The sequence below is a fragment of the Candidatus Enterococcus ikei genome (assembly GCF_017316105.1).
GTDB classification, from domain to species: domain Bacteria; phylum Bacillota; class Bacilli; order Lactobacillales; family Enterococcaceae; genus Enterococcus_L; species Enterococcus_L ikei.
The window spans coordinates 55,229-112,899 of sequence record NZ_JAFLWD010000003.1 but is presented as its reverse complement, the minus strand read 5'-3'; the positions used below and the strand labels follow the sequence as shown (position 1 = coordinate 112,899).

Annotated in this window: 61 protein-coding genes and 1 pseudogene (2 of these 62 running past the window's edge); 9 read left to right on the top strand and 53 right to left on the bottom strand. The window is 32.8% G+C overall.

Annotated elements, in window-relative coordinates:
* On the bottom strand, positions 1 to 121 hold the beginning of the coding sequence (locus tag JZO69_RS01545; protein WP_207111153.1) for a tyrosine-type recombinase/integrase. It extends 974 nt beyond the left edge of the window; the window shows 121 of its 1,095 coding nt (coding positions 1-121); its start codon is at positions 119 to 121; its stop codon lies off the left edge, out of view.
* A gap of 1,130 nt (positions 122 to 1,251) precedes the next feature.
* Positions 1,252 to 1,989: a tRNA pseudouridine(38-40) synthase TruA gene (gene truA / locus JZO69_RS01540; RefSeq protein WP_207111152.1), complete on the bottom strand. Its 738-nt coding sequence runs from the start codon at positions 1,987 to 1,989 to the stop codon at positions 1,252 to 1,254.
* A 246-nt stretch (positions 1,990 to 2,235) separates the two neighbouring features.
* Between truA and JZO69_RS01535 the strand changes: the two genes are divergently transcribed.
* From JZO69_RS01535 to JZO69_RS01525, 3 genes are read left to right on the top strand one after another with little or no spacing between them, the layout of a single operon-like run.
* A complete protein-coding gene (locus JZO69_RS01535) occupies positions 2,236 to 2,568 on the top strand; it encodes an ArsR/SmtB family transcription factor (protein ID WP_207111151.1) in 333 nt (110 codons plus the stop codon).
* A 32-nt stretch (positions 2,569 to 2,600) separates the two neighbouring features.
* Complete coding sequence (locus tag JZO69_RS01530) at positions 2,601 to 3,536, top strand: ABC transporter ATP-binding protein (protein WP_207111150.1); 936 nt, start codon at positions 2,601 to 2,603, stop codon at positions 3,534 to 3,536.
* On the top strand, positions 3,529 to 4,299 hold the full coding sequence (locus JZO69_RS01525) for an ABC transporter permease (RefSeq protein ID WP_207111149.1): 771 nt from the start codon (positions 3,529 to 3,531) through the stop codon (positions 4,297 to 4,299). Before JZO69_RS01530 ends, JZO69_RS01525 begins: the two co-directional genes overlap by 8 nt.
* Positions 4,300 to 4,380: 81 nt before the next feature.
* On the opposite strand, the gene JZO69_RS16795 is transcribed toward JZO69_RS01525, so the two are convergent.
* The 8 genes from JZO69_RS16795 to JZO69_RS01480 form a co-directional block, all read right to left on the bottom strand.
* On the bottom strand, positions 4,381 to 5,244 hold the full coding sequence (locus tag JZO69_RS16795; protein WP_207111148.1) for a GIY-YIG nuclease family protein: 864 nt from the start codon (positions 5,242 to 5,244) through the stop codon (positions 4,381 to 4,383).
* A gap of 149 nt (positions 5,245 to 5,393) precedes the next feature.
* Positions 5,394 to 5,903, bottom strand: a complete 510-nt coding sequence (locus JZO69_RS01515; RefSeq protein WP_207111147.1) for a DinB family protein — start codon at positions 5,901 to 5,903, stop codon at positions 5,394 to 5,396.
* Between the two features lie 173 nt (positions 5,904 to 6,076).
* Positions 6,077 to 7,846, bottom strand: a complete 1,770-nt coding sequence (locus JZO69_RS01510) for a DNA-binding protein (protein WP_207111146.1) — start codon at positions 7,844 to 7,846, stop codon at positions 6,077 to 6,079.
* Positions 7,847 to 8,124: 278 nt separating this feature from the next.
* Positions 8,125 to 8,889, bottom strand: a complete 765-nt coding sequence (udp, locus tag JZO69_RS01505) for a uridine phosphorylase (protein WP_207111145.1) — start codon at positions 8,887 to 8,889, stop codon at positions 8,125 to 8,127.
* 31 nt (positions 8,890 to 8,920) lie between these two features.
* Positions 8,921 to 10,270, bottom strand: a complete 1,350-nt coding sequence (locus JZO69_RS01500) for an MFS transporter (RefSeq protein WP_207111144.1) — start codon at positions 10,268 to 10,270, stop codon at positions 8,921 to 8,923.
* A 218-nt stretch (positions 10,271 to 10,488) separates the two neighbouring features.
* Complete coding sequence (locus JZO69_RS01495) at positions 10,489 to 11,217, bottom strand: GntR family transcriptional regulator (protein WP_207111143.1); 729 nt, start codon at positions 11,215 to 11,217, stop codon at positions 10,489 to 10,491.
* A gap of 183 nt (positions 11,218 to 11,400) precedes the next feature.
* Positions 11,401 to 12,675 carry a LysM peptidoglycan-binding domain-containing protein gene (locus tag JZO69_RS16555; RefSeq protein ID WP_347401560.1) on the bottom strand — a complete coding sequence of 425 codons (1,275 nt, stop codon included), beginning with the start codon at positions 12,673 to 12,675 and terminating at the stop codon, positions 11,401 to 11,403.
* A gap of 268 nt (positions 12,676 to 12,943) precedes the next feature.
* Positions 12,944 to 13,093, bottom strand: coding sequence for a hypothetical protein (locus JZO69_RS01480; protein WP_207111142.1), 150 nt, complete (start codon positions 13,091 to 13,093; stop codon positions 12,944 to 12,946).
* Between the two features lie 334 nt (positions 13,094 to 13,427).
* On the opposite strand from JZO69_RS01480, the gene JZO69_RS01475 reads away from it, so the two are divergent.
* Positions 13,428 to 14,522 (top strand): hypothetical protein, encoded by a 1,095-nt coding sequence (locus JZO69_RS01475; RefSeq protein ID WP_207111141.1) that lies wholly within the window; start codon positions 13,428 to 13,430, stop codon positions 14,520 to 14,522.
* A 539-nt stretch (positions 14,523 to 15,061) separates the two neighbouring features.
* Here the strand turns inward: JZO69_RS01475 and JZO69_RS01470 are convergent.
* The 7 genes from JZO69_RS01470 to metK form a co-directional block, all read right to left on the bottom strand.
* The gene (locus JZO69_RS01470; protein WP_207111140.1) at positions 15,062 to 16,150 is read right to left on the bottom strand and encodes a glycoside hydrolase family protein; all 1,089 of its coding nucleotides are present in this window, start codon (positions 16,148 to 16,150) and stop codon (positions 15,062 to 15,064) included.
* Positions 16,151 to 16,213: 63 nt separating this feature from the next.
* Positions 16,214 to 16,627, bottom strand: coding sequence for a GW dipeptide domain-containing protein (locus JZO69_RS01465; protein WP_207111139.1), 414 nt, complete (start codon positions 16,625 to 16,627; stop codon positions 16,214 to 16,216).
* A 52-nt stretch (positions 16,628 to 16,679) separates the two neighbouring features.
* Positions 16,680 to 17,804, bottom strand: a complete 1,125-nt coding sequence (locus JZO69_RS01460) for a CHAP domain-containing protein (RefSeq protein ID WP_207111138.1) — start codon at positions 17,802 to 17,804, stop codon at positions 16,680 to 16,682.
* A 176-nt stretch (positions 17,805 to 17,980) separates the two neighbouring features.
* Entirely contained in the window at positions 17,981 to 18,202 is a 222-nt protein-coding gene (locus JZO69_RS01455; protein ID WP_207111137.1) for an MPN domain-containing protein, read from the bottom strand.
* Positions 18,203 to 18,250: 48 nt separating this feature from the next.
* Positions 18,251 to 18,571, bottom strand: a complete 321-nt coding sequence (locus JZO69_RS01450) for a DUF960 family protein (protein ID WP_207111136.1) — start codon at positions 18,569 to 18,571, stop codon at positions 18,251 to 18,253.
* A 115-nt stretch (positions 18,572 to 18,686) separates the two neighbouring features.
* The gene (locus JZO69_RS01445; RefSeq protein ID WP_207111135.1) at positions 18,687 to 19,130 is read right to left on the bottom strand and encodes a flavodoxin domain-containing protein; all 444 of its coding nucleotides are present in this window, start codon (positions 19,128 to 19,130) and stop codon (positions 18,687 to 18,689) included.
* A gap of 8 nt (positions 19,131 to 19,138) precedes the next feature.
* Complete coding sequence (gene metK, locus JZO69_RS01440) at positions 19,139 to 20,338, bottom strand: methionine adenosyltransferase (protein ID WP_430733248.1); 1,200 nt, start codon at positions 20,336 to 20,338, stop codon at positions 19,139 to 19,141.
* A gap of 82 nt (positions 20,339 to 20,420) precedes the next feature.
* Between metK and JZO69_RS01435 the strand changes: the two genes are divergently transcribed.
* The gene (locus tag JZO69_RS01435) at positions 20,421 to 20,840 is read left to right on the top strand and encodes a GyrI-like domain-containing protein (RefSeq protein ID WP_207111133.1); all 420 of its coding nucleotides are present in this window, start codon (positions 20,421 to 20,423) and stop codon (positions 20,838 to 20,840) included.
* A gap of 10 nt (positions 20,841 to 20,850) precedes the next feature.
* Here JZO69_RS01435 and JZO69_RS01430 read toward each other — a convergent pair whose 3' ends face one another.
* The 15 genes from JZO69_RS01430 to JZO69_RS01360 all read right to left on the bottom strand — a co-directional run bounded on the left by JZO69_RS01430 (position 20,851) and on the right by JZO69_RS01360 (position 35,378).
* Positions 20,851 to 21,849, bottom strand: a complete 999-nt coding sequence (locus JZO69_RS01430) for a sulfite exporter TauE/SafE family protein (RefSeq protein WP_207111132.1) — start codon at positions 21,847 to 21,849, stop codon at positions 20,851 to 20,853.
* A complete protein-coding gene (locus JZO69_RS01425) occupies positions 21,850 to 22,668 on the bottom strand; it encodes a class I SAM-dependent methyltransferase (RefSeq protein WP_207111131.1) in 819 nt (272 codons plus the stop codon).
* Positions 22,668 to 24,671, bottom strand: a complete 2,004-nt coding sequence (locus tag JZO69_RS01420) for an AAA family ATPase (protein WP_207111130.1) — start codon at positions 24,669 to 24,671, stop codon at positions 22,668 to 22,670. Before JZO69_RS01420 ends, JZO69_RS01425 begins: the two co-directional genes overlap by 1 nt.
* A 10-nt stretch (positions 24,672 to 24,681) precedes the next feature.
* Positions 24,682 to 26,037, bottom strand: a complete 1,356-nt coding sequence (locus JZO69_RS01415) for an MATE family efflux transporter (protein WP_207111129.1) — start codon at positions 26,035 to 26,037, stop codon at positions 24,682 to 24,684.
* Complete coding sequence (locus tag JZO69_RS01410; protein WP_207111128.1) at positions 26,030 to 26,920, bottom strand: hypothetical protein; 891 nt, start codon at positions 26,918 to 26,920, stop codon at positions 26,030 to 26,032. Before JZO69_RS01410 ends, JZO69_RS01415 begins: the two co-directional genes overlap by 8 nt.
* Before the next feature lie 16 nt (positions 26,921 to 26,936).
* The gene (locus JZO69_RS01405) at positions 26,937 to 27,719 is read right to left on the bottom strand and encodes a hypothetical protein (RefSeq protein WP_207111127.1); all 783 of its coding nucleotides are present in this window, start codon (positions 27,717 to 27,719) and stop codon (positions 26,937 to 26,939) included.
* Positions 27,710 to 28,162: a hypothetical protein gene (locus JZO69_RS01400; RefSeq protein ID WP_207111126.1), complete on the bottom strand. Its 453-nt coding sequence runs from the start codon at positions 28,160 to 28,162 to the stop codon at positions 27,710 to 27,712. Before JZO69_RS01400 ends, JZO69_RS01405 begins: the two co-directional genes overlap by 10 nt.
* A complete protein-coding gene (locus JZO69_RS01395) occupies positions 28,128 to 28,985 on the bottom strand; it encodes a hypothetical protein (protein ID WP_207111125.1) in 858 nt (285 codons plus the stop codon). Before JZO69_RS01395 ends, JZO69_RS01400 begins: the two co-directional genes overlap by 35 nt.
* A 113-nt stretch (positions 28,986 to 29,098) precedes the next feature.
* Entirely contained in the window at positions 29,099 to 30,463 is a 1,365-nt protein-coding gene (locus JZO69_RS01390) for a coproporphyrinogen-III oxidase family protein (protein ID WP_207111124.1), read from the bottom strand.
* Entirely contained in the window at positions 30,463 to 31,737 is a 1,275-nt protein-coding gene (locus JZO69_RS01385) for a phenylacetate--CoA ligase family protein (RefSeq protein ID WP_207111123.1), read from the bottom strand. Before JZO69_RS01385 ends, JZO69_RS01390 begins: the two co-directional genes overlap by 1 nt.
* Positions 31,724 to 32,479: a creatininase family protein gene (locus JZO69_RS01380; protein WP_207111122.1), complete on the bottom strand. Its 756-nt coding sequence runs from the start codon at positions 32,477 to 32,479 to the stop codon at positions 31,724 to 31,726. Before JZO69_RS01380 ends, JZO69_RS01385 begins: the two co-directional genes overlap by 14 nt.
* 3 nt (positions 32,480 to 32,482) lie before the next feature.
* Positions 32,483 to 33,295 carry a beta/alpha barrel domain-containing protein gene (locus tag JZO69_RS01375; RefSeq protein ID WP_207111121.1) on the bottom strand — a complete coding sequence of 271 codons (813 nt, stop codon included), beginning with the start codon at positions 33,293 to 33,295 and terminating at the stop codon, positions 32,483 to 32,485.
* A complete protein-coding gene (locus tag JZO69_RS01370; protein WP_207111120.1) occupies positions 33,285 to 33,764 on the bottom strand; it encodes a hypothetical protein in 480 nt (159 codons plus the stop codon). Before JZO69_RS01370 ends, JZO69_RS01375 begins: the two co-directional genes overlap by 11 nt.
* Before the next feature lie 4 nt (positions 33,765 to 33,768).
* Complete coding sequence (locus JZO69_RS01365; RefSeq protein WP_207111119.1) at positions 33,769 to 34,785, bottom strand: radical SAM protein; 1,017 nt, start codon at positions 34,783 to 34,785, stop codon at positions 33,769 to 33,771.
* A 23-nt stretch (positions 34,786 to 34,808) separates the two neighbouring features.
* A complete protein-coding gene (locus tag JZO69_RS01360; RefSeq protein WP_207111118.1) occupies positions 34,809 to 35,378 on the bottom strand; it encodes a hypothetical protein in 570 nt (189 codons plus the stop codon).
* A 299-nt stretch (positions 35,379 to 35,677) separates the two neighbouring features.
* Here JZO69_RS01360 and JZO69_RS01355 point away from each other — a divergent pair, with 299 nt between their 5' ends.
* Positions 35,678 to 36,406 carry a DNA alkylation repair protein gene (locus tag JZO69_RS01355; RefSeq protein WP_207111117.1) on the top strand — a complete coding sequence of 243 codons (729 nt, stop codon included), beginning with the start codon at positions 35,678 to 35,680 and terminating at the stop codon, positions 36,404 to 36,406.
* 250 nt (positions 36,407 to 36,656) lie between these two features.
* Here the strand turns inward: JZO69_RS01355 and JZO69_RS01350 are convergent, their stop codons facing one another.
* Both JZO69_RS01350 and JZO69_RS01345 read right to left on the bottom strand, forming a co-directional pair.
* Positions 36,657 to 36,848, bottom strand: coding sequence for a hypothetical protein (locus JZO69_RS01350; protein ID WP_207111116.1), 192 nt, complete (start codon positions 36,846 to 36,848; stop codon positions 36,657 to 36,659).
* Entirely contained in the window at positions 36,841 to 37,836 is a 996-nt protein-coding gene (locus JZO69_RS01345; protein WP_207111115.1) for a hypothetical protein, read from the bottom strand. The genes JZO69_RS01350 and JZO69_RS01345 overlap by 8 nt, the downstream gene beginning before the upstream one ends.
* 392 nt (positions 37,837 to 38,228) lie before the next feature.
* On the opposite strand from JZO69_RS01345, the gene JZO69_RS01340 reads away from it, so the two are divergent.
* From JZO69_RS01340 to JZO69_RS01330, 3 genes are all read left to right on the top strand, one after another.
* Positions 38,229 to 38,525, top strand: a complete 297-nt coding sequence (locus JZO69_RS01340; RefSeq protein WP_207111114.1) for a hypothetical protein — start codon at positions 38,229 to 38,231, stop codon at positions 38,523 to 38,525.
* Positions 38,526 to 38,964: 439 nt separating this feature from the next.
* The gene (locus JZO69_RS01335; RefSeq protein WP_207111113.1) at positions 38,965 to 40,665 is read left to right on the top strand and encodes a hypothetical protein; all 1,701 of its coding nucleotides are present in this window, start codon (positions 38,965 to 38,967) and stop codon (positions 40,663 to 40,665) included.
* Positions 40,652 to 41,302, top strand: a complete 651-nt coding sequence (locus JZO69_RS01330) for a hypothetical protein (protein WP_207111112.1) — start codon at positions 40,652 to 40,654, stop codon at positions 41,300 to 41,302. Before JZO69_RS01335 ends, JZO69_RS01330 begins: the two co-directional genes overlap by 14 nt.
* A gap of 48 nt (positions 41,303 to 41,350) precedes the next feature.
* Here the strand turns inward: JZO69_RS01330 and JZO69_RS01325 are convergent, their stop codons facing one another.
* The 19 genes and pseudogenes from JZO69_RS01325 to JZO69_RS01240 form a co-directional block, all read right to left on the bottom strand.
* The gene (locus tag JZO69_RS01325; protein ID WP_207111111.1) at positions 41,351 to 42,169 is read right to left on the bottom strand and encodes a DNA-methyltransferase; all 819 of its coding nucleotides are present in this window, start codon (positions 42,167 to 42,169) and stop codon (positions 41,351 to 41,353) included.
* On the bottom strand, positions 42,169 to 43,224 hold the full coding sequence (locus tag JZO69_RS01320) for a DNA methyltransferase (RefSeq protein WP_207111110.1): 1,056 nt from the start codon (positions 43,222 to 43,224) through the stop codon (positions 42,169 to 42,171). The genes JZO69_RS01325 and JZO69_RS01320 overlap by 1 nt, the downstream gene beginning before the upstream one ends.
* Positions 43,225 to 43,422: 198 nt before the next feature.
* The gene (locus JZO69_RS01315) at positions 43,423 to 45,063 is read right to left on the bottom strand and encodes a recombinase family protein (RefSeq protein ID WP_207111109.1); all 1,641 of its coding nucleotides are present in this window, start codon (positions 45,061 to 45,063) and stop codon (positions 43,423 to 43,425) included.
* A complete protein-coding gene (locus JZO69_RS01310) occupies positions 45,047 to 45,643 on the bottom strand; it encodes a recombinase zinc ribbon domain-containing protein (protein ID WP_347401561.1) in 597 nt (198 codons plus the stop codon). The genes JZO69_RS01315 and JZO69_RS01310 overlap by 17 nt, the downstream gene beginning before the upstream one ends.
* 36 nt (positions 45,644 to 45,679) lie before the next feature.
* Positions 45,680 to 45,874 (bottom strand): annotated as a pseudogene (locus JZO69_RS16720) (recombinase family protein); the annotation flags it as partial.
* An 18-nt stretch (positions 45,875 to 45,892) separates the two neighbouring features.
* Entirely contained in the window at positions 45,893 to 46,453 is a 561-nt protein-coding gene (locus JZO69_RS01305; protein WP_207111107.1) for a recombinase family protein, read from the bottom strand.
* 217 nt (positions 46,454 to 46,670) lie between these two features.
* The gene (locus tag JZO69_RS01300) at positions 46,671 to 47,210 is read right to left on the bottom strand and encodes a hypothetical protein (protein ID WP_207111106.1); all 540 of its coding nucleotides are present in this window, start codon (positions 47,208 to 47,210) and stop codon (positions 46,671 to 46,673) included.
* Positions 47,211 to 47,544: 334 nt separating this feature from the next.
* The gene (locus tag JZO69_RS01295) at positions 47,545 to 50,418 is read right to left on the bottom strand and encodes a DUF927 domain-containing protein (RefSeq protein WP_207111105.1); all 2,874 of its coding nucleotides are present in this window, start codon (positions 50,416 to 50,418) and stop codon (positions 47,545 to 47,547) included.
* Between the two features lie 251 nt (positions 50,419 to 50,669).
* On the bottom strand, positions 50,670 to 51,815 hold the full coding sequence (locus JZO69_RS01290; RefSeq protein ID WP_207111104.1) for a hypothetical protein: 1,146 nt from the start codon (positions 51,813 to 51,815) through the stop codon (positions 50,670 to 50,672).
* A gap of 302 nt (positions 51,816 to 52,117) precedes the next feature.
* A complete protein-coding gene (locus JZO69_RS01285; RefSeq protein ID WP_207111103.1) occupies positions 52,118 to 53,128 on the bottom strand; it encodes a DUF4767 domain-containing protein in 1,011 nt (336 codons plus the stop codon).
* A gap of 111 nt (positions 53,129 to 53,239) precedes the next feature.
* Positions 53,240 to 53,674 carry a hypothetical protein gene (locus JZO69_RS01280; protein WP_025871965.1) on the bottom strand — a complete coding sequence of 145 codons (435 nt, stop codon included), beginning with the start codon at positions 53,672 to 53,674 and terminating at the stop codon, positions 53,240 to 53,242.
* 13 nt (positions 53,675 to 53,687) lie between these two features.
* On the bottom strand, positions 53,688 to 53,996 hold the full coding sequence (locus JZO69_RS01275) for a hypothetical protein (protein ID WP_207111102.1): 309 nt from the start codon (positions 53,994 to 53,996) through the stop codon (positions 53,688 to 53,690).
* Positions 53,996 to 54,286, bottom strand: coding sequence for a Mor transcription activator family protein (locus JZO69_RS01270; protein ID WP_025871961.1), 291 nt, complete (start codon positions 54,284 to 54,286; stop codon positions 53,996 to 53,998). Before JZO69_RS01270 ends, JZO69_RS01275 begins: the two co-directional genes overlap by 1 nt.
* Positions 54,287 to 54,423: 137 nt before the next feature.
* Complete coding sequence (locus tag JZO69_RS01265; protein WP_207111101.1) at positions 54,424 to 54,969, bottom strand: DUF1643 domain-containing protein; 546 nt, start codon at positions 54,967 to 54,969, stop codon at positions 54,424 to 54,426.
* Positions 54,970 to 55,136: 167 nt separating this feature from the next.
* Positions 55,137 to 55,448 (bottom strand): 4'-phosphopantetheinyl transferase, encoded by a 312-nt coding sequence (locus JZO69_RS01260; protein WP_207111100.1) that lies wholly within the window; start codon positions 55,446 to 55,448, stop codon positions 55,137 to 55,139.
* A gap of 59 nt (positions 55,449 to 55,507) precedes the next feature.
* The gene (locus tag JZO69_RS01255; RefSeq protein WP_207111099.1) at positions 55,508 to 55,978 is read right to left on the bottom strand and encodes a JAB domain-containing protein; all 471 of its coding nucleotides are present in this window, start codon (positions 55,976 to 55,978) and stop codon (positions 55,508 to 55,510) included.
* Between the two features lie 48 nt (positions 55,979 to 56,026).
* Positions 56,027 to 56,347, bottom strand: a complete 321-nt coding sequence (locus JZO69_RS01250; protein ID WP_207111098.1) for a DUF960 family protein — start codon at positions 56,345 to 56,347, stop codon at positions 56,027 to 56,029.
* 237 nt (positions 56,348 to 56,584) lie between these two features.
* Entirely contained in the window at positions 56,585 to 57,055 is a 471-nt protein-coding gene (locus tag JZO69_RS01245) for an SMI1/KNR4 family protein (RefSeq protein WP_111248022.1), read from the bottom strand.
* Between the two features lie 13 nt (positions 57,056 to 57,068).
* Positions 57,069 to 57,671 carry the 3' end of an HNH/ENDO VII family nuclease gene (locus JZO69_RS01240; protein ID WP_207111097.1) on the bottom strand. 951 nt of this gene lie beyond the right edge of the window, so the window shows 603 of its 1,554 coding nt (coding positions 952-1,554); the start codon falls outside the window, past its right edge; the stop codon is at positions 57,069 to 57,071.

The window sequence follows — 57,671 nt, the reverse complement described above, 5'->3', positions numbered from 1 at the left end:
AATATTTTTTTCCATAAACATACCCATAGTGAATCGATCCATTTAATTTTCTTCCTTTAATATAGCGACCTTCCCAGCGACCATCTTTTCGTTTATAGATATTTTCTCCTCTTCTTGACATTCATTTTCCCTACTTTCAATTGACGGCGGATTTGACGGCGAATAGAATAGTCTTCTTTTTGCGCCTTTTACTCTTCTTAAAATTAGATTTCATCTTGGTTTTAGTCATTTTTTTATTTTAAATATAAACAATAGAAATACGTTATCTATTAAATAAAAACAGTTTGAAAAGGATGAAAAACGTGTTGACATCTCAATAAACAACAGTTATCATAATTAGAGAAAGCAATTTAAGTTTAATAATTTTAAAGCAGTCTACCTGTTCTTAGTTGAAACAGGTAATTTTTTTTACCCAAATCATGCCCGCGGACGATTTATTCAATTCTTCACAATTTAAGATTTTAAAAAAATTGAATAGTAATTCACATAATTCGATTCTTCTGTTTTCTCTATTAATAAATAATTACCTTAGTAATATGAAAACATTCTTGGTCATATTACAAAACTCATTGAAACAATTTTTTTGATGCCAATCGAGTTTATTTACGATAACATCTTTAGTTTCAAAACATATAATCCCTCAAAAAACACTTATATATACACCTACTCTTTTATTTTTATTATGATGGTATTTTATCCATTCATCGTTATTTTTATGATATGAGAAATAAATAAAATGGTAGTTCTAATAATAGTATATGTTTTTTATTTTTTTTATTAAAAAAAGTCTTTTTTTTGGACAAAAATATGGAATAAAGGCTCCCAGACCTTTACAAACAAAGGCATTAGGATTGTATCGAAAAAAACATTAAATAACCCCAAAAAAATAATTAGAAATAAAATTGATGAAACAAACATCCATTTTTATCAACAAAAATACAATTTAAGGCGATGAATTAAAAAAATGTTTTCTTAATATAATAGAATAATGATTAGTTAAATCATCTATTAACCCCAATAAAAATACTTGTGTTGTTTAGAACAAGTATTTTTATTTCTTCAATTCAAGTAGCCAGAATAATTGCATTTTTCTAGTACTATCGTATTCAATTTTAAATACAAAAAAGACCAATCACCTATCAGAATGATTAGTCTCTATTATTGCTTCCAATGATTCCTATAAAAAAATCATATATAAAATTTGGTAAACGGAATGAGATTTTTTAAGGTCATTCGCTTCAAAACAACCCCTCAATAATAAACCTCATCTAAAAATAACCCTTGTGCTGGGACAGTCATTCCAGCATCACTTCTAATCTTACGTTCAAATACTTCATCAATAGCTTCTAATTTCATTGTTCCAGAGCCAATTTCTAAGAGCGTGCCCATAAGAATCCTGATCATTTTATGCAAGAAACCATCTCCTACAAAGGTAAAATGAATAAGATGTCCCTCTTGTTGAATCGATATCTCATTGATTGTACGGGTTGTAGATTTTTTTGTCTTTTTAAGAGAAGAAAAACCAATAAAATCATGGGTTCCAGTTAGCTTACTACAAGCCTCATTCATCAACTCAAGATCAAGTTTTTCAGAGTAATGGAAACTATAGTTACGCTCAAAGGCTGAAGGGATGATATCATTCCAGATATAATAACTGTATTTTTTCCCCTTCGCATTATATCGAGCATGAAATCTTTCTGGTACTTCTTCCGCTTTTTTTACAACGATATCTTGTGGCAAATAGCGATTTAGAAACTCGATCATTTCTAATAAATCCATTTTAGTATCCGTTTTAAAATTTGCAATTTGTCGTTTGGCATGTGTTCCAGCATCCGTTCGACCAGAACCAATGATTTCAATTTTTGAACGTGTCATTTGTGTTAAGATATTTTCGATTTTTCCTTGAATTGTTTTATCCGAGTCACCAAGCCTTTGCCAGCCAAAATATCTCGAACCATCATACTCAATCGTTAATTTGATGTTTCTCATATTGTTTCATTTACTCCTCTTAAAACGCAATTTTTTTTCGTTGCTCATGCTAATGTTCGTTTCTATTATAACAGTATTCCTACGCATGATGAAGTGTAGGAGCTTTGAATTTCTGTTAAAATCACTTTAATAGATCATATAAATGCTACTTTTTTCTCCCTTTTTCGAGTAGAAGACCCTCTTGACATTATAATCATGTTAATTTATATTTAACATAGATAATCATCTATGTTAAGGAGAAAAGATATGGATTACGAAACAGTTTCACTGATATTAAAGGCTATGGCGGATCCTAAAAGGATGAAAATAATAGACTTACTTTCATATAGAAATATGTGCGCATGTGATGTGTTAAAACATTTTAATTTTACACAGCCTACTCTTTCTCACCATATGAAAGTATTAGAAAGTGCTGGAATTGTTTCTGTAAGCAAGCAAAGCCAATGGCACTATTACACATTACGTGAAGATTTTGTAAGAGAGTTTATGCATTCTATGACACTATTACTTTCTGATAGCGGGACGGATTGTCTTTGCCAAAATAACAAAGCGAAATCTGTCAAAACAGACGATGATTAAAAGAAGGATACGGATAAGGAGATAGTTAGCAAATGACTTATGCACTTGAAATAAAGGACTTAAAAAAAGTATATGCAACAGGCGTTGAGGCGCTTAAAGGAATCAATTTAACTGTAGAAGAAGGGGACTTTTATGCACTTTTAGGACCGAATGGCGCTGGAAAATCAACAACAATCGGAATTATCACGTCACTTGTCAACAAAACGTCTGGAACAGTGAATGTTTTTGGCTATGATCTTGATAAAGATTTGGTACTTGCAAAGCAGCAAATCGGTCTAGTTCCTCAAGAATTCAACTTCAACCCATTTGAAACCGTTGAACAAATCGTTGTCAATCAAGCTGGTTATTATGGTGTTTCGAGAAAAGAAGCTCTAAAACGCAGCGAAAAATACTTGAAACAATCAGATTTATGGGAAAAACGTAATGTACGGGCACGGATGCTTTCTGGTGGAATGAAACGTCGCTTAATGATTGCCCGTGCGTTGATGCATGAACCTCGTCTACTTATTTTAGATGAACCTACCGCAGGAGTAGATATTGAGCTGCGACGTGAGATGTGGGATTTTCTACGTGAACTAAATGAACATGGTACAACAATCATTCTGACAACTCATTATCTAGAAGAAGCAGAAATGCTCTGCCGTAATATCGGGATCATCCAGTCAGGGGAACTAATTGAAAACACTAGTATGAAAACTCTTCTAGCAAAGTTACAGTTTGAAACGTTTATCTTTGATTTAGAAGATTTTGATACCCAACCTGAAATTATTGGCTATAAGAACAGCTTTGAAGATGAACGCACACTTGTTGTAGAGGTCGAGCGCGATCAAGGAATCAACGAATTATTCGCTCAGCTCACAAAACAAGGAATTAAAGTTCTTTCCCTTCGTAACAAATCGAATCGATTGGAAGAACTATTTTTAAAAATTACAGAAGAAAAACGTCAAGTGGGGGAAAAACATGTTTAAGCTATATTTCACGGCTCTAAGAAGCCTTGCCGTAAAAGAAACCAACCGTTATCTACGAATTTGGGTGCAAACTTTAGTACCCCCAGTTATTACTACATCCTTGTATTTTGTTATTTTCGGAAACCTGATTGGCGGACGAATTGGACAGATGGAAGGATTCTCCTACATGGAATTTATTGTTCCTGGATTGATCATGATGTCGGTGATTACAAGTTCTTATGCCAACGTCTCTTCTTCTTTTTTCTCACAAAAATTCCAGAAAAATATTGAAGAATTATTAGTTGCACCAGTTCCCACACATATTATTATTTGGGGATTTGTCATCGGTGGACTTGGCCGAAGTGTTCTAGTCGGTACACTTGTGACGATGATTTCCTTGTTCTTTGTACCGCTTCATGTTTATTCATGGTCTATTGTTATTATTACACTTTTGATGACAGCAATTTTGTTCTCATTAGCTGGTTTGTTAAATGGTATTTTTGCTCAGTCTTTTGATGATGTATCGATTGTGCCAACCTTTGTTTTGCAACCTTTAACTTATCTTGGGGGTGTCTTTTACGCGATATCTATGTTACCGCCAATCTGGCAGGCTATTTCAAAAATCAATCCGATTGTTTATATGATTTCAGGATTTAGATATGGTTTTCTTGGGACGATCGATGTGCCAATTATATTTTCTATGATAATTCTTGTACTTTTTATCTCAGTACTTTATGCTGTTTGCTGGTATTTGATTGATAGAGGACGCGGATTAAGAAGTTAATATTGAAAAGCTGAATTTGGACAACTTTCTGTTCAAATTCAGCTTTTTTTATATAGCAAATCATTTTGAAATACACATGCATTAGTTATGATTCATACCATTCTTTTTAGTATCAAATACAATTTTCCAATAATTTTCTCTTTCAATAATCGTTTCAACTTTTGTTTTTGTATCAAAAATTTCTAAAACTGAATACTGAAAATTGTTGATAATATAATCTTTTCCTTTTTCATTTAGAATAGCATTAAATTCTCTATTACCACCAGTAAGATTCGTTAATGCGGCATATCCCGACCAACGTTGCCAAATTCCTTCTGTGTTACCAGAAGCTGACCCAATGTACAATTGTCCACTATTTAAGTCAGTAATTACATAGACACCTTTAACATTAGATAAGGCTTCCTTCCAACTTGGTTCATTACGCGAAAAAATTTGTTGCATATCAAAATGTTTAATACAAACATTTTGATAGCCCGGAAAATGCCCAAGTTTAGCATTAGGTGCGAGTTCATATATTTCAGGGTTAAGCTGTTTTTGAATAGTTTGATATCTTCTATTGTATAAATCTCTTCCAATTGGTTTTTTTATTTTTATTATTAAACGTTTAATATATTCTTGATATTCTTTCATTAAGATAAGTTTATATCCCACCGCATCAAAAACCTCAGGCTCAATTTTTACTACTTCATATAATCCGCCAAATACAAAATATTCAGGGCCATAGGGATAATATTGAGCTAAAGCAATTAGATACTCTGCTTGGTTTAGGTTATTGTTAGGTTGCTTGGTTTTCCATTGATTCATGGTTAACCACTCGGGATTATCTTCTAATAAAAGATCCCACGCTTTTTTATCTGCATTCCCCGCATTCATATTAAATTTAATTTTTGCTTTTTCATCATTTGGTGTGTGGATAAAATCGATTAATCTTATTATAAAAAACACTCCTTAACATTAAGTCCTACATGTAAATAAATTGCCTTGTAAAGCATGCTTCTTACCAACAGATAAACGTGAAATAACTCTTATCAAAGCTACTTCACGTTTTAAATGTGCACTTATAAGTTATATATTTACCTGTTCTAAACTTATTTTTATTTACCAATAACCAATCTTCTTGTATAAACTGCTTGCCCCGAATGCATTATCGCATCATCAATCGCAGAAACTAATCGAGCCTGACGTGTAACAACTGGTGTCCAGTTTGTATCTACAACATCACCCAGGCTATCTTCATCAAGTGTTTCTAAATAAGTAGTTGTAAATTCAACACTCGCTGCTAAATAATCCAGCAGTAATTGTTTATCTGTCACCACAACTTTAGCCGCTTCTTCTGGAGTATGATGCCACTCTTGTGTATCATCTGGCAAATCCAGCGCAAACTTCGTGCTCCATCCTGATTTCAGCCATAAGGGTTCAGTCTCATTAAGTTCTGAAATCTGATAATCAAGTTCTCGAGCCGTATGCCAAATGAGCCAAGTAACAGATTTAATCAGTGGCGCTGGCATCGTATTTGCTTCATTCACCTTCATTTGATTCAGTGTCTCTTCAAAACGTTCTTGCGCTCGCTTTAAAGTATCCATAGATAATTGCGTGATTTTCATCGTAGTTCCTCCTTTAATAGTTGAAACGAAAACAGCTCGTGCCATCCTTTGGTATCTACTACTCACTTTACTACAGTGATTATGCAACATCAAATTTTCAAAACTGAGTACTCACTTTTTATCTAATCAATCGTTTTGGTTTTCTTGTTTGTTTCGTTTACTCAGTCATACCACTATTCCAAGCCTTCAATGCTAAGATTCTCAATACTAGCCGCTTTTGCTTCTGCCGTAACTACAGCTTGGAACTCAACCTTATCTCCTTCTTTTAGGAAAAGAGCCATTGGACTGTTATTTGTTGTGACACTATAGATTGTTTTCTCATTTTCTAATAAGAAGGAAACAACCGTTTGTGATTCACCAGCGACAATAGTCACACGAGAAACAGTGCCTTTCACTTTCTGTAAATCAGCGGCATCCGTACTGGTATTATTGCTTCCTTTTGTTGCTAGTTCAATCCGGTAAGCGTCCAGTGCATTTTGCGCAGCATCTGCATCTACCACAATATCATTATCTACAGCATTGACATATACATATTTTTTGAAAATACCTTTGCTGTCCATCAAAGAAACGATCCAAGTTGGAACACCATCAATATTATACAAAACAGGCATACTTGCTTTCCATTTTTTCTCTGGATAAATCTTTGCCGCAATTGAAATGGCTCCATCACTATCCATAATCCCTACTTTTGTATCACGGTAATAGGTTACTTTACCTGTTCTTGCATCAATCAATGAATACCCTAAGGCTGAGTCTTGATCTTCATCGCCGCTTGTAAAGTCTGTAAAATACAATAATTGACTGCCTTCTTTATTCATCATCGGCGTGATTTGACCAGATGCATAAATGCCATTTTCAGTTGGGATCTTAACATCTTTTTTCGCACCAAAGATCGTTTGATTCCACCATCCTTGGCTATAACGACCAAAATATTCATTGATACTGTTCGCCGCAGAGCTAGTAATCGGTGCGTCAACAAAGCTTGGTGCCTCTTTGCTATCATAGACTTTCACTTCACCTGTTGTCGCATTTAAAACCGCTGTCTTGAATTCATCGTAATTCATACGTCCAGAAACGCCGTACTCTTTGTAAAGCGTTTGAATATAGAAAGGATTGTCTTTTTCATCAATTTCTAAATTAATTTTTCCTGTCGCTGCATAATTAGGATATGCTGCATAAATTTTACGAGCAGCATCTTTGCCAAAATAAGCTGACGGTGTATAGATAATCGGCTTTTCAACAAATTTTGGTTGTGCATTAATATCTGTTGCACTGATAATAAAATACCCTGGAACGGCGCCTAATTTTGACCATTTAAAGAAACCATTAAACTCGACCGTTGCAACATATACATACTCACCATTCACGACTTGAGCAGTAATTCCATCTAATGTGAACATATTTGAATTTGGAATCACAGAAAACTTTTGTAACATCTTGCGTTTTGCTGTTTTCGGTGCAATGGCAATAGGTGTTTCTTTGGTAGAAGTTAAAACTTCTGCTTTTTCTTCTGTCTTCAACGGGATCGTTTGGTAAACATCATCAATTGCTGTTACTTTCGTTATAGAGCTAACGATGAATAATAAAACCATTGCAGCAATACTTAAACCTAATATGCGCCCCGACCAATCATTGGTTGTATCTGTCCCAACCTTTTTACGACCTCCATTCAAGACCTTCTCAGAAGCTTGGCTGATAGAGCGACCTGCTAGCAACAATCCACTTGCAACCACAGCCCCAATTAGATTGATCCATAAAATGGTTGAAAGAGTCTTACTAGGTAAGGCGACAAATAAGAATCCGCCTATTAAAAATAATTCAATAATCATTAACGCAATCGTACTTTTGACACGTCTCCCTTTAGTAGAAATTAGACTAATACCATTCGCTATTAGAATACCTATACTAAAAAACAATGTTAACCCAATAAAATTCAAAAACATTTTTTTCCTCCTTTAAAATTTAAGATAAAAAAAGTACTCCCACTATAAAGTAGAAGTAACTTTTATGATTGATTTAATTATACAAGATAGCATTTTTACTTACAATGTCTATAATAATTGAATTTAAGTTCAAAGCTTCCTTTTCAAGAGACCGCCAAACCGTTTAAATAGACGATCTAAGCTCCAAAATAAATCTAAGTTTTTCAGAATTTTGACTTTTGCATACAGAATCTAATGCAATTAGATGAATTCATTAATACATTTACGTTCCCCTTCCTTTAATTATCTTTTTCAATTAGTTTTTTCAACGCTTGAATAACAACTTCTGTTTCAAGTGTTGTATCGTAAAAACCTATGTTAGGAAGACCGGCTTTAGCCCTTTCTTGATTTTCCACTGCCAATAAGATTGTTCCACATCTAACATTTAAATAATTTGCAACGGTAAATAAAGCAGCCGATTCCATTTCAGAACCCAAACAGCCTAAGTCCAGCCAAGCTTTCCATTTTCCTTCTAATTCATAAGAAACAGGCATATTTTCAGGTTCATGTTGTCCGTAAAATGAATCTTTACATTGGACGACGCCTACATGTACTGAGGCTCCTTTTTCAATAGCAGCTTCTTCTAAAACCTTAACGATTTCATGATTAGCAACAGCTGGAAATTCAATCGGCGCATATTCTTTGCTTGTTCCTTCCATTCGAACAGCTCCAGTCGCAACAATCAAGTCACCACCCTGTACATCGATGTTCATCCCACCACATGTTCCTAAACGAATAAATGTATCAGCACCTGCATCTGTTAATTCCTGCATGGCAATTGCAGCGCTCGGTCCGCCAATTCCAGTTGAAGCAACACTAACTTTGACTCCATTTAGGTAGCCTGTGTACACCATATACTCTCTTAAATCGGCAATTTTTTCTGGTTTTTCTAAGTAAGATGCAATTTTTTCGCATCTTTTCGGATCCCCTGGAAGAATCACATATTTTCCAACCTCTCCATCTTTTAAGCCAATATGAAATTGTGTTCCGTCTGCTCTTTTCATTTTCCATCCCATCCTTCTTCTTTTATTGGTTTTATTTAAGTAAAAAACGTTTAACAATATTTGCTGTGATAAGGCTTACAATAACTACTGCAAAAAATATTAGCAGGATATTACTATAAACAAGACTTGATTCTGAAATATGCTTTAGCATTTGTGTATGCTGCAAACTATTATTCGTTATCAATTTCCCTGTAATAACTAACCCTGTTGACGAGGCAATTTTTATACAAAGATTAAAGAAGCCCAAACCTGTTCCTCGCATATTTTCGGGTAGTGAATTAATAACCAGAATCATAATTGGTGTGTATAAAATAGCAAAGCCGCCATTAAATAAGCATGACATTAAGAATAAAACACTGATACTTTTTTCCAAAAAGATACTTCCTATCAGCACACCTAAAGCCATACTTCCCATACCCATTAGCAATGTTCGAGTCACACCCATTTTTTTAGTGATTCTTCCACCCATGATACCAATGATCATACTAACCAAATAGCTAGGTAATAATAACATTGATATTTTACTTAAAGGTATGTGATAAACATTCGCCGCCATGAAAGAAAATAAAAATGAATATGAACCTTGTGGCAGATAAGTCAATAAAACAACTAAAATAACCAGCATGTATTTCCAATTTTTGAAAAAATCAATTGTGATAAATGCATGTTTATACTTACTAATATACACCAAAAACGAAATCGCTATGGCTATACTAATAAGCAATAGACTTGGTTTTAACATATTAAAATAAAGTGAAATAAATAGTGATAGCGCTGACATTAATGTGATACCGAAAAAATCTATTTTCTTTGTTCCATCTTTGGAATCATCTGGGAGATATTTCAATATAAGTGGAATGGCTAACAGCGAAAAAATTGGAACCGCAAACAAAAATTTCCAGCCTACATATGTCGCAAATAATCCACCTAATAAAATCCCTAACATCTGTCCACCAGAGAAACAGGCCGTGTTGTAGCCATAGTATTTAATTCTCGTCTCTTCACTTAGATATCTAGTAGCAGTTAAAATCAGTAAGGCAGAAGCACTTGTACCACCAGCCATTTGAATTGCTCTAAAAATAATTAGTAATATGAACGAATGGCTAAATAATAGTCCGCCTATCGATCCAATTGTAGAAATCGTGATCCCAATAATCAGTAATTTTTTTATAGAAACAAAATCTGATAACGAGGTATATACAATATAACTAACGCCCATAGTTAACATCGCAACCGCAGAGATCATACTAACACTCGATGATGGAATAGCTAAATCCTTCGCAATAACTGGTGCACAAATATTAATCGCCTCTTGCAAGGTTCCTGCCAAAATAAAAACAAACATAATCATTGGCATCACTTTTTTGACATTCTTTTCCATTTTAGTAACCCCTTTCTTTTTTTACTACTATTTTTATATACATTCCTCCCGTTCTATAAACAATCCACGTTGTATCTTTTGATGTCTACATTACACAAAAATAATACAACAGACAACTGTTGTTTGTCAATGATTTAAAGACAAAAAAATCCAACCATTGGGTACAATGATTGGATCTTTTTTACTGATTTTACTTTTACTTAAATGACTCTCACCTATTAATTGGATGCAAAAACTTTTAGCAAAGCTTTTTCTATAGGTATATAAAATTTATTGATAGCAACCACATTTCCACTCATATCAACAATGCTTTCTTTGACTAACTGAAATAAATCATATGCTGCGTCGATGTTTTTATCCTTTAGATTATCTGTTAATTGTACCGTTTTTATTTCACATTTTTTTGAATGAGCATGCTCATAGATTTCTTCTTCTAAAAACTTCAAGACAGCGTCTTCGTTATTTAAATCTACCTGATTTAAATAATTATAATCTGTTGCTATATGAGAAAAACAATACGCATGCGTTTTATTTTTATTTTTATAATAGCGATGTACTGCTAACACAACGGACATTTTCCGATTAAATATTTTTTCTGTGTACTGAGTAGATATCCCAGGCACAATGTTTATTTGAACAGTTGCAATTTCTTCGGTACAAGATTTTTTGACAGGATTATCCATTTTTTCTAGTCCTGTAGCATTTATATCAATTGTTTTTCTGACAAAGTTACCTACACCTCTGCGTGCTTCTATTATTCCATCCTCTTGAAGTAAAGCCAATGACTGACGAAGAGTCGATCTACTAACATTTAACTCTTTAGCTAATGTAGGCTCTGTTAAGAGTTTACTGCCTTCGGGATACATTCCCTCTTGTATCATTTTTAAAATTTTATTATATACACCTGCATACAGAGCAGCCTTTTCTTTTGATCGATTGTTTTCCATCTTGCCCCTCCTCTTCGTGTCTTAATTATACTTTATCTGCTTAAATTGAACAAACCATCTTTAGTCTGTAAAAATTTTCGAGTTGTTTGATTGGTTTAAAAACAACAAAAATGTCAGAACGAAAAATCAATTCATTCTGACATTTATTTAATTTAGCTCATGAATAATTATAACAAAATAATCTTAACGGAATTCTATCAATGAAATGATTTCAGCAGCTTGTTGATCATATTCAGTAGAAATCCCAATTGTTTGAGTACTATTTACCAGTTTCTCTGATTCTACTCTCACCCAATCAGGATCCGTAACATAACGAGAATCTTGGTAATGATTTGGATTTTGATAGAAACGGATTGAACCATTGTGATTAGAGATATAAGTCACATAAACTGTCGAAGCCATTGTTCCGTCCATACTAAAACCTAAAGTTACACTACTTTCTTCTAAAATATGTGATCCATTAAATGGCAATACTTGATGCCCAATCTCATTTTTTTTAGCAGAAATCTCAATTGGTTGACCAGTGATACCATAATATTTTAAAAGTTCTTCAGTTACACGAGCATACTCAATTTGTTCATCCGAATATCCCTCAAAAATATTATTTACCGAATTTTGAGTGCCTTCTGAGTTTGTTAATCGTACTTCTATCATAACATCAGCTTCCCCTTCAGCATAATTTCCAGCATAATTCGGAGTTGCTAAAGAAATACCACCGTCCTTATTAACAAAAAGATAGAGTTTGTTACTACTATCAGTTACAAGTAGGCGATCATAATTATTTGATGGTTCCATCGTAATTTCTGTATTCACTTTAACCGTTCTAAGTCTATTTTCTGGTGTACCATCTATATTTGAAACTCTAATCTCTTTTGTTGCTATCGTATTAAAAGTGGCATTATATTCTTGTTTTACTAAATTACTATCAAAAATTACTTTTCCAGAATCTCCTTGAGAAAAATCTAAAGTAACCGAATCTGGGACATTCATTCCTTGAAAATTAAAAGTTGCAGGATAGCTTAATCCATCTCTAGCTACCGCATATGGATAATTTTCTTGAGTGGTTCCTTCCCCAATACTTTTTTCTGGATTGATTTTATCCGTGTCTTCGATTTTAGACTGAGAATAAATTGATCCATCTTTATTTTTTACAGTGATTGTATTTTCCCCAAAAGAAAGAACTCTACCAACAGGAAGTGCGTATTGATCTCCTTTACTTAGATCTATACCATTGATTTCTGCTAGTTTGACATGCTTAACATTTATTTTTTGACCAATAGCCCAAAGCGTATCTCCTTGCTTCATAGTATATTCCTTCTGATTATTAAAAATTTGAATACTTTCTGGAGAATTAGCCTTCCATTCACTTGCAGAAACAGTTGCACCCGCAGAATTGGTTAACAACACAACACCTAATAATCCAGACACAACACCCATAGTTACCATTTTCTTTTTCACTACATTTACCTCCCAAAATTCTCATGTTTTTTAGATTACATTTACATTAATTATATTACCATAAACACTATAGTGTTACAACTGGATTACGAAATTATTACGAATAATTACTTTGAAAATCGTAAAGATTTCATTGCTGATATAGTAGAGGGTCATGTAACTATGATATTTGCTGACTTTGATGAACAAAATTACCTATTTACTTACTTGTTCTTACTATGGTCAAAATAATACACCACTATTCAATACAGAATCATAAAATCAATTTTTACAAGGTTGGTTTAGCTAGTGGTAAATATTTTAGATAGACTAATACTTTTGCAGATGAATATGGAAACTTTTCTATTTCATCAGACAGCTTTGATCGTGACCGCTTGATGGTAGTGATAGTTTCTTTACCCGATGGTCTATAATTCAATGAAGGTACACCATTCAAAATTCCATTGTCGGATACAACACAATCTACTACCGAACCAATTAACTACTCCCGCACTCAGCAAGTAAAAAGCATTATATATATACCAAACCTACAGAATTATCATAAATTTTTTTAGAATTACTAAATACTAATCAATGGATGTTCACTATACATTCCTATTTCCTGCTTAAAAACATCACTCTATCAAGGTTCGTTCGTTAAATTTATATATCCTAATGTGAATTGAACCGTCTTTTAAATTATGTTATTCTTTATAGATGAGTAATGTTATTTCCAAAAATAATATTATTTAAAACACAAAAAGGAGAATGTTATGAAAGATTTAAAAAAAAGGGCTTTGGTTGGTCTATTGGTACTGGTATCACTAACTATTATGGCATGTGGTACAAACAACGGAAATAAAGAGGGAGCAAAAAACAAGGATAATCATACGGTTAAAAAATTTAAGGGCAAAGGATATCTGTTTTCAGATAGAAGTTATCCGTCCTTTAGCAATATGATTTATTCCCTTGTTCTAGACAATCCAGATACAGGAATTACGTTTGAATCCTATGTCAAGTTAGAAAAAAAGGGGGATAATTTAATTCCCAGCAGTATAGCAAGCATCCGATATAACGAGAAAGATAAAGATATTGACAGTGAGATGGTCTACTTTGAAGGAAAACATTCCGCTGATGAAGAAGATACCCTTGATGCATACACAAATGCTCTAAAAAAATTAGGTTTATCACAAGGTGATTTTATAGATTTTGTGCTCCAGTATGCAAAAGATAACTATAAAACAAGTGAAGAAGATTTAGAAGATGCGAAAAAAATGGATTCTGATACTGAGGAAACAACAGATGACGAAGAAGATTCCGACGATATCGCAACTAAAAAACCTGACTTTGGCTCATTAAGTGACAGCTGGGACTCTTTCCAAATAGAACTAGATGGAGATGTGGTTCAACTCCCTCTAAAGTATAAAGAATTTGAAACATTTGGCTGGTCCGCCAAAGAGAGTAATAGCGCTAAAATAACTGATACCATTAAAGCAGGAGATTACGAAAGTACCTTCTATATGGTTAAAGGTGACGCCGAAGTATCGGTTCGAGTAAAAAACTTTTCTGAAAAAGATCAGAAATTAAAGGATTGTGATATTACTGAAATACTTATTAGCACATCTCAAATTGCCAAGCTTGGTAGAGGGGCAACACTTCCTGGTGGAATAAAAGTGGCAGGTGATAATAATTCTATTTTAATGGATACTATAAAAAATAAATATGATGACTCCCGCGGAAGAGTAGTAGACGTGACTAACTCTTTGATTTATGAAGTGAGCGCCAGTAAAAATTATACATTCCGCTTCTCTGATTATTATGATGATGAGCTATATGAAATTAAAATAGCCGTTGATGCTAAAAGATAAGTAATACATTGGGCACTATCCTACAAAAATAACTACTGAATAAAAAGACTTTTATTAGGCTGTTTTTCCGGAAATTACGCGGAAAGTAACAGCCTAATTTTTTGTTATGCAATTTAATGTAAACTTTTAAATTGGAATTCCAATACGTTTGACGTATATATATTGTTTAAATAGAATGCTTCAAGCTTCAGTTGATACAATTCCGTATATCCTAAGTAAATGATATTCCTAGAACCCCACATCTTCCATCACTTCCCAAATTCTATTCTGAGCGCCGATTATTTAAACTATTAAAAATAACAATATTTTTACATTACCTCTTTTCTTACTAATTAATTCCTAAATCCATCCTAACTTCTATAAAGATAATTATAGAGTACTCTTGATGCCACAGAACAATGGGCTAATCTGTCTTTAAAAATTACAAATACAAGAGTCCCGAATCTAATAGGATCAGATTCAGAACTCTTTTTCTAATTTTAAAACTATACTTTTTAGATTAATGAGTAATTAAGCATGGCCGTGTAAATTCTTGAAATTTAAAACGCACGATGATCAATCCAGCCTAGACTTGGAATATAATAGTAGCCACCTTTTTTCCCTGTTGCGCTTACTTTTTTTCCAATGTGATCTTTCGTATTTCCTAACGAAGCAACCCCTTGATACCATGGTACTGGGTTAATTTGATAGCCGCCATTTTTGATTGTTAGCGCCTGAGTGATTTTTTCCACTGTATCCAGTGCCTTGTAATCAATCCATCCCTTTAAATCTGGTGAATAGTAGTACGCTCCTGCTTTTTGGGTCAAACGAACCACTTTCCCCATATAATCTTTTGAGTTAGCTACTTTTTTATAGCCCTTGGTTCCCCACGGCAATGTGTCAATGCTAAATGTTTGATCTTTGTGCAACATTTTGTATTCTTGTACTTCATCAAAGATAAGTTCCTTAGCTACCACTACAGCTTCCGCATTCAAATATCCTTTCCAGACATTCGCTTCATCATATAACGAATAGTATCGTGATCCATTTGAATGATTGTAATATCCTTTCGCTAAATAGGTTTCGTTGAACAGATTATCCGTTGTATCTTTTTTCACCCAGTTAAAACTGCTCCACAAGCTGTAGCCTTTTTTAGTGATTGTCACGTATTTTCCATAAGATATATATGATCCTTGAGCAGGACCGAAAGGCTTTAAAAACAATGTTGCTTCATCATTTCTACGATTAACCAGTCCTTGTAAAATTTGCCCACCTGCATATATATATCTTTTCATTTCATTTGCAGCGCTTGTCCAGTTTTTACTATTTATATATATAAGTAATTGTGATCCTGCAAGAATGTACGGACCTAAATTAAAGTGAAAACTAACTAATGCATCGAATTGATTTTGATTAAGCTGAACTGTAGTATATTGGAAAATACCAATTGCATGTGTTTTTATATCTTCATCTAAAAATGCATTGGCTTGTGCTTCAGTAATAGTCATCCCTGCATAGACACCTTTTGTATGCCCATAACCGATTGTCCAGACACCTACAGAGTCTTGATAAGCAATTAATCGTAATCCTTCCCATTTTTTGATTAAATTTCTTCCTTCTTGTGAAATTTTCATATTCTCATTCGCCATTTTCTTCCCCCTTTTCTTTTCATTCGTCTGTTCTGAAAACTTTACTTTAGTTGTAAAAATTTTTTAAAATGCGCGATGATCAATCCAACCTAGACTTGGAATATAATAGTAGCCACCTTTTTTCCCTGTTGCGCTTACTTTTTTTCCAATGTGATCTTTCGTGTTTCCTAACGAAGCAACCCCTTGATACCATGGTACCGGGTTAATTTGATAGCCTCCATTTTTGATTGTTAGCGCCTGAGTGATTTTTTCCACTGTATCCAGTGCCTTGTAATCAATCCAGCCCTTTAAGTCTGGTGAATAGTAGTATGCTCCTGCTTTTTGGGTCAGTAAAACTACTTTTCCCATATGATCTTTAGAATTAGTTACTTTTACATAACCACTCATTCCCCAAGGAAGGGTATCAATTGTATATTTTTGATCCTTATGCAACATTTTGTATTCTTGAATTTCTACTGTTACTCTTTGATTTGCCATTTATTCTTCCTCATTTCTTTATCGATTAAATTTTAATTTTAGTAATATTTTTTTAGAACGCACGATGATCAATCCAGCCTAGACTTGGAATATAATAGTAGCCACCTTTTTTCCCTGTTGCACTTACTTTTTTTCCAATGTGATCTTTCGTATTTCCTAACGAAGCAACCCCTTGATACCATGGTACTGGATTAATTTGATAGCCGCCATTTTTGATTGTTAGCGCCTGATTAATTTTTTCCACTGTATCCAGTGCCTTGTAATCAATCCAGCCCTTTAAGTCTGGTGAATAGTAGTACGCTCCTGCTTTTTGGGTCAAATGAACCACTTTCCCCATATAATCTTTTGAGTTAGCTAATTTTTTATAGCCCTTGGTTCCCCACGGCAATGTGTCAATGGTAAATGTTTGATCTTTGTGCAACATTTTGTATTCTTGTACTTCATCAAAGATAAGTTCCTTAGCTACTACTACAGCTTCCGCATTCAAATATCCTTTCCAGACATTCGCTTCATCGTATAACGAATAGTATCGCGATCCATTTGAATGACTGTAATATCCTTTCGCTAAATAGGTTTCGTTGAACAGATTATCCGTCGTATCCTTTTTCCCCCAGTTAAAACTGCTCCACAAGCTGTAGCCTTTTTTAGTGATTGTCACGTATTTTCCATATGCTATATAGTCTCCTTGTGGAGGCTTAACAGATGGATTTTTAAAACTATTTCCTGGTGCATGGAGAATACATTTCACTGATCGTGTTGCCGAAAGTCCTGTATAATTGCTTCCGTTATATGCATATGTGACCCTACCATTTGCTGAAGCATTTTGTTCCACTGCATAAATAACGCCTTTTTCTGTATCTGTATAATCTACAACAGATACATGACCATATGCATTCCAGCTATTTCCATATTCAATAACCAAATCTCCAGGTACTGGAATATATTTAGAACCTGGGTTATATCTTGTTAAACCGGGTGATCCTTCCGGAATATATTGTGCACCGCCATTCCCTGCTGCATAAACTCGCGGCCATCCCATTGTAGGGTATAATCTTGCTTGAGGAAGTTCGACACACTGGTAACGTGTATTAAAATTTCCACCATTTGAATACACCGCAACCCCCTTACCTTGTAACCACTGACTTCCTGAAATTAGAACTGTTCCTTCTGCTGCCATATTTATCCTCTCCCATCCTTTGTTACGATCAATTAATTATTCTTAAAATGGCCATTTATCAATTAATTGAATAATGTAATTATAACGATGAATAGTAGTAGCCACCGTTCAAATTTCCATCAAAATGCTATCGAAATTCTTCCACATACTCTCTTAAATACTCTGATTTTTAGTTTCTACATATTTTTTACAATATTAAGAATAGCTGTTGGCTCATTTTTTTCGTTTAAACCAGCGATCACCAAATGTTCTCGATCTTTTGTTTCAATAAACGGAGCGAACAACTCATAGACAGCTTGAGGGCTAGTACAGGTTCTAGCGGCGTAAAAAGTTGAGGCTTCTTTCACCAATTCAAGACTGACGATAGCCACGCGTTTTCTCGGTTGGTTTGTTTTCATGTTTTTCTCCTTAATAATTGTTGTATGTGGTTCTTAGAAAAATGCCAATTAATAGTCTTCTGGTAATAGCATCGTTTGATGACTATGATCATCGATCGCCCATAATTTTTTAATTTGGAAATCAGCTATCTTTTTCTTTATGGTATAAGTATGATAATCAATGAAAAATGGTTCTTCTTGTCGATGAATCACCTCAATTGCTTGGCGTTGATTATCTGGATTGAACTCAAAGATTTGTAAGTAGTCTAATTCTGTTTTTACTTCACTTCTTTTTTTGTCGATTAATTTCCAGCAATATAATTGGATTTCTTTTGGTACTTGTTCATTCACTCCTCTCGTGATGTAACGATTTTCTTTATTATCAAACAATTTATTTCCTCCTTAAAACACAAAAATAGATCAACCACTATTTAAGATGATTGATCTTCATAGATATAATATATAATTATACTCTCAGTAAGTTCATACTAAACTACTTTTACAGTTATTCAAACGCTATAATACGTTTTGCAAAAAGTTTAATTTCGGCTAAATCACTTTCCGAAGGTGTCAAGTTTATTTTTAGTGACTCTATCATTTTTTTTGCTCCACATCTCACTAGTTTGTCCTCAAAAATATCTACAGCTTTACAATAATATTCCCCATAATCAATATCTCCTGAACCACAAACTGCAAACTTTTTTTCTGAAAGATGTATATCTTCTAAACTTTCAAAAATGTCCTCTGCTTCATAGGGAATAACGCCTAAATCATAAGTATACATACAAAAAATGATTTTATCATAGATTTTGATATCATCTATATCTATACTATCTATTTCAAATATGTCCACAGTATCAACTGTTTCAGATAATAAAGAAAATAATTTATCAGCGATAATTTCATTATTACCAGTAATCGATGCATATAAAATAACTACACTTTTCATAATTGACCTCATTTAATTTTATAGTAATTTTTTTGAGAAGAAAGTAATAAAAGTGACTCTACAGTTTTTTTCAACTTCTCTTGCTGATCAACTTGTTCCCAAGTATACTTATTGTTGCCAAAATGTCCATATGTGGCCGTTTCAGAAAATACAGGTTGATCTAAATGTAATTGTTTAATTATTCCGCGAGGAGTTAAATCAAAATTCATTTTAACTGCTTCTGCAATAATTTCTTCAATAGCCTCGGCAGTTCCAAAAGTATTAAGCACTACAGAAATTGGGGTTTCTAAACCAATCGCATAAGCAAGTTGGATTTCACATTTTTTTGCTAACCCTGAAGCAACTATATTTTTCGCAATATAACGAGCCATATAAGCTCCAGATCTATCAACTTTTGTTGCATCCTTACCAGAAAATGCTCCTCCCCCATGTGATGAAAAACCTCCATAGGTATCTACTATAATTTTCCGTCCAGTTAATCCGGCATCACCTTGTGGTCCACCAGTCACAAATTTGCCACTAGGATTAATATAAAATTTAGTATTTTCATCTAAAAGACCATTTGGAATTACAGGATTAATTACGTGTTTAATCATATCTTGTTCCATAACTGTCTTATTTACATCCTCAGAATGCTGAGTGCTGACTACAATCGCTTCAATCCTCTTTGCTTCCCCATTTGAATCATATTCAACAGTCACTTGGCACTTTCCGTCTGGTTTCAGATAATCTAATATGTTTTCTTTCCTCACAATACTAAGTCTTTTCGCAATTCTATGGCTCAATGCAATTGGTAATGGTAAGTATTCGGGTGTTTCATTAGTAGCAAAGCCGAACATCATTCCTTGATCTCCCGCTCCAAGTTTATCATTATTTTCATTAGTCAGTCCTTGGGCAATATCAGGTGACTGTTCATCTAAAGCCACTAAAATAGCACAACTATCGCCATTAAAACCTAGTAGATTCTCGCTATAGCCAATAGATTTTATAGTTTCTCTAGCTACATTTCGATAATTAACATTCGCATTCGTAGTAATTTCTCCAAAAATTAGAACTAAACCAGTTGTAACAGCTACTTCACAAGCTACTCGCCCATTAGAGTCCTGTTCTAGAACTGCATCCAAAATTGCATCACTGATTTGATCAGCAATCTTATCGGGATGCCCTTCTGTTACAGATTCGGATGTAAAATATGTTTCCTCCATAATAATATCCCCCTTTTAGTAAAAAATATTTGATTGTGAATCTATAAACATGTATAATCACCTTATAAGAAAGGAGATGATTTTATTGACAGCAAAATTAGACACAAAAAATGAAATCAATATTTTAAGTATTAGAAAAGAGATTGCCTTAACCGATTTTGATGAGGTATATGCAGAACTCTTCTCTAAAGTCGCAGATGAAAAATATACTGTTGTTGGCAGCCCTTTAGTAGTTTACCATGATGAGGAATTTAATCCTGAATCCAATGACACCGAGTTAGCTATTCCCGTTGCAGAAAAAACTGGGGAAACTCGAGTAATCCCTGGTGGAACATATGCCTGTATCATTTGTAAAGAAGACTTTTCACAATTGCCCAAATACTATGAAAAGTTAGTTAATTGGATACATGAAAATGAATATACTATTTTAGGTAAACCTTTTGAACAGTATCTTGAAGAATCTGAAAACAAAACTATTGTTGAAATAAACTTCCTAGTGAAATAAATCAGTCAAATTAATTTATTTTTCTATCTGAATACTTTGTCAGACCATAATAGAACAGATATGAAAAAACAAAAGTTATTGTTGAGATAATAATCACATTTAATGTAATTTCAATTGATGTCAAAGTGGTTATTATCTCTACTAGTATTCCCAAAATAATAAATTTTACCACAGTAACTCTACTTAACTTGCTTACAACGATAGCCCCTAGAGGTGCTACTATGGTTACAATTGGTATGGCTAGTGGAAAATTAAGCATAGCCTCACCTGCTAGTGAACCTGCAAAGATAAAGCGACATGTTAAGCCGATGATAGAATTGATAGCCATAATAATGTCAGAGGTGGGATTTATTACTTTTTCATCAAGCTTGTATAGTATTGTGATGATAGAAAATGTAAATATATCAATCCCTGTTCCTAAAATTGCAGAAAAACTTCCCCCTACAACACCTACAATAAAGAGGACAATCATATCATTTTTTGAAAAATTAGATATCACTTCTCTATATTTGTATCTTCTTTTCAATACAAAATTATTAATAAACAGTGCTACTCCAAATGAAGTAGTCATTAATGTAAATAACAATTTCATCATCGATGGAGAAATAAAGGGAACAATGAATATATTAGAAAAAATTATCCCCACAAATCCCCCTAATGAACTGAATAACACGACTTTTTTTTCAATTTTTATCTTTCTTAAAAGAATAGATATACTTGCAAATGTCATACCAAACGACTGAATTGCAAAACCAAAATCTCTGGCTTCTGCTGGAGCCATTTCTAATACTTTACTAAAAACTGGAAATGAAATAGCCCCCCCCCCTACCGGTGCAAACCCCGAAACAAACCCACCAAATATCATTGTAAGAGGAATTGGGAAATGAGTTAGATATCGATCGAATCCTACCTTCCTCATAATAAATGTAGCCCATATTATTAAAAGAACAATATACATCGCGGCCCATATTTTTCTCTCCCTTTTTGCATAATAATCATTTAGCTCCAATTACTTCATCCTTCTTCCTACTAAATATTCATACAAGTTGGGAGGTGTCATACAATCCTCAGCTTCCCAAATTTGATAGTTAGGCAAGATTTCAAAAATATCCCTATCAACATTCAACGGATCTTCATACTCTTCCTCTGGCATCACACATAATGTATCATGATCGCGCTTCATAACAAGCTGCCCATCTTCTTCTAGAAGGTAAATAGCATCCCAATCCACAATATCATTTTTATATTCATAATAATTCAACCTTACGATGATATCGTTTTTACTTTTTCTTTCACAAACTTCGATATCTGAATCTAATACTCTTTTTCCTCTATCAATACTATTCCGATAACCAAAACAATTAGTAACAAAAATTCCTCCTGGTTTTAGGTATCTAGATAAAAATTGAAGTGATCTATTGTAATCATACATACTAATTGGAATGAATAATAAAATTACAACATCAAATTTTTCCTGTTCTCTAAGGCAATTTTCAATATTATCTGGAATTAAAAAATCACATTCATGCATCTCCACTTCTACTCCATGACTGTTGATATACTCTGATGCCATTTGCACGGAAAGTGCATCTCTTTCTAATCCCACAACATCGTAGCCAAGTTTGGCCAAATCAACTTCATGTCTTCCAGTCCCAGCCCCTAATGAACATACACGCTTGCCTCCTGATTCGAGATGTGTTTGAATATAATCATGTAGTATAGGATCAAATGTATCGTATTGTAAATATTTATCCCTAAATAAATCTAAACATTCAATTACTCCTTTGGGATAACTTACTTCCCAACTATCCATTGCTTTTCTTCCCATTAATTATCTTCCTTTCCATAAACAGTAATTTCACCATTTAAATAAGATACTTTAATTTTTTCTAACTTACTATTTTCAAAGAAAACTTTTCGTACAATTTTTGGTAAAATATATTTTCTACAATTTTTTAAATAAAAATTAACTGAATCTTCCGAATATTCCGAACTTATTTTTTGTAAATACACATATACGGATTTATCAAGTTCAATATCCATCTTTCGTTTTTTCATCATTGTGCTGCAAGCATCCCTAATAAAATTTAGTATAACTTCTCGAATCTCATTCATAGATGCTTCTCTAAATTCAATCACATCATCCATAAATAAATATAATTCTGAAGTAAGTTCATCCTTAATATTATTGTCGTCGAATATTATTATCACATCTTTAAATGATACAAGCTCACCGCTAGCATCTATTGCATATCCATATTCCAAAATTTGTAAAATAAATCTTTTGATATCATCATGCGCGAAAACAATATCATGAAAAACTAATATTGTTCGAGAATTATTTTTTATCTTATCTAGTAAAATCCCTCCATTTTCACTTCCCGAGTATCCTGGCGGTGGTCCCAATATCTTGGATAAACTGTGCTTTTCTTGATACTCTGCTAAAAAAATATTAATTACATTATTGTATGATAATTTTTCACTTAATGTAGATAAAGTCAATTTTTTCCAATATTTTTCCTTCCCTAAAAAACATATATTACATTTAGTCGAATCGTTCACATCTAAAAAGAAGGCTGGTTCCAATATGTTCATTAATTTAGAAACAACATCTTCTTGGCTCTTCATAGCTTCATTTAAAGTATGTCTTATATCTGTTAAACATGAATATATATTTTTCCCATTATCTATAATATTTTCTTTATTTAAACCTATTACTTCAATATCTTTTAAAGATACATCAGTTTCATTGTTCATATTACTATTTACTCCCAATTCATCCATTAAATCTATTGCTTTATCAGGAAATTTTCTATTCGGGAATATTTTGTTTGCCATCTTAACTATCTCATGAACTACTTCGTTTGAATAATATACTTTATGATAAGCTTCAAAGTACTTTTTTATTTTTACTAGCAATGCTTCTGTCTCTTTTTCAGTAGGTTCTAATACAATTATATTATCAAATCTTCTAGACAGTGCTCGATCATTTTGCAAATACAACTTATATTCAGATGTTGTAGTAGCCCCTATACACTTAATTTCCCCTCTGGCCAAAGCGGGTTTAATAATATTAGAGAAATCCAAATTACCATCACTGCCCGCACCAACTATTGTATGAATTTCATCAATAAATAAAAGGATATTTTTATCAGAAATACTACTAATTAATTCTGTTACTCGTCCTTCAAACTCTCCCCTGTTGGAACTACCCGCTAACATCTGAGAAATATCTAATTGTAAAATTTTCATATCTTTCATTTTTTCAGGTACTTTTTCTTTAGAAATAAGATACGCGAGCTTTTCAACTATTGCAGTTTTACCAACCCCAGCTTCACCTAAAAGCAATACATTATTCTTTTTCTTCCGAAGAATTACTGATACTATTCTATTGATTTCATGATTCCTACCAATCACCGGATCTAAGTTGTTTTTCTTGGCCGACTCAGTAAGATCTTCACAATATGGGAATACGTTATTGGATTCTTCAATTTTATTTACATCATTAACTTTACTTTCACTCTCTTTGCCTCGGGGCTCGCCTAAATAAATTTGGAAAAGTCCCAATATAAATTTTTCTAAAGTAGTATTCGGCTTGCATTCCTTTATATAGCGAAATAATTCATTATCGATAATTATTGTAGAATCAGTTTTAGAACTAGTTAAAAACTTGTTTTCCTCCTGTAATTCATTAAGTCTGCATAATCGTCCAAGTCCTAAAGACTTACTACTGTATTTATCTTGATATATGAAAAGGATGTCTTCTACTTTTAAAAATATCTTGCCTCTATTTAAAATATAACTTTGGCTATCCATTAAAAGTTCATTCAATAAATGATCCTCAAATTTTCGGATAATTCTCACCTCTTTCAAAAATATCTACTATTTTTTTATTAAAAGATAATTTCATTCCTATATAGGTTAATGAAAAACCAAAAAGCATTCCTAACAATATACCAAACTCTGAAAAAATAATTGAAAAAATATGAGAACTTCCGACACCAATTATCCAATACATTAGAAATACCATGTACAAAGGAGTTTTTACATCTTGAAATCCCCGCATTACCCCAGCTAACATGACAATGAGGTTATACACACACAATATTAGACAGACTATAAAGAGAAATGCTTGAGAGAGAAAATAAACTTCTGATCCATAACTTTGTCTCCCTATAATTAAAAATATCATCCACTTGTGAAAGAGTAAGATCGATAGTACAGAGAAAAAATTATAAGCTAACGAGATTAATTTCATTGATTTAATTCGTCTAAAAAACAATAATTTATCCTCTTTTTTTACTGCTTCTCCAGTTTTTACCGTAAGAATTTGAGATACTCCTACTGGATACATATAAAATAGATTTAACCAATTTATTGCAACTCCAAAAGCAATTACTGCGTTGCTTCCATATTTAGCTAGTAATATATTTCCATATGCAAAAATTAAATATTCTGAAAAGAATATGATTCCTGTTGGGATACCAAACTTAAAATACTTGAAAACAATTGATAATTTAAACTCAGATAATTGTAAGATATCTTCTTTCAGCTTACCCTCTTTACTAATTTTTATAACTACTAAAAATAAAATTAAAGCAATCCAATTTGTTAAGCTGGTAGAATATGCACTCCCTAATACACCAAAACCATTAAAATTTCCAAAACCAAAAATAAAAATAAAGTTTAGAATTGTATCCAGAATCAGTGAAAAAATTGAAATTGAGATAGTTAACTTAACCTTATCAAAACAGCTTAATACATTTCTCAACAATAAGAATAGAACCCATGGAAATACACCTGGCATTAATCCTAATAAATACTGAGCAGTTAATTGAGTCAACTCAGAATTAGCATGGGTTACATTAAGAAATTTACTAGTAATTAAGACATAGGCTACCATCAAAATTGTTAGAAGAATACTGACAAAGTAACCACTAGATATAATTTTCTTTACTTGATTGTCTTTATTATTACTAATCAGGATAGTCACTGATAAAACTACTCCCATACAAAACAAAAGACCTAAGTTATAAATTGATGATCCTAATAAACCAGCAGCTAGTCCAATTTCACTACAGCGGCCCATCATTATTGAATCGAAAAGATTTAATAATACTTGTGATAGCTGTGCAATTCCTAAACCTAGCCCTAAGGTTGCAATAGATTTTGTCTCTTTTAATATTGTTTTACTCACTATCTTCATATTGTTCAACTTTCGTTGTTTGCATCATCCCAACCTGAACTTCACGTTTTTCTTGAATAATAGCATCTTTAAGTTGAGCAAATTTATTTTCTGTCGAGCTATAACTATGAACAATAAACTCAGTAAATCTCTTATTTTTAATTTTTGCAGTCATGTGTAAAATACCCATTTCTTCTGGTAAATAACCTAGTTGTACGCCCGTTTCTTCAAAATACATATCAATGATGTCATCATCTGCTTCACCTGTTCCAGAAATAATTGAGATATTCTTTAAATTACTGATCCCTTCCATAGGAGAGTTTAATACATCTGAAACAAGATATGGGTTAACAGGCTCTTGAAATAATGGATGATATATTTTAGCATCTTTAGAAAACAACGATGTAAATAAATCCATATTATTCGATTCCCAAGCCACTCCTGCTAGTTCAGCTAAATCTTGTGCCTTCTCTACTTCAATACCTTCAATATGACTAAAAGTCTTTCCTTTATTTTCACTCTCAACTATCTCATAACCAAATACTTCAAATCTAGTAAACTCAAACTCTTTAATGTATGCTGTAATAATCATTTTTCCTTGATATTTTGGAACATAACCACAGTTAAAACCAGTATCAATGAAACTCATTTTTATAACATCATCAACACCTTCACCAGCTCCACTAATATGTTCGTATCCAACATATTCACTAACCCCTTTTACATTACAATTCAAGATATTTACAATTGTTTTGGGTGACACCTCTTCTGGAAAAAAAGGATGCTTAATTACTGCATCTTCGGAAAATAATTGTGTAAATTCTTCACCTCTATTATTTCCCCATGCTTCACCTAATAAATTAGCCATTTCTTTTGTAGTTCGTTTTTTTTTCATACTTTTTCATCTCCGTTCAAATTTCAACTATGTCATAACCATATGCTTCTAGATAATCGACCTGACAGTTTTTAACATTTACACGAACATTCATAACTCCTCGTTTGCTTGGTTCATATCCAATCAAATCTCCTGTTTCAATAAACTTAAGTTCTAAAATGTCATTTTCTCCATGACCACTGCCTTGAATAACATCATATCCGTATAGCTCAGTTGTTCCTTTCACATTACAGTGCATGATATCAATCACTACTTCTGGCTCAAATGGTTCACTGAACAACACGTGTTTGATTAAAGCCTTCTCTGTAAACAGTCCCAAGTATTCAGAACTCATATTACTTCCCCAAAAATTCGCAATTGTTTGAGCCAATTCGATTGAAGTTCTTTTTTCTATTCTCCTATCAAATTTCTCCTGTCTTTCTTTAATTCTTTTAGTCTTTCCACCCAAAATTCTAATTTTACTAATTTTATGCTTTTTAATTTCAAATTCCATGCACATAATACCGACATAAGAAATATCAGGAACAAGTTCCCCACTATCAACAATTTCAATATAAACCTTATCTCTTTTTCCATTACCATTTCCTGATTTAAGTTCTATTTTTTCAATTTGAGTTGTCCCAGAAACTGCTGTGTTCATTACTTCCATTGCATCAAGTGGAGAAATTGGTATTTTAAAATACGGATGATATATTTTAGCATTTCTATGAAATAATTTTAAAAATTCACTTAATCCATTATCTTCCCAAGAACTTGTTAACTTTTCTAGTAATTCTAATGAAGTATTTTTTACTTGCATTTTTTCACCCTCTCTAATAACATAATTTCTATCATTTCCGTATCTTCAAAATCAACATAGAAAATTTGATGCTCCCCTATTGTTGGTAATCCTAATACTAAGGGGGAAAGATTACTTTCTTTTTCACAAAATATGGTAATTGGTATATTCAAAGCCGATGCCCAACCAATCTCAATTAGTACTCCATCTGATATATATTTTGAAATAATTACAACCATATGACTTGAATTAGATACCCCATAAAAATCAAGAGGGGTACACTCAGAAGGTGACATAATTGTTCGCCCCCAGTTTTCTCTATCAATAGCTAAAAACACTTCGTATCTTTGTGAAATTAAACACTCTTGTATTCTACTAATTTTTGTCGCAATATCAGTGTGCATTAATCCAGTTTCCTTATTTAAAGAATTAGTTATCGGCGTTGACAGAAAGATTTTGTCCAACTTCTCCCTCCTTAAAATATTTCAAACATATTTTTTCGTTACTCTCAATCAAATTTAAAACATCTCTAGGACGCTTTCTTTTTTTTCCTACTACAAATTGCGAAGTCTTTGGATTATTACTAATTCCATCTTTAGAGTATGCTAAAACATCAGATGAACCTGGGCTAATGACACTGACAACGGGAAGCACTTGGCTTATAATTTCAAGACTTTCTCTTGTGGATATAATAATATGACACCATGGAATTTGTTTTTTTATTTTCTTAAGACACTCAATAAATTCTTTATCCGAAATTGGAAATTTATTATCATAACCAATTATTCTAGGTACTGAAATTAATATGTTGCATTTATATTTTCCCCGTAAAGAGATTGCATGGCTAACTAAAGAATCTATATCTTCATCAACAGGGGCTAACCCTAATAAGATTCCAATATTAATTGTTGTAAATCCGCTTTTTAGCCATCTCTCTGGTGTATCTAATCTAGTATTGAAGTTCGACTTGGGTATAAGAGAGTCTGTCCTTCCAAAATATTTATGATAAACCTTTTCATTATAGGTCTCTTGAAAAATTGAAAGTCCTAATTTATTAGGGTCTACTGTATTTTTATAAAATGAAGCAATTTCTGTTTCACTTAGTGAACCTATATTTATTAAAACTTTTTGAAATCCCATATCTAATGCTTTATTTATGGTCCACTGAACTTTATTTAGATTCTTGTTCCTGTATTCACCACTCAAATACTCACCTGACAAAATCATAATTGATGAAACTTTTTCTTCTTTCAAAATTAAGATTAGTTGCTTCTCAATGTCCTTCATAGTTCCATCAATCCGCAACAAATTTGAATTAGAACATCTCATATTACAAATAGAACAATTAGAGTCACAATAGTTTGAAATGTACAATGGTAATGCCGCTTCTATCACTTTTATCATACTTTATGACTTTCTTCTTCAAACTCATAAAACCGTTCTGGTAGTTTATCTCTTAGAGAACAACCCCAAAACTGGCTTAGTCCTCTATTTGAAAATGAAAAAAAGGTTTTTGAGATATTATCGATATAATACATTCCCTCTTTTGTGATTTCTAAACTATCCGTTGTTAATTTAACGTATCCTAATTCTTCAAGCCTGGTTATCTCATATTTGAAAGTCTGATCTAGTCCAATGCCAAAAGTATTTTGATAAACATCTAGTGGAATAGTTAGACATCTTGCTCCTAAAACTAAATACCTTGACATCGCATCATTTATATCCCATTGCTTACCCATTAAAATTGGCATTTTATTAGACTTCATAAGCTCAATATACTTTTTTGGATCATGTATGTTTGCCCATGTAAATCCATTGAAACTTTCTGAGAATGCTCCCGCTCCAAAACTCAAGTTATAACTTTGAGCAGCTCCCCAGAGATCTCTGATCTGTCTATTTTCATGCCCTTTTTTTGAGTAGTCTGGTTGGGCAACATGAACGAAATCATTATTAGTCAAAAAAGTATTGATGTAATAAAACATTTCTTTTTCAATTTTTTGTTGTTCTTTGATTTGTTGTATTGATTTTAATTGTCTAACTTCTGGATCTAAAGCATATACACTTAACCCTTGTATTCCCAAATCGACTGCCATCTCAAGATCTTTCCTTAGATTATCAATACTTTGTTCTGGCAAATTATACATAATATCGCAAGCTACTGTATTAAAACCAACACCTAATGCATCTGATATAACTTTTATATTTTTTTCTGGAATTTGTAATAATCCTAATTTTTCAATATTTTCTTTTTGAAATGATTGAATTCCAAATGATACCCTATTAATTCCCGAATCTTTAATTTGTTCGAGATATTTATTGTCAACAGTATTTGGATGACATTCTAAAGTAATTTCACAATTTGAAGCTAAATTATAACTCCAATTAATTACTGACAATATTTTTTCTACATGATAAGGTGATAATAAGCTTGCTGTCCCTCCACCAAAATATATGGATGTTACAATGCTTTCTTTTGAAATTTTATGGTGAGAATACGTTGATATTTCTTTAATAAGCATTTCTACATATTCATCCAATTCTCTTTGATCTAATTTTTCATGTGTAAATGGACACATACTACAAATAAATTTGCAATAAGGTATATGAACATATAGTGTAAGAGTATCACTTAGTTTGGGGATTTGTTCATTCTGTGACCAAATGTTTTGTGTATTAAAATTTGATAAATCTAAGGGATAACACCATGTATAACAATCTCCTCTTTTATCATAGTCTAAAATTTCAGAAGAACTATACTTGTTCATTAAGTTGTTTCCTCCTTTTCTTTTCTTAGATCAATTATCCTTTTTGTTTTTCCTCTTTGTGTAACATAAATTTCTGATCTATTGATCTCAACTCTAAACCTTAATGCTCCAGCTTCTTTTGCACTATTCAAGTCTTCCGATGATTGCCACAAGCAATTTTGCACATCATTTTCTAGAACAGATACATTTTCTGGTGTCTCTGTTAATTTAATTTTAACTTTAATTTCTTCTAATCCAGGTACAATTGTTGAAATATAAATTTGATAGTTTTCAATTTCTCCTAACTTCTCTTTTAGAAGTTTTTCGATTTGATACGCTAAAATAGTTACTCCATCAAATATATTAAATGCATCTCCTGCTCTTCCTATGCTATGAACTAATGGATAAGATTCTCCACAAGAACAATTTGACGCCTCAATCTCAATAATATCTCCTAGCTTGTACCTAATTAGAGGTGTCCCAATTTGATAGAGAGAAGTAATAACAGCTTCGCCAATTTTGTTTCCTTTTTTTGTGGGAGCTACGCCAGGAATGTCAAGTAATTCTAAATAGAATACATCATCAAAAAAATGAATTCCCTTATGCTGTTTGCAATCACCTCCTAAACCATCCGTTTCTTCACTTCCATAAAAGTTAAAAGGATAGACATTGAAATAGTTCTGTATGAGATCAATCCCTTCTTTGGTAACTGGCTCACCAGCTAGAATCACAGACTTTACGAATGGTAATTCATTTATATTTCTTACCTTCAGCATTTGGATTATTACCAAAACTCTTGATAATGATGTACAAATTACTGTAGGTTTAAAATTAAGAATAGACTCCAAAAACGCTTCATTCGAAATCGAAATCCCAATAGGTATTGATTGGATTTTTAATATTCTTGCTGCTTCAAAAACTAAATATCCAAAGTGAGCCATTTCAAAAGGTTGACCTATCATTATAGAGTCGGAACATGTTACTTTTGCCATTTTAAGAAGTTCTACTAACTTTGAAATTCCTCGATCAGTATCTTTTTCATCTCTATAAATGACTTTCGGTTTTCCAAGGGTTCCACTACTGCTACTTACCCTATACGGTCGAACTGTACTTGGAATCATCTCCTTACTGTTCAAAGTAATCTCTTCAGCAGTCAAAAGAGGTAATTTTGAAAAATCTTCAAATGTATTTATAGAATTTATATCATGACCTTTATACTTATCATTATAAAAAGAAGAATTTTGGTATGTAAATTCAAGTATCTTTTTTACTTTTTCAAAATTATCCAAATTCATTATTTCCCTCCATATCGTCAATTAAATTCATAATTTGATTACAAACAAAATCGATAATTTCTTTACCCATTTCTTTCGTTGCTCCTGAAGAACTTGATAAAGATCCTGTTTTACTAACATTTTTTTGCATTATCGGATACGAATAAAATGAATTCTCTATACCCTTATTTTCTACACTTTCTTCTACGTCAACTGTATCTGGATTTATCACCATCTGAATAGACGTTTCAACCATTCCTGCGTGCTCAAGACTCCAATTTACAAATTTTCCATTAGTAACAATCGAAATAAAACTATCTGGAAGTACATCCCACCAATTCAATGCCATTATTTTAATTCCATTCAGTTGCCTATCCTCCTTAAGCTGTTCGATTGCCTCAAAAATAAAAGCTAGGTTCTCGTAGTGACCATTTAAAATAAGAATTTTACTAAAACCGTTTTTTTTATATGATTGGATCAATTCTTTAGTTAAAACCATAAAGGTATTCACAGAAAGATGAATATTTCCCATGAAACTATCTCCTCCTCCACTATTTGGAAGAGATCTAGTTGAATAAATTACAGGCGGAGCAACTAGATGATTACATCTTTCGGCTATTTCTAAAGAAATGCTTTTAGCAATATCTACGTCTACAGAAAGAGGCAGTCTTTGCCCATGCTGCTCTATACTTCCAAAAGGAATAATCAGCCATTTATCTTTGTGCTTTTCTAGTTCTTGTGTCTTTAAATTAGCTAGTTTCATCTTCTACCTCCAGTAATCATATTTATATTGAGAAAGGCTTTGGATGCTTTTAAGTCCATAAAAGTATAATGAAGAACATAGACCTGTTGCATTTGCACCAACTGCCAAATAATCTTCTATATCTGAATTCTTCAAGACTCCCCCAACTCCAATGATTTCACCATTATATCCATTTTGCCGAATTTCATTTATAGCATGCAAAACAATTGGCTTTATCGAAGCCCCAGAGTAACCCACCTCTTCGATTTTACCGTTAACAATAGAGCTTGCTTTAAATGCATCACTTATGCAAATTGTTGAAATTCCCTTTTCACTTAAACTACTGACTTGTTCTAAATAGTTTTGATCAGCAGTAAGTTTTACAGATAACTTAAGATTAGTTTCATTAATTATAGCGCTGGCTAGTTCATGAATAGAGGAACTACCTGTATCATTGGGGCATACGCCTCCTAGCTCTATCGCAGAAACCCCTAAAGCTTCAATTGATTTAGCCATATAAACTATTTCTTTCTCGTTCCTTGCAAATATACTGGGAACAATGTTTTTTTCCAATCTCACTAATTTCGAAATAATAGACAACCATTGATCAAAAGTTTTTTGTGAATACATAGTTGTATTAAATAGGCTTAGATCTTTTTTTACTATTTTCCCTGATAAACTTTCCTCGTTACAGATTGTCTTTGTCACAACAATTTGTGCTCCATAATCAAACATTTTTAGTATTTTATCTAAGCTATCACTAAAGTTATTTGAAGAGATTACTATTGGATTAGATATTGGGAATCCAAGAATTTCTTTTCTTTCACTACTTTTCAACTGGTAGTGACCAGCTTTCTGCTACACTTAACGGAATATCAATACTATTTTGATACATATCCATAACCATCATCCCTTGATGGAAAACTTCATGAGAAATAATATTAACAAAATGAATTTCAGCAGGAATATTCATATCAAACCAAAAAATTTCTTCTCCTACTTGATCAGATATGCATATTTTCTTGAGTACTTCATCAGATTTCATTAGTTTTTCTTTTAACTGTTGTTTACTATAATTTTCACTTTCTTCGAATTTTTCTGATACTTCTGAAAAATCCATCACTTTTGTAGCAAAAGCATTTGAATAAGCTTCTAAAACACTCGCCATCTCTAAAAAATGCTTAGAATATGTGTTTAGACCAGGTCTCTTCCAAAGTCGATTCAACTCTGATTCAGGTAATGAGTCCAAAATATCATAAGTTAGTGCACGGTTAGCTAAAAATGTTTGTAACAAGTATTCGTTCATAATTTTATTCTCCTAACTCTTTTTTTATATTATTTAAATGAAAACACAAGTTCTTACATCTATAATTTATCGCCTCTTCATCATAGTCATTTTTCAAATTACAAAATTCACAAATATTTATTGGTAAATTTTTACTATAGTAGATTGACTCTTCTGGAATTATAGTTTTTTGTTTCAAAGTAGTTAACTTTTCAATAACTTTCGTTACACAATCCAGGTCGTATATTGATGCAAGTCTATCTTTACTTTTCCACATGACAGGACATGCCATTATATTTCCATTAGGGGAAATTTTTAAAGTAGGATTATCAATGCAACTACTGAAATTATTATTTATAGTTGATACTAAATTATTCACAGTGTTAGAAGAAATATAAATCTCTTCCTCATCAGCCATCATATTAATTAGCTCATTCTCAATACTATTTAGTTCCTCAACATTTGGTACAATATCAATGTTTTTGATACAATTCCCTTCATGTATCAATGTTGGAAAATGTATTGAGCTAACACCCAAAATCTTTGCCATCTTTATCAAGGAATGCACTTCGTGAATGTTGTGTTTTGTTATTACCATAGAAAAACCTATTTGCTCACCAAAACCTTTTTTACAAAGATTCACAATTCTCCTATACACCTTTTGAAAAACACCTTTTCCACGCATTTTATCAAAACTTTCTTCTTGAGCCCCATCAAAACTAAATTGAAAAAAAACATCTTTACTATAAGTTAGCATTTCTATATAGTCTTCATCTTTCAATAATGTGCCATTTGTTGTAATCAAAACTTTTCCATCTTTAGAGAATTTTTCAATGAGTAATTTGATTTCCGGATACAAAAGAGGCTCTCCACCGGTAAGAACACTATCTGTTCCAAAAGCTGATTTAGCTTTTTCACGAAATAAAATTAAATCTTTAATAGGTAAATATAGATTTCTATAATTATTTCCATTATTAAAACAATGTTTGCATCTTAAATTACACGCTTCAGTTAGTTCAAAATAAATCCGATTTGATTTCATAAAATTTTCTCAACAATTCCTTTCTAGCTTGATAAGATAAGCTGCCCAAAATAGATAGAAGCAAGACCGGCATATACTTTATCCAAATCCTTATAAATGGTTCTTTTATTTATGTGGTACTTATCAGCTAACCAATCATATTTGTCTCCAATATATGATTTTTCAGGAGAAATTTCTTGTTCATTGATATAGAGTTCCGAAAAAATGTTGATTCTTCTAATAGCTTCTCCTTGATTAGATTGTATGCAATTTTTCTTGTATATCTCATATGCGTGATGAAACCTTGAATATATTATGTTCAATTTAGGAGATTTGAGATACATTAAATTTTCAATACTGCTACCCTTCTGACAAAAACAAAATAATGATGCATTATCCTCTTCGGCATATAACGAGCATCTTAGTTTATTATCACCATATCCAATAGCAATATATTGCTTGATCTCTCTATATCTTTGGGAAATATACTTAATGCTCTCAATATTATGCTTTTCAAAGTTTGATTTTTTATTTTGATTAAGAAAATTAATAGCTGACTTCAAACCAACAGCAATTGCTTCTTCAAGCAAAGCCTCATCAAAGGAGTCCCTCATTTATTCTTTCCTCCATTATCTAAAATTTAGAGCATGTTCATGACCATGCTCTTCATCAAAAAATTACACCGCAGATTGCCAACCTGATTTACAATTATTTTTTTTCATAATTTTCTTCCACATACTACAATCACCTCCTCCTACTTGGCTGCCTAGTGACCTCATCATAAAATAGATTTAATTAAAAACATACGCCTCAATTATGCCTTACACTAAATAATAAATAAAAATCCTTTTAAACATTAAATCTTTTTTTTTATTTCCCATATGTTACAATATATATAAAAGGAGTGTATAAAATGATAAATAGTACTATCAATGAATTAAAGGCAATTTCATCAGAAAAGTATAAACAAAATGTTATCAGAATGGGGATTCCTCTGGAAAGCACTATTGGTGTTCCTACTCCTGAATTAAGAAAAATTGCGCGTAAAATACCAAAAGAATTGCGAACAAAGGAAACAGTAAAAGCCTTTTGGGTCACTGGTTATCACGAAGCTAAGATAATTGGTACTTTACTAATGACAAAATTAAATTATTCAAAACAAGAAATAAATTGGTACATGAATAAAATTGAATCTTGGGATCTATGTGATCTTTTTTGTAAATCAGTACTCATTAATTCCAAAGACTTCGACTACTATATTTCTTCTTGGATAACAGATAGCAGACTGTACTATAAACGTGCTGCATTTACACTTATTGCATCTATGTCCACTCATTCGGCTATATCATTAAATGAAGTCAAAAACTATTTAACATTTATTTCAAATAATTCTGATGACGATAGATTATTAATAAAAAAGTCAATTTCATGGGCTTTAAGAGAATTAGGAAAAATTGATGAGCAAGCAAAAGAAGCAAGTATTACAGTGGCTAATGAGCTGCTACTTTCTGGAGACAAGAATAAAATTTGGATTGCAAAAGATGCTTTGAAAGAACTTGAATTGTTGATACGTGTTGAAGGTAGAAGTCGTCTTATTTCTAGTAAATCCAAAATGGGGCAAGAAGCATTATCAACCAATTAAAGCATGCAAAATAAACGGCGTAGGTATCCTTGTTAACCAAGATACTTATGCCCCTTATTCTGCACTATTATTTTTTTTATATAATGATGTCTAATTATAATTTAACGTAATACATCATACTTTCAAATTCTTCTAAAATATCCCTATTTATGATACGGTTCTGCGTATCACAAGTGAATGATATTTGCGAAATCCTATGATATCTATTGACTTCTTCATCTGATAAACTTCTGTAGTCATAAGATATCCTCTAAAATTTTTTAGCTATATTTTTTGCGATAAAAACTAATACAGCCGTACCAGCCATACCACTTACAATTTTCGTATTCTTTTTGAACTCTTTATATAAACGCTCATGCTCTCCACAAAATAGAGTTTTTTTAGAGTAAGTTTCTTTCTTACAGCTAGGAAACTTACATATTCTTAATTTCGATTCATTCATGACTTTCTCCCTCAATTTGATTATTTTTTATACCTCTAATTAAGTCGGTAATTTTATTCGTGATATCTAATGATATCTCATTGAATCTTCCATCATAACCTTTATGCGCATTATCCATAAGCCAAGCTATACTTCTACCACTGTTATCAATTTCTTTTAACAAAATCTGCTCAATAAAAGATTGATAATTAGCCAACGTCGCTAATAATGAATTTTCTTCACCTAATGCAGTGTATGCAATAAGATTCAACTGAACAGCTGAATTTAGATAGCCAATTGAATTTTGTAAAATGTTTTCGATTCTTTTTGCTTCTTTTGTTTTTGTCTTCAAATCTATAAAACTGTTAGCATCTAAATGTATTGAAAACATTAACTTAGCTATTGTACTGTTGCTTATTTTTATAGCTTCTATCAATAATTCTTGCCTTAACTTATCATTTTTAGCAGATAATCCCTCAATCGTAAATTGACGCGCACTAAAAAAACCAGCGTACCTATCATTGTATTGCCCTTGTTCAACACGCTCTACCAGTTTATTTAAATCCTCAATTTTCTCAGTAATTACAGCTAACTGTCCTTGTATTGCTGATAACTCTGGCAGATTACCTAAACCTTGAACAGTCCGTTGGTCAAGTGTAACAAAATTTTGATTTTTGCCTGTCACTGCATCTTTGATCACAGCGTATGTTTCGCCAGTTTTTTTCCTTATACCAAACTCCCACTCACCTGTTTTTAATTTTTCTTTAGTGTAATCTGACAAGTTTGCAACATATTCTATTTTCCTATTTCCAATAAGTTCAGACATTAATTTAGCTTCAGATATATTCCTAAAGATACTCTGCTTAATATTATTATTCAGAAATATTCCTGCTGTTTCTTGAAGGGGAGCCAATGAAAAAGAAGAGAAATCATAATTATATAAATTTTTATCAGTTACATCAATTGTAGTCATTTGATCTATAGGTAAAACAATTTCAAAATCATTCATTCCTATTCTCCTTATCTTTGATATAGATATATTATATCATGTATAAAAAGATACTTTTTGGACAAATACAAAAAAACTACCTAACAAAACTTGTCAAGTAGCTTAGAAAAAATATATCTATTAACTTTGGTCCTCATACCTTTTTTGAAGATAATGGTCGTCCTCTCGTATATGTTTATAAATATAAAATTTCTTCTATATTACAAATAACTAAATAGCTAGCATTCCTACCAGAAAAACGGTCTCCATAGTACAAATTCGCTTGCGATAATATTCTGCGTATCTTTTTCGTTTTGCGATTTTTTCGAAGCTCTAGTAAGTATATTTGATTTATTCAATGTAAATAATTTAGAATAGTATTGAACACTAAAATTACGATAGGAGTTTTGCTTATGTTATCCTTTAATATTGATATCCTAACACTGCCACAGGTTAAAGAACTAATCACTTCTACAGATGACACGCAACACAGTCAAATTCGGGTAAGTAAAGATGGTGAAGTATTTGTATCTAGAACTATTGGATCCAAAGACATAGAGAATCTGCAATTTCGTTATGAAACTTTCGATGCCGGTAATGGTTATATCGGAGAAAAGGCAGCTTCGGATGATCGTTATGTTGAACAAATCTTCAATTTCCTTAAATCTGATTGGGAACATGGTAGAGTTGGATATTTAGATAATCACTAGTTAACATTTTAATAATAGTTAAAAGTTAAAATCTAAATTATTAAAATATTGAAAAACGATTAGAATTAGACTATCCCAGCAATGAGAACAGCTGCTTTTAATCGTTTTTTGAATTAATAATATTTTATAAGATCATTAAGACTTAATTATATCCCTTATTCAGACTATGGTTGTTTTCTGTTAGCATATGGCTTCTTTAATACATGTTGTTCTTCTGCGGATTACGAATGAATGATATTTCAATTCCCTCATTTCCCATTAAGAATCCAACTCTATCAGTAACTAAATATGCTGTTTTCAAACAAACGAAACATCTTTTTAATGACAGTATAACAATTCACTATACTAGTTTTAAACATTTGGAGCAAACTCAAATGAATGATATTATTTACAAAAAAAAAAAACTATGTTATTGTTACTTAAAAAGGAGTTTTGTAATATGATTCGTTTTGCTAATCCTGGATCAGACATAAACCAATTGGTAAAGATATTTAAAACATTATTCTCACAATTATCTGACTTTGATACTTTTGATTTAAATAATATGGCAGATATCATGACTTCAACTCGAATGGCTTCTTCTAAAGGTTATATAGGAGAAGAAGCATTAAAAAGATCTTACTCTATTAAAGATACTAGTAGAAATCCCCTTTATAATCAAGCAAAAATGTATGCTGAGATATATAGGTTACTTGGATGGATTATTTCTAGTGAAAACTCTTCATTGTCCTTTAAGTTCACTTTGTTGGGTTACCATGTTGCTATAGCAGAAAATAATACCATTGATATAGTAAATCAATCATTTTTAGGAATCAATTTTCCAAACAATAATGTCAACGTAAAGTTTACTAACATCTCCGCTCCTTTTTTTTCAATTCTTGAATTTAGTGAGAGACTAGATGGTATAATTCGAAGAGATGAAATTATTGTAGGCCCTTTAAATATGAACAATAGTTTCGATAAAGAAGAAATCAATGAATCTATAGACGTTATCAATCAAATTAGAAAAAATAATCACTATATAGAAGATGAGTTATCGAAAATCTCTAAACTTAACAATTCAATTTCTATAAATACTATGAAAAACTATACTCGTATAATTATTTCTGAGTTAAAACACAGCAATTGGTATACAAGATATGTTCTAAAAAATGATAAAAAAAACTTAGAATACCTAAAATTAACTGAAGAAGGAATTAGCGTACTAAGTAGAATGCAGCAGAAAGTTTATATAACTTATAAGGATTTAAAAGATAAAAATTCTACACAAATATCAGCACTATGTAAGTGGGGATTTACTAACTTTTTGAAAGATTCTAATTTTGAAGTATCTGAAGAATTAATTAAGTTAGAACCTGAGCGTGCTGAAATTGAAAGTTGTTTCAAAACAGATAATATTTTTTTTAATCCTTTTCAGGTTTTATCATTAGAAGAATTAAATAGATATTTTCCCGAATCAAATATTAAAAATACAAGTGGCATACTAAATTTTAGTCTAGGTGATATCTCTGAAATTTACACTCCAAATATAGATAAATTTAAAGTGAAAAATCCGATATATACCGAGCAACAATCCAAAAATAATAGTGAGGAGCTATTAGCAAAAGCTTTGATTGATTGTGATAAAAATGTTAATAATTCTGTTGTACTGTTATTAAAAACGATTGAAACTATGAAACAAAAAGATTTTTATCCACTAATTGCTGATTTATTATCAATAATATTTGATATAAATGCACGACTACCACAAGCCGGAGTTAATAATGAACGATTTGATGTTATTATCGACAGTTCCACACACTCTGTCCCTGTTGAAGTCAAGTCCCCTACTGAAGAACTCATGCTTTCTACAAAATCAGTTCGTCAAGCATTGGAAAACAAAATTATTTTATTGTCTAGAAAACATTATCAGACAACATACAGTATGACTTCGATGGTTGTAGGTTTCAATATTCCCAATGACCGTTCTGATGTTTTTAGATTAATTAATGATATAAAAGAAACATATAATATCAACATTACTTTACTTGATATAAAAACACTTTTAAATACAGCACTAAACTGCATCGAAAATAAGAAAACTTATTTACTTGAGAGTTTAGACAATGCTCAGGGGGTCCTTTACTTTGAAAATATTTAAACCTAAAAAATCAAATAGCTCAACCGACTTGGTAGAAGCTCTTGAGCAATTACTTGAGAACGACTTGCCTTTAGATGAAAAAATACTTAATTTAATTAATTCATTTGAAGATATTACTCTTAAGATAGGAAAAAAAGAACAATTAATAAAATTACTTTTGAATAAATTAAATTACGATATTAATTTTAGTAGAGTTGGTGATAATAATGAAAGATACGACGCCATAATCAAGTTGATAGATAGTGATAAAACTGTACTTGTAGAGATTGAAATCCCTTCAACAGCAATGCTTGACGCTCCAAGAAATTTATTAGATGATGTTGCAGTTTATTGTAATCGATACGATACAACAATAAATAATATCATCCCTGTTGTATTTTGCTGGGCTTACCCTAATAATAGGACAGACTACTGGAATGTTGTAAATGACATTTCAAAAGTAATTGATATTCGCATTAATACAATTTCAGTAGTAGCTCTTGCTTGCTATTATTGGACGGGTTTACCTTTTGATATTAGTTCAAGTGACTTTTACTTAGACACTACCAATAATAAATTAGACACACTAACTACTTCCCTTAAGAAAAAAAATGTTAATATACAAATTTTATCAGGATTTCTATCACCTATAAAGTAAACAAAAAAACACTAGTAGTTGTAACTTAATACAACTACTAGTGTTTTTTTAAACTTTGTTTAATCTATCTTCCGTAATATCAATCCATTTTTTTTCCAGCTCAATACCTATCCATCTTATAAAGTGACCTTCTTTGTTTAACTTCTCGCAACAAACCCCCAACGTTCCTGATCCATGAAAAGGATCCAATATCGTCCCCTCATACTTTCCATCCTTATTTTTAGGACAGTAAGCTTTGATTATCTCAGTTATAAGACTTTCTGGTTTTTGAGTTGGATGTTCTGTCCTTTCTTTAGCAAATTTTTTTCCAGCTAGAGTAGGAAACTGCCAAATATCTCCTCGAAGGGCACCCTTAGGATTTGGTCTCCATTCCTTTTTATTACCATTCTTATCTTTGTAATAAACTGGAGTTTTCAATCTTTCAATACTCTTATACGGCACTCTAACATCATCAGCATTGTACGTCCATTTCTTTGGTGAATTAGAAAACCACAAAAACGGTTCATACTGAGTGGCTGGAACCTTTTTGCTTCTGGAGAAACCATTATCATAATTCCATATATTCATACCCCTATAATACATTTTCTCTTCATACATCATTACTTGTAAAAAACCAATATATTTATGGATACCAAACCACAACAAGCTTCCTTCTCTTTCTAATAGCTTATGACATTGCTCTATTCTCGAACGATTAATGCTTAAAAATTCATCTATACTTAATGAATCACTATCATTTCCAAAGTCTTTACTTAGGTTATATGGAGGATCTGTTAATATTAAATCAAACTTTATTTTTTCTTTAATCAAATCAGACATTATTATACTACTATCTCCCATATAAGCTTTATTAAATGTAAAACTCATTATTTGTCCACCTTTGTCTTTCTAAATAATAAGATGTATTGGTGATGAATATTTTCAACATAAGCAAAAGGATAGCCATAAGGCAATAGCGATTTATGATTTTGTAATAAAACTTTAACTCCCTGCAGGCTAAATTCATACCTTTCATCTAGATAGAGTTTATCTAATTTTTGAATTAAATCACTATGAAAACTAATAAATTTGCTCATATGTCTAAAATCAGAAACTATAATAGCAATATATTTATCAGGTTTCAATATTTTTCCAGCTTCTTGAAATATATCATTTGTCATTATATCTAAAAATTCATCATACGACTCGACATTTCCTAGATCATTTTTGTTATCAGAATAATTTGTCGCTAAATCATTAGCTATTCTTTCCTTTTTTACTTTATGGTCGGCTTTCTTATTTAAAATTGCCCAGTACGGTGGACTAGTAACAATGAAATCAACTGAGTCTCTATTTAATCCTTTTAAGATTTTTCTTGAGTCACCAGTAATTATCTTATGTTGCTTCGATACACCTTCTCCTACTTCAAATTCTAATCTTTCTTCAGATAGTTCTGACCATTTTGGAGATAATTCAATCCCTATTCCTTTTCTATTGTTAATAGCTGCAGCTTTTAAAGTAGAACCTACCCCTGAAAAAGGATCCAGTACAACATCACCTTTTTTTGTAAAAAATTTAATCAACCTTGAAATATCTTGAAAAGAGAATGGAGCTGGATGTTGTTTTTCTATCTGGGCATGTGGATGTTTTTTCCCAAGTCCTTTCTGAAACCAAAAACTTTTCGTTTCAGGCATCCATTCTTTGCCTGTAAGGTCATTTAATTTGTTACGCTTATCATATTTCCCTGGTTCCTTTTCTTCTTGTTCTCCTATTTCTTTATCTACCGTGTCTAAGTATAATCTCAAAGCATCCTCTTCAAGTATAAATTCTTCGTCAGCTACATTAAAAATTTCTATCCTAGTTTCTTTTATTATAGAATTTAGATTTTCTCTACTTATTTCAAAATTATTACAAATCTCATCAATTGCAATTAGTTTATTCATTCTCATAACCCCTTCTCTTGAATTCTTCCTTAATCTCTATGAGCGCAGTTTACATTATAGCATAGCTTTATTAATTATTGTAAAACCTCTATTTTATACATCTTTTTGTTACGCACCTCCCTAACAGTTCCCCTAGCGATTATGAACCGCTAGGGGATTGTTAAGAGGACGATCACATTTGATGCGATTCATCATCGCCTATACAGTGAATCGAAAGGGTGTTGTTAAGACAAAAAGAACCGTATCCTCTGAATGGGATACGGTTTCTCTATAGTGCTTGTTAAGCTGATCAATGATGGATTGGTCAAAATACATCGTCAATTGTAAGTGCTCTTTAGTATCTGGTGTAAAAGTAATCTTTTGAATAAACGTTCGGTATAGCTGTTTTATCTGTTGCTTTTCTTGATTGCTTACCAGTTTATCAATGCCATTCACAATGTTAGTCACGTTGCCCACCTCTATTTTCTTGCCTTGATAACTTAAAATGGTTAAGAGTTCATTTTCTCGAATCTGTTTTTCTCGTCGTAATGTATGCAGTTCTTCTAAACGTTCTTTTAACGAGTCTAACAATTCTGGGTTTTCTTCTAACAATAACGTCAATTTCTCAATTTTTGCGATTGTTTCTTGTTTTTTAGCCTGTATAACCTTTAGCTCTTCCGACAATGGGAGGCGCTGCTCCTCCATTTCCTGATTAAGTGCTTGAATGACTTCTTTTATGATTTGTGGGTGTTGAACGATTTCCTTCAACCTTTCAGCCACAAACTGTTCCGCTTGATCTGCTCGGATTGAATTCGCATGACATACACTCGCTCCTTTATTTCGAAATTGAGAACAGGAATAATACCGAATACGTTTTTTGGTCCCATCCTTTAGTGTATTAGTCACATTACTTGCTGCCATTGGTGCTCCACATTCTGGACATCGAAGCAATCCCGTCAATACATTTTCACCTGCATGATTCCAATTGGGGTGTCTGCTCTCAAAGTCTAAACGCTCCTGAACCGCCTGATAGGTATGTTCATCAATAATTGGTTCGTGGTCTCCTTTTACAATAATCGGGTGGGGATTTTTCCCCTTTCTTCGTTTCGTATCCCAATCAACGTAACGGGCATATTCTAAGTACCCAGCATAGATTTTATTATGCAAAATATCTTTAATGGCAGTGGTTGAAAAAGAATTGCCTTTCACTGTTTGATAGCCTCTTTTATTTAATTCATTCGCAATTGAACGATACCCTTGCCCACTCAAGTATTTTGAATAAATCAACTGAACTAGTTCCGCTTCTTTGGATTCAATGAGTAATTGTTTTTTTCCATCATTATCAACACCACTAACATAACCAAGCCTTCGTCCCCCTGCATAGCGCTTTTGATCTCGTACCAATGAGATCATGGCCATTTGAACATTTTCTGAAATTTGATTTCGTTCAAATTCACTAAAGCTGCCAAGAAGTTGTAACATCAACTTCCCACTAGAGGTCGTTACGTCAAATTGTTCTGAGATAGAGTACAAACCGGCATTGTGTTCTAAAAGCACGTCTACTGTTTTTAAAAGATCCAACATATTTCGTCCAAGTCGGCTTAGTTTCCAAATGACTAACAGATCAAATTTTTTTGCTTGTACATCCTCCATCATTCGTTGATACGCCAAACGGTTCTTTGTGCTTTTACCACTTTCCCCTTCATCCGCATAAATCTCTGTTACCTCATACCCCATTCGTTTAGCATAGTCTCGTCCATTTTGTTCCTGAGCTCGAATACTATACCCCTCTTGCGCTTGTTCGTTCGTGCTAACACGCAAATACAAAGCCAGACGTTTTTTCTTAATTGGTTTTTCCATTCTGATTGCTTCCTTCCCACTGTAAAATATTTTGATTGATATTTTTTAAGTAAATTTCAGTGATGTTTTTCTTCTTTGTTAATCGAATTTCTTTTAGTTGAACCCATAATACGTCTTTTATGGGCTGTTGCGTTAGCTGTAGTAATACAGCTAATCTCTGTTGGCAAATGACTTCGGACAGCTTTGGATTTGGATCTCGTGCGTTATTCTTATTCAATTGTTTCAGTTGCTTTTTAAACTCATTGGTAGATAGTTGATCTTTCTCAAAAGCTTCGAATAAGTTCGTTCGTTGTTGGTCAATTTTTCTCTTGTGTTGTTGGTTGTTGTGTTGAACACTCATTAACTCTTCTTGAATCGCTGTCGTTAGCCCTTCTAACAACTCTTTTTTGCTTAAAAACACTTTAATTTGCTTCATGACTTGAGATTCTATCTTAGACGCAGAAACAGTTACTCCTTCACATTGCCGATTCGCACAATGATAATAATGGTGTTCTTTGCCTGTTTGTTTATTGCTTACCTTTTTCGGACTAAGAAACCAACCACAATAAGGACAACTAATTTTCTGTCGTAAAGGATACACTCGTCCATTCTTTTTCTTACAATGTCGTTGTTCCCGTATTTCTTGTACTTTATGAAACAATGATTCAGAAATAATCGGTTGGAAATTTCCATAATAACCGCCTAAATTACCGCCTTTGATCCACCCATAATAAAGAGAATTCTCTAAAATAACAGGAATACGATGGATAGCTAACGGCTTCCCTTTGTACAGATAGCCTTCTTTGCTTAACTGTTTCACAAGGCTCTTATAGCCATATTTTTCAGTCGCTTATAACTCAAATATCCGTTTGATCATTGGCGCTGTCTCTGAATTTTTACTGACGTTTCCATTTTCTAATAAGTAACCTATTGGAACAGACGAACCTAAATATTGCTTCTTTGCTTTTTTATAAGCTAATGTTGCATTTATATTCTCAATGGTCACATTTCGCTGCATTTCTCCCAAAATTCCTAAGAATTGTACAAACATTTTTTGTGTGGCAATACTCGTTCCTACACCATTTGGCAAAGGTTCTGTAACTGAATGAACTTGAACATGATGATGCTCACAAAATTCAATAAACTCTAAAAGATTTTTTGTATTTCTTGCGATTCGATCATACCGCCAAACATAAAGAATTCCTACTGAATTATTTTGTACAATCGTTTCTTTTAATCGCTGGAAATCAGGTCTGTTTTCTGTCCCACCTGAAAATCCTTTATCGACGTAGACAAAGGGGATACTATCTTCCTGTTTAGATGCATACGTTTCAATTTTTGTTAATTGCGCATCAACGCTTACTTTCCTTCCATCATCTACAGAAGTTCGAGCATACGAATAAACGTTCACCATAATCACTCCTTAATAAGAAAACATACCGTATTTTGCAGGTATGCTTTCTCATAGTTAAAAAATCATTGATTGTTATCTTTTTCATCAATTTCCGGATCATGATGGTATATATAGGGTAATAAAGAACAAGCTAATTGCTTGGAAAAAATGGTCAGATTATCATTCATGGTTCTTTCCTCCTTGTTTTTCTTCTGATTTAATGGTCAGCTTTTTTTTAACTGTACCACTTACAAAATTCCAGTTCTTCTACGAAAAATACTTGTTGATGTGAAATGCTGTCGTAGACTGATCGAGCACTAATTAACGCTTGTTTATGCAATAAAACTTTCTTTAGCTGGTTGAATAATGGGCTTAGCTTCTCATCTTCAAAATAATCAAAACCATTTTCTGAAGAGCTCGCATATTGTTGCCACGTTTGGTATATCTTCTTTGGTAACAATTCCCCTAAACGATTCAGCTCAGGAACCTTTGATGCACTCAATGCCTTTTTAAAGCACCAAAATACTCCGTCTTCTTTGTGATTAACTTCAATCACATGATCAAGATTATACTCACCCGAAGCACCTGAAGGCTCTGTTACTTTTAATGTAAGAATGATCAAGGAAACGATTTGGCCAATTCTATTTCTCCCTTTAACAAAATCTACATTTATAATTTCACTGTAATGTGCAAAATGATTAATTCCACTAGTTCCTTGTATATCAATAAATGTATCTCGATTATAAAATACTACTTCTTCATTTCTATTCTTCATCTAAAATTCCTTCTTTCTATTCGTTTAATTGTTTTTTTTATTCCATGCTAATTTGTGAGGTCGTACAGAATTTGACCCTTATTTCTAACTCTGATTTCTTTTCGAAACCGTTTGTATTCTTAAAAATTCAATTCATCATCTGTTAGCGGTAATTCTACTGCTTTGAGTAGGTCTCTTGTAGTAAAAATTTACGTGCCATAATTCCACACACAAAAATTGTATAGTTGTTGCGTTTTTTATAGTTTTTTTCATTGGTCAGTTATCTCCTTTTCTTAGACTGGAGCTTACTAGTAAAACGAGTAGCTCCAGATTCTTTTTTATAGCTTTAGTCTTACTAAAATTCTAAATCAACGTCATCAACTTCCATTTGGTCAGTCATCGGTTGTTCAACAGTCTGATTAGGCGTTTCTACTTGCTCCTCCTCACAATGAGTCTCTGGTGCTTGTGTCGCTCCTCTCGGTAAAGAATAGCTAAAATAAGGACTATACTCTAAATCTAAGTGTAATTCATAAGTCGAAAGTCGCTTATTTTTCACGCTAATCCTTTTTTGACTTCTATCCCCTTCTTTAAAAATGACTTTTTTTTCAATCAACTCTTTAATCACCCGTTTTGGGTTTTCGACTTTTGCCAACACTTTTACAATTTCTTCAAATTTATTTTTCAAGATATTTACTTGGACAAATTCTGCCTTCAGTTGGGTATAGCCATATGGGTTTAGGGTTGTCTTTTTTGCATTCGAAAATTGTACAAAATGATGTCCATTAGATACAGCCCATTCCAACACTTTTTCTTCAATACTTTGCTCTTCAAGTTCTTGGTTCTCGATAGCACTTTTTTCGATAGCTATTAATTCATCTTTGATAAAATCATAACGTAATGGGATGTCGAGCAACTTAATAACCATCTGAGCTGCTGTGGTAATTAAGGCATAGTTATTGGCTACTCTCCCTTTGACTGCACTTTCGGGTAGTTCTTGTAATATCAGCGCTTTCTCCTGTTCAAATACATCAATAATAAGCTCATGCCCTTCTCTAAATAGCTGTTCAATAAATTTATTGGCGGCTTGACCATGATTGTACGTTGATACTTCTTTGATCCGTTCGGCTGATGTGGCGTTTTTGGTCCAAATCTTTCCATGAAAGTCTATTAGTCTAGGCCGAATGCCTGTTTCATTTTTCATAAAAACCGAAAGAGGGTTTTCCGAACTTAGGATCACTATCGTTGAGAACGTTTTCCGGGTACGCAACTTTCCCTTCTGAGTCATGCGTTTTCTATCCTTTCCTGTACTAACAATATAAACAAGCTGAGTAATATCCATAGTAGTATTGGCGGCTAATTCATCTAGTGCATAAGGGACTCCATGATTGTCCGATAGCGTTGCAATAATACTGTTTAACGTCGCATTCATCGAATCCATTGCGCTTGATGGCGAGGCAAACATGGACACTCCAAAAAGTTGTGCCGTTGACTTACCTGTTGACGTTTTATTGGACAAATTAATAACTGGAGCTGTTAAATCAGGGTAATTTGTGCCCTTCAAATAAGCGAAAACCGTACTGGCAAAGCCAACAGCCAGCATCATTTCCATATACGTCCCCACTACTTCATTCTTTACCATTCCCAACCATACTTCATATTTTCCAATCGGTTTCAGATCAAAGGAACCTCCATCACCTTCTGCTAAATGGCTATCTCTTGTATCAGCTTTATTTCCAAAAGCTTTATATAAATGAAATACCGGCTCTGACTCAGGCTGAAATCTCCAGCCGATAGTGCTATGCAAGTAATGAACTGGAACTGTTTGTTTTTGAGTGACTAAGAAATCAATAACCTGTGGCTCAAAATTTGCTTTGCTTTCAAGCCCAAATCGTGACATTTTTTTCAGCATTCCAACTTGAAGAAAGTCGCCACTTACCCATTTTTCTTCCCAGTAGCCATTACTTTTATACTTAATTTCATACTCAACTAGTCCTGTTTCCAAAGATTTCCGGATACTGCTAATGTAAATCGCAGAAGCAATCGTTATTTTTTTCTCTTCTTTTTTCCATGTCAGACCGTCATTACTTAGTAGAAAAGGAAAGAAATCGTATTGTTGGCCATTTAACAAGGCTTCATGTTCTACTGCTTTAGGGACTATCTTCGCTTCAGATGGTAATGGATATTTCTTCGTAAAATCCCATATTGTCATATCAGAATGGCTTTCATGAAGACATTTTGCCTGAACAAATTCACCACTCTGAATAAGGGAGAAACCAGCAGTACTATTGGTGTGCTCCTTCATGGGACAGTTATCAAAAACCAATATTTCTATGTCAGGTTTCTCACCCTGTTTTACTTTATAAGGTAGTTTATAGTGGGCAGCCCATTTTTTAGCATCCGCTTTTACCCACTTATTCTTTGTTTCTGTTATGGTTTTGGATTCATTTTTTGTGCTACTAGCATTTTTTTCTGCTAAAACAGAAGTTGCCCATTTATATAATTGTGAAAGATCATTTGGTTGCTTATCTTCGCAAATCTCTTCAATGTAACTTTGTCGATGAGGAACCACTTCAGAAGCTTCTCCCTTTCTCGCCATACAGCCATACTGTTTTGTCACTCTTGGAGAGTCAAAAGTGACTTGGTCCACTTTGGCTTGTTCGGTATCACTGGTAAATCCAATTGCTTGTATTAGCTGTTTTGGAAATTCTTTAGGATAGTTGTCGAAATCCCCTTCAAGAATCACATGCTTCCCATTACCAGAATGTGCAAGGAGATAATTTTTAATACCAAATTTTTGTAATAGTTTAACAATATTCTTCATTACCTCATTAGCAGCAACAAGCATTTGATCGTTTGCACTCGTTCCTTTTGGCCGCTCGGTGTCGACATCTATGAGTAGACGTTGAAAGCTTTCAATATCACTCGCACCAATGGACGACTTCCCAACGGACTCCATTTTGATTGGATTCATTGTTGTATGAATCGTTTGATTCCAAAGCTTATTGCTTACTATCCAGTTATACATTGCTAGCTGATCACTCTCTTCAATAGATAGAACGATTGTTTTCGTTGGTTTCACACTAAAACAGCGCAAATTCAAGTGTGTAACCCCCTTCTCACGAAAGTAATTTGCAGTCTTTTTCATCTCTGGCCAAAGCTTTTTGTCAAATACTTCTTTTGTAACTTCTTCGTTTGCGTTCGTTAATACAATTTTTTCTTTTTTTAGCATTGTTTTTTCCTCCAATAATTTAATATTGGATTCACCGGTAAATCCTTTTGTTTTGTTTGTTGTAATTACATTCTTATCTTACGATGATTTCGAGAAAGAAAAAACGTAGTAAAAAAGCAGCAACTTTCGCTAAAAATTACCCCTTTTCTACTAAAAAAACTGTAATATGAGTATTCATTCTCTGAATTTTATGATAAAGGCAACAAAAAAAGAGACAGTAAACTTCTGTCTCTTCTCCATTTAGTGATTTTTTAAAACCAATAGTCCTCTCCATATTTACTATTATCCGAACAGGTTAATAAAAGCGAGAGTCGACCATAACCCGATGTTAAATAGTGATTTACTCCATAAATGGTTTGTCTAAATTCATGTTGTTCAGTAAAGTAGCGATCAGACAATATTTCCATCCCAGGAAAAAATACTTCTGCAACTATAGTATCCAACAGAACAAATAACTCATACTGGTCAATTGATTGAAGACTTATTTTTTCGTCTGTAATGAACTCTTTTATAATTAGATAGTCACGTAGCCACCACTTTGTATCTCTATTGAATAAAACAGTATAGGTTTCAGGTACTGCTTTACCTGTTTCATCCGTAAAATATGGATTCCTCGGGGTGAACTTTTTAGCATCAGTACTTCTTATTGAATCAATAAAAGGCTTGTACACCTCAAATTCATAGAAAGAAGAACCATTTGTATAAGTATCCTTCATAAATTTTTTCAATACCTCTTCATCCGTACACTTGTCTAGTTTCTCTTGTTTTTTGTATAACTCAAGTCGTTCGTTAAGATTATTTTGAAATAGTTCTACCATTAACTTATAAAATTCTTCATTATATGCACTGAGGAAAAGTACCTGCATGCCCATATAGCAGTATATGTAGTTCACTCCGTATTGTGTAACAAGTGATGTATATTCTGAATTAATTTGTTTGGTTTTCGTTCTTATGCCTGAAACTAATTCTTTTGCACTCTCCATAGGTGAGAGGGCAAATTTTTTCAATTGCTTTTTATAACGCTTCGGACCTTTTGGAAAGTTTTGAAAAATGAAAATGATTAATAAGTTTTCTAGCGGATTTAAGTCATTTTCTTTGTGGGCTATAGAAATCCCTTCACTATCAAATTTCGTTTTTACCGCCAGTTTCTTTTTTATCCATTTTTGATATCCCAATTCTTCATCACATTCAACATTCTCAGTGATCTTTTGGAAATTTGGTAACAGGCTTTTAATTGCTTTTCCATAGTCTTCTTTCAGTCTGTTTATACTTAGTAAAAGTAAATTGATACTTTGTACATAGGTTTCTTTGGGTTTATTTTGTTTAATTTTTTGCTCGTATGTTCCTCCTAAAAATAAAGGGTTTAATGTCCTGTTTTCATAGTCATAGATGTTCATTTTTTTCACCTCACTACTATAATAATATATTTCAATTGTCTTTAGTAGTTAATTTTATTTTTTGGGAAATTTGGGAATACCCAAAATATCCTTTTGCTATATATGTTTTCAAGAAATTTTATGACAAAAGAATCCCATGTTCCCAACTAGCTTTTGGGAACATGGGATTCGTAAGTTATTTATCTTTCTTGTCTATTCAGTGATTTAGTTCTATTCCCAAAAATCCCAGCTTTTCTAAACATGCTGTCCATATAATCTAAAACAAACTTACTAACTTTCGAATACGACTAGGAACAAAGAATTTACTCCATATGTGTTTGAGTATATGACTGTCCGCTCATGTCCACAAGTGCAAAACCATTTCCTTGTATTCCAATCACAAGTTTATAAATAAAAGGTTGAGGCCCTGGACCTACACTTCCAGCTCCGTATCGTTGTTCAAAATCAGCGGTATCCCATGCAATAGTATAAACAGTATGATCTTCTTCTGTTGAAGTAATAGACGCGATCTTATACTTTTTATTCATTACCAAATCAGTATAATACATATCATCAATAGTAAATACTGGATCACCTTTTGCCCCTTTATAATACGTTCCTTTTAAAAATTCGATTGTTTTAAGGGTAGCTTCATCTAAATTCTGATTATTTACCTGTTCTTCTGATTGATTTTGCTGAGGTACATAAGTTCCCTCAATAATTTGGTTAAATCCATTCTTTAGTTCTTGATTATCCGTCTCTTTAAAGACAATTGTATTTTCTGTATTTCCTTGGTTTTGCATTGTCACTAAAACCACAGGTCTATTTTGATACATAGTAAATAGATAACAATGACCTCCAACCGATGGTGTCGTCTCTATGTCAGAATAAACCGTAAGTATAGTGTAGCTACCTTCCTTTTGGCTCGATTGTAACCAACTCATTTCGACAAATTCATTGTTTATCTTAGGACGCATTTTGTTTTCTAAAAGACCTGATGGAATTGACAGCCCATAAAAGTTCACATTGTTTTCTTTGCTGTATTCTTTATATTCTTGCCCCATTGTATCTCCCCAACTAGACATAAATTGTTGGAGATCAGAAGCATTCTTTTCTGTCCAAGATACTTTTTTATCATCGCTTTGTTTTGTTTCTTCTGTTTTCGTTTCAGTTGAAGACGGTAAAGTTTCTTTCTTATCTACTTTAGTTGTCTCAAATACAGTACTCCTATTACTATTGGCAGACTTTGAACCATTAGGCTCTCCTTTTGAACAAGCACCTAGCAGTATAAGCAAACTTAGCCCAACAATTCCACTTCTAATTAAATGATTCATTTCCATTCCCCTCCATGAAATCTTTTTATCCGTATTTTCTCCAATACAGTCATCGATTAGTTAAGTATACCATACATATATAGGTACTTACTCCTCAACCCATACGAATGACTATATTTCCCAAGGTAGTTTCTCTTTTTTCATACGCATAACATCACGGTTATCCAATTCAAACTGTGCAAATAACACGATCTCTGATTCAAACTCTTGTTGGTTTTCAAGTATTTTTTCTAGTTCTTCAATAGATAGCTGTTCAAATGATTTTTGTTTTTCTCGAACAATTTCTTCTCCATATTGCGCTACTAATTGGTCATGTGCATCAAGCCGTTGTTCAATTTCCATCGTTCCTGCTTCAAAATAGTCATCTTTTATATGCGGTCGATTAATAACTTGTAGTATTTCTTCGCTACTCAATTGTGACATCATTAACTGCGCTTCTGTTTTTTCTTGTTCTACTTGTTTTTCGTTGTTTTTCTGTTGTATTTCCATCAGCTCGTTTGCAACTTCTTTCGCTGCTGCTCTCATGAAATCGCCCAAAAGTCCCATAACATAGTTCTCCTTAATCTATTTTTTGCCAACGATGTTGATAACCTCTACTGCAAGGGGATTTCTCTGTCTCCTTTGGATTATACATGGTTGTTATTTGCCGATGACAATTTTTACACTGATATGTTTTTTGCCATGTACCACTTACTGATTTGGTAGTTGATCCTGAACTATACGCCCACTTGACCAACGCCAAAAAAGCTATTCCTATGACTATAGCAATATTTTTCCCTGACAAATTTAGCTCAGTGTTCTCTTTTGCCCATTGAACTAGTTTGTATCCTCCAAAAATAAGTACACCTATAACAATAATTCCAATCATCAACCTACACACTCCTTCATTGCTTCATTGATTACTTTTTGAATCCATCGTGTTGAAAAACCATATTGGTCAGTGAGCTCACGAATGTCTAATTCTAAATTTTCTTGGTACATTTTTTTAATTTTCTCTGCCACCCTATCTTTGTCGTACATCTTCATAGGATATGAAATTTGTTGCCCCTTAAACATATAATGAAACTTTGCCAGTAAATCAGGATTAAGCTCTTCCTCTTGTAAAAATTCAGCAACACTTTGATACGAGATTGCTAGGCAGTCCAAATCAATTTTCATCTACTCTCCCCCTCAACACCTTCTTAATAATTCAAAAATATCACACTTGTGTTTTTTATGATAATGAACGTTACATGCAAAATAACAAGCGTTCCCACACGTATAATCTTTTATTTTTTTATGGTCTCATTACAATTTTAGGCAATTGGATTTTTCTTTCGATATTGAGCATAGCTAATATAACGCCATTCATGTCGAACTTTTGGCGCTAGTGGATGTGCTGGGTGTTCTTCATCATTCACTAAAATTTTTACTTGTTTTTTCTGCTTCGTTGAAAGTAAGCCATAAAATGTTTCTAATTGTTTCTTAGCCAACTCATTGGTACGTAATAGTGAACCCACACCAATAATAATCTCAGTTAATTGCTTCTCTGCTAGACACGTTTCAATCACCGCAAAGGTTTGATCGTCACTACCTCCAGTTAAAGATTGTGCTGTCCCTTTGATTTTTGTAGAGGAGAATAAATTCACCGCTAAAAATCCTGAAAATTCCTGCTTACGCAGTTGTTCTTGGATCAACATCGTGGTCATATCTAATGCAAGTGGGTCAATCATCGTCGGATGAATCGTCACGATCATTGCAAGGGGACCATCATCCCACACTTTTTTTAATAAGTAGCGATGATCCCCTTCTGTATTCGACCATGATTCAGATTGAATCGTTATCTTTCGTTTTTGAATCATTTTCTTCTCCTTTTTCTATCCATGATAGTTAATTAATTCAGTGATAACTGTCGTAATGACTAAACACGCTAAACGAATCCATAAACCCATTTACTCTCGCCCCTCTCTTATTGCTTCTACTATTTGTATCATACAGTGACAAATCAATTCTAAAAATTCCTCTTTGGTCATTCAGCTCCATCCTTCATTGGTAAAAGTTTGGAATAGAGTCGTGTATTATTCTTTAACAAACCTTTGATATATGTGGTTTGGCTCGTAACATCAGTAAGAAAATACACAACATATTCATTGTCTTGATTATCTACATATAAATACAAATGAGTCATTACTAGTTTTGGTAATTGTTTTTTGGCTCCTTCTGGAAGAGTAGTTTCGTCTAGTTCTTCTCTCTCCAGTGTGACAGATTCATAGCTCCATTCCTCTTTTACTGTTACAAGATGCGTGTGTTTTTGTAAAATGTTCATTGCTTCATTTAACATGTTTTTTTTCCTTTCTATGGTATAAGAATAACCTTATGAGCTTCCCTCATAAGGCTTCTTTACTTACTATCGGTTATATAACCTTCTGCTTTCATAGACAGATATTGTCCTCCACTACCAATTATCAGATGATCTTGTAAATTGATTTGAAGTATTCGACAGGCTTTTTCTAACTTCGCAGTAAATTCAATATCCGCTAATGAAGCGGTCACACTACCTGAAGGATGATTGTGCCCGACACAAATAGACACGCTATTTGACAACAGCGCCATCTTTAAGATATCTCTAGGAAAAGCTAATGACTGATTGATGGTTCCTATATGAACGACTTGAATAGCTGTTGGTTCATTTTTTACGTTTAAACCAGCGACCACCAAATGTTCTCGATCTTTTGTTTCAATAAACGGGGCGAATAATTCATAGACTGCTTGAGGGTTAGTACAGGTTCTAGCAGCGTAAAAAGTTGAGGCTTCTTTCACTAGTTCAAGACTGACGATAGCTACACGCTTTCTCGGTTGATTTGTTTTCATGTCTTTCTCCTTACTGATTGTTGTAGTTGGTTCTTAGAAAAATGCCAACTAATAGTCTTCTGGTAATAACATCGTTTGATGACTACCATCATCAATTACCCATAATTTTTCAATTTGGAAATCAGGCATCTTTCCCTTTATGGTGTAGGTATGATAATCGATGAAAAATGGTTGCTCTTGTCGATGAATCACTTCAATTGCTTGGCGTTGATTATCTGGATTAAATTCAAAGATTTCTAAATAGTCTAATTCTGTTTCAGTTTTACTTCTTTTTTTGTCAATCAAATTCCAGCAATATAATTGAATTTCTTTTGGTACTTGTTCGTTCACTCCCTTCGTGATGTAACGATTTTCTTTGTTATCAAACATTTTATTCCCTCCTTGAAACACAAAATAGACCAACCATCGATTGAGATGATTGATCTCATAAAAATAATATATAGTTATTTAATTCTTTACTACTCAGTAACTACTTGTATTATTACCAACTTATTCAATAAACGAAGCTACATTTAGTCCTTTTTATAACTAGCACAGACTACTCTTTATTCGTTATTGGTAACTTGATTGGCGAACACATACTAACTAGTCAAAGCTTTACTATTTTTAATTAATTTCTTCAGTTACCATATCCAAGAGAAATTCCCCAAAGTTGTTGTATAAAACCTCATTTTTTTGTGCATCTTCAGAAAAACCTGGGAAATATGATGTTATTTTAGGTTCATTATTATCATTTAAATCTTTATAGTTAAAACAATACATTTCTCCCATCCCACTATTATACAAAATAACTAAATGTTTTGGCATATTTACTAATTTCCGTTCATTTAAAGTAGCCCAAACAGTATCTGGAACACCTGAATTTTCGAAATCCTCTCTAAAAACACCATAAATTTCAATAGAACCAAAAGTTAAAGCACCAAAACAAGATAAAAAAAGTTTGTACTCTTCGGGAAATTGCAAATCAAGAATTGTCTGAGCTTTTTTTATAATATTATCCGAAGCTCCTCCGAAATCATCTACTAGATCCTCATTCTCTTCAATTATTTTTTTTGCTTTATTGTATTCTGCACTCATTATAATATCCCCTTTATTTAAAATCGTTTGCTCTATTTTTCCAATAATCCGAACGCCATTTATTGAAAGACTTCCGGTCTATTCCTGATGGAACTGAATTAGGATTAATATGAATCGTTTTAGAATTGCTTTGATGGAAAGACTGCTCTACTTCAGCAATAGAACTTATATCTCGTTGTGTCATATGATGCAAGTTTACTGGGTTTCCATCTGGTCCTAAAGGAGCCAACCCTTGTTCCATTCTTTGAAGGTTAGAACGTCCCTTAACATCTACTTTATTAATATCAATTATACTATCTCTTTGATAAACTTTCGTTCCTTTAAAGTCAACATCTTTTTTCCAGTATTCCCTAATTTGTGCATAGTCTTTAGCTACCTCAGCTCCACTAGCTTTCTTATACGATTTATTTCCATTACTCTTACTTTTATCTAGCGTATAATTTTTCCCATTCTTACTTCCTTGAATAACTGTATTCTTATTAGATAGGCTATTTTTGGGAGTAGATACTTTCACAACCCCTTTAACCATCACGCCCATTGTGATTAATCCATTTGCCAACAACGATGCTTTCCCTAATTTTTCGGCTGTGGTTAATTTTTTCCCGGTCACACTATC

Coding starts and splice junctions, on each gene's coding strand:
- truA (WP_207111152.1), bottom strand. CDS start 1,989: ATGAGAAACATCAAATTAACGATTGAGTATGATGGTTCGAGATATTTT.
- JZO69_RS01535 (WP_207111151.1), top strand. CDS start 2,236: ATGGATTACGAAACAGTTTCACTGATATTAAAGGCTATGGCGGATCCT.
- JZO69_RS01530 (WP_207111150.1), top strand. CDS start 2,601: ATGACTTATGCACTTGAAATAAAGGACTTAAAAAAAGTATATGCAACA.
- JZO69_RS01525 (WP_207111149.1), top strand. CDS start 3,529: ATGTTTAAGCTATATTTCACGGCTCTAAGAAGCCTTGCCGTAAAAGAA.
- JZO69_RS01515 (WP_207111147.1), bottom strand. CDS start 5,903: ATGAAAATCACGCAATTATCTATGGATACTTTAAAGCGAGCGCAAGAA.
- JZO69_RS01510 (WP_207111146.1), bottom strand. CDS start 7,846: ATGTTTTTGAATTTTATTGGGTTAACATTGTTTTTTAGTATAGGTATT.
- udp (WP_207111145.1), bottom strand. CDS start 8,889: ATGAAAAGAGCAGACGGAACACAATTTCATATTGGCTTAAAAGATGGA.
- JZO69_RS01500 (WP_207111144.1), bottom strand. CDS start 10,270: ATGGAAAAGAATGTCAAAAAAGTGATGCCAATGATTATGTTTGTTTTT.
- JZO69_RS01495 (WP_207111143.1), bottom strand. CDS start 11,217: ATGGAAAACAATCGATCAAAAGAAAAGGCTGCTCTGTATGCAGGTGTA.
- JZO69_RS01475 (WP_207111141.1), top strand. CDS start 13,428: ATGAAAGATTTAAAAAAAAGGGCTTTGGTTGGTCTATTGGTACTGGTA.
- JZO69_RS01470 (WP_207111140.1), bottom strand. CDS start 16,150: ATGGCGAATGAGAATATGAAAATTTCACAAGAAGGAAGAAATTTAATC.
- JZO69_RS01465 (WP_207111139.1), bottom strand. CDS start 16,627: ATGGCAAATCAAAGAGTAACAGTAGAAATTCAAGAATACAAAATGTTG.
- JZO69_RS01460 (WP_207111138.1), bottom strand. CDS start 17,804: ATGGCAGCAGAAGGAACAGTTCTAATTTCAGGAAGTCAGTGGTTACAA.
- JZO69_RS01455 (WP_207111137.1), bottom strand. CDS start 18,202: ATGAAAACAAACCAACCGAGAAAACGCGTGGCTATCGTCAGTCTTGAA.
- JZO69_RS01445 (WP_207111135.1), bottom strand. CDS start 19,130: ATGAAAAGTGTAGTTATTTTATATGCATCGATTACTGGTAATAATGAA.
- JZO69_RS01425 (WP_207111131.1), bottom strand. CDS start 22,668: ATGGGAAGAAAAGCAATGGATAGTTGGGAAGTAAGTTATCCCAAAGGA.
- JZO69_RS01410 (WP_207111128.1), bottom strand. CDS start 26,920: ATGAAAAAAAAACGAACTACAAAAGAAATGGCTAATTTATTAGGTGAA.
- JZO69_RS01405 (WP_207111127.1), bottom strand. CDS start 27,719: ATGCAAGTAAAAAATACTTCATTAGAATTACTAGAAAAGTTAACAAGT.
- JZO69_RS01395 (WP_207111125.1), bottom strand. CDS start 28,985: ATGAAGGACATTGAGAAGCAACTAATCTTAATTTTGAAAGAAGAAAAA.
- JZO69_RS01390 (WP_207111124.1), bottom strand. CDS start 30,463: ATGAACAAGTATAGTTCTTCTGAAATTTTAGACTATGATAAAAGAGGA.
- JZO69_RS01385 (WP_207111123.1), bottom strand. CDS start 31,737: ATGAATTTGGATAATTTTGAAAAAGTAAAAAAGATACTTGAATTTACA.
- JZO69_RS01380 (WP_207111122.1), bottom strand. CDS start 32,479: ATGAAACTAGCTAATTTAAAGACACAAGAACTAGAAAAGCACAAAGAT.
- JZO69_RS01370 (WP_207111120.1), bottom strand. CDS start 33,764: ATGAACGAATACTTGTTACAAACATTTTTAGCTAACCGTGCACTAACT.
- JZO69_RS01365 (WP_207111119.1), bottom strand. CDS start 34,785: ATGAAATCAAATCGGATTTATTTTGAACTAACTGAAGCGTGTAATTTA.
- JZO69_RS01360 (WP_207111118.1), bottom strand. CDS start 35,378: ATGAGGGACTCCTTTGATGAGGCTTTGCTTGAAGAAGCAATTGCTGTT.
- JZO69_RS01355 (WP_207111117.1), top strand. CDS start 35,678: ATGATAAATAGTACTATCAATGAATTAAAGGCAATTTCATCAGAAAAG.
- JZO69_RS01350 (WP_207111116.1), bottom strand. CDS start 36,848: ATGAATGAATCGAAATTAAGAATATGTAAGTTTCCTAGCTGTAAGAAA.
- JZO69_RS01345 (WP_207111115.1), bottom strand. CDS start 37,836: ATGAATGATTTTGAAATTGTTTTACCTATAGATCAAATGACTACAATT.
- JZO69_RS01340 (WP_207111114.1), top strand. CDS start 38,229: ATGTTATCCTTTAATATTGATATCCTAACACTGCCACAGGTTAAAGAA.
- JZO69_RS01335 (WP_207111113.1), top strand. CDS start 38,965: ATGATTCGTTTTGCTAATCCTGGATCAGACATAAACCAATTGGTAAAG.
- JZO69_RS01325 (WP_207111111.1), bottom strand. CDS start 42,169: ATGAGTTTTACATTTAATAAAGCTTATATGGGAGATAGTAGTATAATA.
- JZO69_RS01320 (WP_207111110.1), bottom strand. CDS start 43,224: ATGAATAAACTAATTGCAATTGATGAGATTTGTAATAATTTTGAAATA.
- JZO69_RS01315 (WP_207111109.1), bottom strand. CDS start 45,063: ATGGAAAAACCAATTAAGAAAAAACGTCTGGCTTTGTATTTGCGTGTT.
- JZO69_RS01300 (WP_207111106.1), bottom strand. CDS start 47,210: ATGAAGAATAGAAATGAAGAAGTAGTATTTTATAATCGAGATACATTT.
- JZO69_RS01295 (WP_207111105.1), bottom strand. CDS start 50,418: ATGCTAAAAAAAGAAAAAATTGTATTAACGAACGCAAACGAAGAAGTT.
- JZO69_RS01290 (WP_207111104.1), bottom strand. CDS start 51,815: ATGAACATCTATGACTATGAAAACAGGACATTAAACCCTTTATTTTTA.
- JZO69_RS01285 (WP_207111103.1), bottom strand. CDS start 53,128: ATGAATCATTTAATTAGAAGTGGAATTGTTGGGCTAAGTTTGCTTATA.
- JZO69_RS01280 (WP_025871965.1), bottom strand. CDS start 53,674: ATGGGACTTTTGGGCGATTTCATGAGAGCAGCAGCGAAAGAAGTTGCA.
- JZO69_RS01275 (WP_207111102.1), bottom strand. CDS start 53,996: ATGATTGGAATTATTGTTATAGGTGTACTTATTTTTGGAGGATACAAA.
- JZO69_RS01270 (WP_025871961.1), bottom strand. CDS start 54,286: ATGAAAATTGATTTGGACTGCCTAGCAATCTCGTATCAAAGTGTTGCT.
- JZO69_RS01265 (WP_207111101.1), bottom strand. CDS start 54,969: ATGATTCAAAAACGAAAGATAACGATTCAATCTGAATCATGGTCGAAT.
- JZO69_RS01260 (WP_207111100.1), bottom strand. CDS start 55,448: ATGTTAAATGAAGCAATGAACATTTTACAAAAACACACGCATCTTGTA.
- JZO69_RS01255 (WP_207111099.1), bottom strand. CDS start 55,978: ATGAAAACAAATCAACCGAGAAAGCGTGTAGCTATCGTCAGTCTTGAA.
- JZO69_RS01250 (WP_207111098.1), bottom strand. CDS start 56,347: ATGTTTGATAACAAAGAAAATCGTTACATCACGAAGGGAGTGAACGAA.
- JZO69_RS01245 (WP_111248022.1), bottom strand. CDS start 57,055: ATGAGTGCAGAATACAATAAAGCAAAAAAAATAATTGAAGAGAATGAG.